This is a genomic window from Chitinophaga solisilvae, from assembly GCF_009928525.1.
GTDB classification, from domain to species: domain Bacteria; phylum Bacteroidota; class Bacteroidia; order Chitinophagales; family Chitinophagaceae; genus Chitinophaga; species Chitinophaga solisilvae.
Genome location: NZ_JAABOK010000018.1, coordinates 57672 through 115342, shown reverse-complemented (window position 1 = coordinate 115342; position 57671 = coordinate 57672). Strand labels below are relative to the sequence as shown.

60 protein-coding genes (1 of these 60 only partly in view) are annotated in these 57671 nt (G+C 50.6%); 17 read left to right on the top strand and 43 right to left on the bottom strand.

Going from position 1 to position 57671, the window contains the following annotated elements; genetic code table 11:
• Positions 1–146 precede the first annotated feature (146 nt).
• From GWG06_RS26715 to GWG06_RS26680, 8 genes are all read left to right on the top strand, one after another.
• Entirely contained in the window at positions 147–1055 is a 909-nt protein-coding gene (locus tag GWG06_RS26715) for an AraC family transcriptional regulator (RefSeq protein WP_127033997.1), read from the top strand.
• A gap of 263 nt (positions 1056–1318) precedes the next feature.
• The gene (locus GWG06_RS26710) at positions 1319–2347 is read left to right on the top strand and encodes an efflux RND transporter periplasmic adaptor subunit (RefSeq protein WP_160717384.1); all 1029 of its coding nucleotides are present in this window, start codon (positions 1319–1321) and stop codon (positions 2345–2347) included.
• Positions 2348–2389: 42 nt separating this feature from the next.
• Positions 2390–5509: an efflux RND transporter permease subunit gene (locus tag GWG06_RS26705; RefSeq protein ID WP_202183131.1), complete on the top strand. Its 3120-nt coding sequence runs from the start codon at positions 2390–2392 to the stop codon at positions 5507–5509.
• Positions 5510–5563: 54 nt separating this feature from the next.
• The gene (locus tag GWG06_RS26700) at positions 5564–6847 is read left to right on the top strand and encodes a TolC family protein (RefSeq protein ID WP_160717382.1); all 1284 of its coding nucleotides are present in this window, start codon (positions 5564–5566) and stop codon (positions 6845–6847) included.
• A gap of 170 nt (positions 6848–7017) precedes the next feature.
• Positions 7018–7608 carry a TetR/AcrR family transcriptional regulator gene (locus GWG06_RS26695; RefSeq protein WP_160717380.1) on the top strand — a complete coding sequence of 197 codons (591 nt, stop codon included), beginning with the start codon at positions 7018–7020 and terminating at the stop codon, positions 7606–7608.
• Positions 7609–7835: 227 nt separating this feature from the next.
• A complete protein-coding gene (locus GWG06_RS26690; RefSeq protein ID WP_160717378.1) occupies positions 7836–8420 on the top strand; it encodes a TetR/AcrR family transcriptional regulator in 585 nt (194 codons plus the stop codon).
• A 47-nt stretch (positions 8421–8467) separates the two neighbouring features.
• Positions 8468–9205, top strand: a complete 738-nt coding sequence (locus GWG06_RS26685; protein WP_160717376.1) for an SDR family oxidoreductase — start codon at positions 8468–8470, stop codon at positions 9203–9205.
• Between the two features lie 55 nt (positions 9206–9260).
• Entirely contained in the window at positions 9261–10799 is a 1539-nt protein-coding gene (locus tag GWG06_RS26680) for a DHA2 family efflux MFS transporter permease subunit (protein WP_127042929.1), read from the top strand.
• Between the two features lie 10 nt (positions 10800–10809).
• Here the strand turns inward: GWG06_RS26680 and GWG06_RS26675 are convergent, their stop codons facing one another.
• Positions 10810–11460: a hypothetical protein gene (locus GWG06_RS26675; protein ID WP_160717374.1), complete on the bottom strand. Its 651-nt coding sequence runs from the start codon at positions 11458–11460 to the stop codon at positions 10810–10812.
• Between the two features lie 224 nt (positions 11461–11684).
• Between GWG06_RS26675 and GWG06_RS26670 the strand changes: the two genes are divergently transcribed.
• The 3 genes from GWG06_RS26670 to GWG06_RS26660 all read left to right on the top strand — a co-directional run bounded on the left by GWG06_RS26670 (position 11685) and on the right by GWG06_RS26660 (position 13821).
• Positions 11685–12245 (top strand): hypothetical protein, encoded by a 561-nt coding sequence (locus GWG06_RS26670; RefSeq protein ID WP_202183130.1) that lies wholly within the window; start codon positions 11685–11687, stop codon positions 12243–12245.
• A 133-nt stretch (positions 12246–12378) separates the two neighbouring features.
• Positions 12379–12945, top strand: coding sequence for a Crp/Fnr family transcriptional regulator (locus tag GWG06_RS26665; protein WP_160717370.1), 567 nt, complete (start codon positions 12379–12381; stop codon positions 12943–12945).
• Between the two features lie 66 nt (positions 12946–13011).
• On the top strand, positions 13012–13821 hold the full coding sequence (locus GWG06_RS26660; RefSeq protein ID WP_160717368.1) for an alpha/beta fold hydrolase: 810 nt from the start codon (positions 13012–13014) through the stop codon (positions 13819–13821).
• A 4-nt stretch (positions 13822–13825) separates the two neighbouring features.
• Here GWG06_RS26660 and GWG06_RS26655 read toward each other — a convergent pair whose 3' ends face one another.
• The 6 genes from GWG06_RS26655 to GWG06_RS26630 form a co-directional block, all read right to left on the bottom strand.
• Positions 13826–15352 (bottom strand): right-handed parallel beta-helix repeat-containing protein, encoded by a 1527-nt coding sequence (locus GWG06_RS26655; protein ID WP_235938553.1) that lies wholly within the window; start codon positions 15350–15352, stop codon positions 13826–13828.
• 14 nt (positions 15353–15366) lie between these two features.
• On the bottom strand, positions 15367–16671 hold the full coding sequence (locus GWG06_RS26650; protein ID WP_160717364.1) for an IPT/TIG domain-containing protein: 1305 nt from the start codon (positions 16669–16671) through the stop codon (positions 15367–15369).
• A 33-nt stretch (positions 16672–16704) separates the two neighbouring features.
• On the bottom strand, positions 16705–18528 hold the full coding sequence (locus tag GWG06_RS26645; RefSeq protein ID WP_160717362.1) for a RagB/SusD family nutrient uptake outer membrane protein: 1824 nt from the start codon (positions 18526–18528) through the stop codon (positions 16705–16707).
• A 22-nt stretch (positions 18529–18550) separates the two neighbouring features.
• Positions 18551–21970, bottom strand: coding sequence for a TonB-dependent receptor (locus tag GWG06_RS26640; protein ID WP_160717360.1), 3420 nt, complete (start codon positions 21968–21970; stop codon positions 18551–18553).
• 240 nt (positions 21971–22210) lie between these two features.
• Positions 22211–23311 (bottom strand): FecR family protein, encoded by a 1101-nt coding sequence (locus GWG06_RS26635; RefSeq protein WP_160717358.1) that lies wholly within the window; start codon positions 23309–23311, stop codon positions 22211–22213.
• A gap of 7 nt (positions 23312–23318) precedes the next feature.
• The gene (locus GWG06_RS26630) at positions 23319–23861 is read right to left on the bottom strand and encodes a sigma-70 family RNA polymerase sigma factor (RefSeq protein WP_127042949.1); all 543 of its coding nucleotides are present in this window, start codon (positions 23859–23861) and stop codon (positions 23319–23321) included.
• Positions 23862–24232: 371 nt separating this feature from the next.
• On the opposite strand from GWG06_RS26630, the gene GWG06_RS26625 reads away from it, so the two are divergent.
• A complete protein-coding gene (locus GWG06_RS26625) occupies positions 24233–24445 on the top strand; it encodes a class I lanthipeptide (protein ID WP_160717356.1) in 213 nt (70 codons plus the stop codon).
• Between the two features lie 86 nt (positions 24446–24531).
• The gene (locus tag GWG06_RS26620) at positions 24532–25731 is read left to right on the top strand and encodes a lanthionine synthetase LanC family protein (RefSeq protein WP_160717354.1); all 1200 of its coding nucleotides are present in this window, start codon (positions 24532–24534) and stop codon (positions 25729–25731) included.
• A 98-nt stretch (positions 25732–25829) separates the two neighbouring features.
• Here GWG06_RS26620 and GWG06_RS26615 read toward each other — a convergent pair whose 3' ends face one another.
• From GWG06_RS26615 to GWG06_RS26465, 32 genes are all read right to left on the bottom strand, one after another.
• Positions 25830–27305 (bottom strand): PKD-like family lipoprotein, encoded by a 1476-nt coding sequence (locus tag GWG06_RS26615; protein WP_160717352.1) that lies wholly within the window; start codon positions 27303–27305, stop codon positions 25830–25832.
• A 34-nt stretch (positions 27306–27339) separates the two neighbouring features.
• Positions 27340–28074 (bottom strand): DUF4843 domain-containing protein, encoded by a 735-nt coding sequence (locus GWG06_RS26610; protein ID WP_160717350.1) that lies wholly within the window; start codon positions 28072–28074, stop codon positions 27340–27342.
• 10 nt (positions 28075–28084) lie between these two features.
• Positions 28085–29533 carry a RagB/SusD family nutrient uptake outer membrane protein gene (locus GWG06_RS26605; protein WP_160717348.1) on the bottom strand — a complete coding sequence of 483 codons (1449 nt, stop codon included), beginning with the start codon at positions 29531–29533 and terminating at the stop codon, positions 28085–28087.
• A 20-nt stretch (positions 29534–29553) separates the two neighbouring features.
• Positions 29554–32994 carry a SusC/RagA family TonB-linked outer membrane protein gene (locus tag GWG06_RS26600; RefSeq protein WP_160717346.1) on the bottom strand — a complete coding sequence of 1147 codons (3441 nt, stop codon included), beginning with the start codon at positions 32992–32994 and terminating at the stop codon, positions 29554–29556.
• A gap of 120 nt (positions 32995–33114) precedes the next feature.
• The gene (locus tag GWG06_RS26595; protein ID WP_160717344.1) at positions 33115–34257 is read right to left on the bottom strand and encodes a FecR domain-containing protein; all 1143 of its coding nucleotides are present in this window, start codon (positions 34255–34257) and stop codon (positions 33115–33117) included.
• Between the two features lie 89 nt (positions 34258–34346).
• Positions 34347–34973 carry an RNA polymerase sigma factor gene (locus GWG06_RS26590; RefSeq protein WP_160717342.1) on the bottom strand — a complete coding sequence of 209 codons (627 nt, stop codon included), beginning with the start codon at positions 34971–34973 and terminating at the stop codon, positions 34347–34349.
• A gap of 155 nt (positions 34974–35128) precedes the next feature.
• Positions 35129–35269: a hypothetical protein gene (locus GWG06_RS26585; RefSeq protein WP_158631409.1), complete on the bottom strand. Its 141-nt coding sequence runs from the start codon at positions 35267–35269 to the stop codon at positions 35129–35131.
• Positions 35270–35439: 170 nt separating this feature from the next.
• Positions 35440–36051 carry a hypothetical protein gene (locus tag GWG06_RS26580; protein ID WP_127037060.1) on the bottom strand — a complete coding sequence of 204 codons (612 nt, stop codon included), beginning with the start codon at positions 36049–36051 and terminating at the stop codon, positions 35440–35442.
• Between the two features lie 29 nt (positions 36052–36080).
• Entirely contained in the window at positions 36081–36629 is a 549-nt protein-coding gene (locus GWG06_RS26575; RefSeq protein ID WP_127037058.1) for a putative HlyD family type I secretion protein, read from the bottom strand.
• 5 nt (positions 36630–36634) lie between these two features.
• Complete coding sequence (locus GWG06_RS26570) at positions 36635–38824, bottom strand: peptidase domain-containing ABC transporter (RefSeq protein WP_160717340.1); 2190 nt, start codon at positions 38822–38824, stop codon at positions 36635–36637.
• Positions 38824–41949, bottom strand: coding sequence for a lantibiotic dehydratase (locus GWG06_RS26565; protein WP_160717338.1), 3126 nt, complete (start codon positions 41947–41949; stop codon positions 38824–38826). The genes GWG06_RS26570 and GWG06_RS26565 overlap by 1 nt, the downstream gene beginning before the upstream one ends.
• A gap of 30 nt (positions 41950–41979) precedes the next feature.
• Positions 41980–43185, bottom strand: coding sequence for a lanthionine synthetase LanC family protein (locus GWG06_RS26560; protein ID WP_160717336.1), 1206 nt, complete (start codon positions 43183–43185; stop codon positions 41980–41982).
• A 98-nt stretch (positions 43186–43283) separates the two neighbouring features.
• The gene (locus GWG06_RS26555; RefSeq protein ID WP_127037050.1) at positions 43284–43496 is read right to left on the bottom strand and encodes a class I lanthipeptide; all 213 of its coding nucleotides are present in this window, start codon (positions 43494–43496) and stop codon (positions 43284–43286) included.
• A 104-nt stretch (positions 43497–43600) separates the two neighbouring features.
• On the bottom strand, positions 43601–43792 hold the full coding sequence (locus tag GWG06_RS26550) for a class I lanthipeptide (protein ID WP_127037048.1): 192 nt from the start codon (positions 43790–43792) through the stop codon (positions 43601–43603).
• Positions 43793–43866: 74 nt separating this feature from the next.
• Positions 43867–44067: a class I lanthipeptide gene (locus tag GWG06_RS26545; RefSeq protein WP_127037046.1), complete on the bottom strand. Its 201-nt coding sequence runs from the start codon at positions 44065–44067 to the stop codon at positions 43867–43869.
• Positions 44068–44138: 71 nt separating this feature from the next.
• On the bottom strand, positions 44139–44339 hold the full coding sequence (locus GWG06_RS26540; RefSeq protein ID WP_127037044.1) for a class I lanthipeptide: 201 nt from the start codon (positions 44337–44339) through the stop codon (positions 44139–44141).
• A gap of 73 nt (positions 44340–44412) precedes the next feature.
• Complete coding sequence (locus GWG06_RS26535; protein ID WP_160717334.1) at positions 44413–44613, bottom strand: class I lanthipeptide; 201 nt, start codon at positions 44611–44613, stop codon at positions 44413–44415.
• Positions 44614–44676: 63 nt separating this feature from the next.
• Positions 44677–44877, bottom strand: a complete 201-nt coding sequence (locus GWG06_RS26530) for a class I lanthipeptide (RefSeq protein ID WP_127037040.1) — start codon at positions 44875–44877, stop codon at positions 44677–44679.
• A gap of 36 nt (positions 44878–44913) precedes the next feature.
• On the bottom strand, positions 44914–45114 hold the full coding sequence (locus GWG06_RS26525) for a class I lanthipeptide (protein ID WP_127037038.1): 201 nt from the start codon (positions 45112–45114) through the stop codon (positions 44914–44916).
• Between the two features lie 36 nt (positions 45115–45150).
• Entirely contained in the window at positions 45151–45342 is a 192-nt protein-coding gene (locus tag GWG06_RS26520; RefSeq protein WP_127037036.1) for a class I lanthipeptide, read from the bottom strand.
• 67 nt (positions 45343–45409) lie between these two features.
• Positions 45410–45604, bottom strand: coding sequence for a class I lanthipeptide (locus tag GWG06_RS26515; protein WP_160717332.1), 195 nt, complete (start codon positions 45602–45604; stop codon positions 45410–45412).
• A 55-nt stretch (positions 45605–45659) separates the two neighbouring features.
• Entirely contained in the window at positions 45660–45851 is a 192-nt protein-coding gene (locus GWG06_RS26510; RefSeq protein ID WP_127037032.1) for a class I lanthipeptide, read from the bottom strand.
• 58 nt (positions 45852–45909) lie between these two features.
• A complete protein-coding gene (locus GWG06_RS26505) occupies positions 45910–46098 on the bottom strand; it encodes a class I lanthipeptide (protein ID WP_127037030.1) in 189 nt (62 codons plus the stop codon).
• Positions 46099–46124: 26 nt separating this feature from the next.
• Positions 46125–46319 carry a class I lanthipeptide gene (locus tag GWG06_RS26500; protein ID WP_160717330.1) on the bottom strand — a complete coding sequence of 65 codons (195 nt, stop codon included), beginning with the start codon at positions 46317–46319 and terminating at the stop codon, positions 46125–46127.
• Positions 46320–46342: 23 nt separating this feature from the next.
• Positions 46343–46540 (bottom strand): class I lanthipeptide, encoded by a 198-nt coding sequence (locus GWG06_RS26495; RefSeq protein WP_160717328.1) that lies wholly within the window; start codon positions 46538–46540, stop codon positions 46343–46345.
• Positions 46541–46610: 70 nt separating this feature from the next.
• Positions 46611–46820: a class I lanthipeptide gene (locus GWG06_RS30900; RefSeq protein ID WP_202183129.1), complete on the bottom strand. Its 210-nt coding sequence runs from the start codon at positions 46818–46820 to the stop codon at positions 46611–46613.
• 92 nt (positions 46821–46912) lie between these two features.
• Entirely contained in the window at positions 46913–47101 is a 189-nt protein-coding gene (locus GWG06_RS26490; protein ID WP_127037024.1) for a class I lanthipeptide, read from the bottom strand.
• A 53-nt stretch (positions 47102–47154) separates the two neighbouring features.
• Positions 47155–47349 (bottom strand): class I lanthipeptide, encoded by a 195-nt coding sequence (locus GWG06_RS26485; protein WP_127037022.1) that lies wholly within the window; start codon positions 47347–47349, stop codon positions 47155–47157.
• A gap of 53 nt (positions 47350–47402) precedes the next feature.
• Positions 47403–47597 (bottom strand): class I lanthipeptide, encoded by a 195-nt coding sequence (locus GWG06_RS26480; protein ID WP_127037020.1) that lies wholly within the window; start codon positions 47595–47597, stop codon positions 47403–47405.
• 77 nt (positions 47598–47674) lie between these two features.
• Entirely contained in the window at positions 47675–47869 is a 195-nt protein-coding gene (locus tag GWG06_RS26475) for a class I lanthipeptide (RefSeq protein WP_160717326.1), read from the bottom strand.
• A 97-nt stretch (positions 47870–47966) separates the two neighbouring features.
• On the bottom strand, positions 47967–48161 hold the full coding sequence (locus GWG06_RS26470; protein WP_127037016.1) for a class I lanthipeptide: 195 nt from the start codon (positions 48159–48161) through the stop codon (positions 47967–47969).
• Positions 48162–48262: 101 nt separating this feature from the next.
• Entirely contained in the window at positions 48263–48442 is a 180-nt protein-coding gene (locus GWG06_RS26465; RefSeq protein ID WP_127037014.1) for a class I lanthipeptide, read from the bottom strand.
• 575 nt (positions 48443–49017) lie between these two features.
• Between GWG06_RS26465 and GWG06_RS26460 the strand changes: the two genes are divergently transcribed.
• From GWG06_RS26460 to qhpG, 4 genes are read left to right on the top strand one after another with little or no spacing between them, the layout of a single operon-like run.
• Positions 49018–50511, top strand: coding sequence for a ferritin-like domain-containing protein (locus GWG06_RS26460; RefSeq protein ID WP_160717324.1), 1494 nt, complete (start codon positions 49018–49020; stop codon positions 50509–50511).
• A 23-nt stretch (positions 50512–50534) separates the two neighbouring features.
• Entirely contained in the window at positions 50535–52790 is a 2256-nt protein-coding gene (locus GWG06_RS26455) for a hypothetical protein (protein ID WP_160717322.1), read from the top strand.
• Positions 52791–52826: 36 nt separating this feature from the next.
• Positions 52827–54206, top strand: a complete 1380-nt coding sequence (locus GWG06_RS26450; protein WP_160717320.1) for a radical SAM/SPASM domain-containing protein — start codon at positions 52827–52829, stop codon at positions 54204–54206.
• A gap of 22 nt (positions 54207–54228) precedes the next feature.
• Complete coding sequence (gene qhpG, locus GWG06_RS26445) at positions 54229–55695, top strand: flavin-dependent monooxygenase QhpG (RefSeq protein WP_160717318.1); 1467 nt, start codon at positions 54229–54231, stop codon at positions 55693–55695.
• On the opposite strand, the gene GWG06_RS26440 is transcribed toward qhpG, so the two are convergent.
• From GWG06_RS26440 to GWG06_RS26425, 4 genes are all read right to left on the bottom strand, one after another.
• On the bottom strand, positions 55696–56142 hold the full coding sequence (locus GWG06_RS26440) for a heme-binding domain-containing protein (RefSeq protein ID WP_160717316.1): 447 nt from the start codon (positions 56140–56142) through the stop codon (positions 55696–55698).
• A gap of 79 nt (positions 56143–56221) precedes the next feature.
• A complete protein-coding gene (locus tag GWG06_RS26435) occupies positions 56222–56803 on the bottom strand; it encodes a DUF3347 domain-containing protein (RefSeq protein ID WP_160717314.1) in 582 nt (193 codons plus the stop codon).
• 26 nt (positions 56804–56829) lie between these two features.
• Positions 56830–57357: a DUF3347 domain-containing protein gene (locus GWG06_RS26430; RefSeq protein WP_160717312.1), complete on the bottom strand. Its 528-nt coding sequence runs from the start codon at positions 57355–57357 to the stop codon at positions 56830–56832.
• Positions 57358–57380: 23 nt separating this feature from the next.
• Positions 57381–57671: the final stretch of an efflux RND transporter periplasmic adaptor subunit gene (locus GWG06_RS26425; RefSeq protein WP_160717310.1), read on the bottom strand. Its footprint extends 924 nt past the window's final position; only the last 291 of its 1215 coding nucleotides appear in the window; its start codon lies beyond the right edge, outside the window; its stop codon occupies positions 57381–57383.

The window sequence follows — 57671 nt, the reverse complement described above, 5'->3', positions numbered from 1 at the left end:
AATTCGTAATTCGTAATTCCCCAAAAGCCTTACCTTCACCTTACCGACTTTCTGACCAATATTACCGACTAATGAACCTTTTAATGGAAGATTTATCGGCTGAACTTCGCAGTATCCAGAAATGATGATTATCCGCCGGTTAGTATATGACACAGAAGAGAGAACAAGGCGCCGTTTACAAGCATGCTGAATTCATACGCAGCAAGGGTTTTCAATATAACCCGGACAGCGGATTTTTTGTCATGCCCGATCTGATACTGGAAGAATATGAAGAGTTCAGAACTAATTTCAGGTCGGATTTTACTTCTGTGATGCTGGTGAAGAAGGGGAAGCTGAAAGGTACGCTGGACCGTAAAGTATACACCTGCGTGACTAATGACCTGATTCTGATTTCTCCGCATGTGCTCAAGAAGACAGATTATGTAGATAAGGATTCTACTGTAGCGGTACTGAATTTCACGGTAGATTTCCTGGTAGATATAGGTATTCCTGCCAACAAACTGGAGCTATACGATTTTTTCACGTCCAAATATTCGCCGGTATGGCAGCTGTCAGCTGCAGATGCAGGGATGCTGTCAGACTACTTCACACAACTTCATGTGCGCTATCAGCAAGTGATGGATGGCGCTCCTTTTGCGAAAGAACTGCTGCAGCATACATTTCTGGTGATGTGGTATGAACTGGCGGCGATGAGTACACGGTACCTGAGTGTACAGACGCCCAATATTACCAGGAAGGAAAGCCTGGTCATCAGTTTCACCAACCTGGTACAGCTGCAGTTCAGGTATCAGCGCAATGTACAGCAGTATGCAGAACAGCTGTTTGTCACGGCCAAGCATCTCACAGAAACAGTAAAGGAAATTACGGGTAAAAATGCCGGTGAAATCATTGATGATATCGTTATTATGGAAGCTAAGATGCTGCTGGAAGATTCCCGGCTCAGCATCTCGGAAATAGCAGAGCTGCTGCATTTCAGCGATCAGTCTTTCTTCGGAAAATTCTTCAAACGGCATGCCGGCGTGTCTCCCAGAACATTCCGCGCCATGATACCCTAAACAGGTAATTACGAATAAGGAATGGAGAATGAATGCAAGATGTTTCCCCTGAAGTTATCGTTACTAACAGTGTAACAGTTGTAGGTTTAGCATAAGCACCTGGGTATTCCTGCCCAGGTGTTTCTTTTCGTATATGCTTTTCCGTTATTATTAAAACAAACCGACTTTCAGACCAGATTCCCCGATATATGAACCTTTTTCACGGTCTGCCGCACCGGTAATTTTGCCTCACAAATTCTTGTAATCAATCACAACTTCAGTTTATGTCAGGGATGTTTAAACCAGTTTCCTTATTTATCATAACAGTCATGCTGGCAGGTTGCGGCAGCAGGGAAATAAAAAAAGCAGCACCGCAGCCGGTGAAAGTGCAGGTGTTCACCGTCAGCATGAATGAGATGCCGCAGGAGTTGTCCTACTCCGGAACGATTGAGCCGGACAATACTGCAGACATTGGCTTTGCGGTACCCGGTATAGTCAGTCATATTGCGGTAGAAGAAGGACAGGCCGTCAGGCAGGGGCAGCTGCTGGCATCGCTGGATGCCGCTGAATACAGTCACGCCTTAGCCATTGCCGTCGCCTCACTGGACCAGGCAGAAGATATGTACAAACGCCTGCACGGGCTATACCTTAAAGGGAGTTTACCGGAGAAAGATTATATCGACATCAGGACCAAGCTGGCGCAGGCCAGGGCCAACAAGGAGATCAATGCCAAACGTATTGCCGACAGCCGGCTGTATGCCCCCGTTTCCGGTATTGTGAGTGCACGTAAAACAGAGCGTGGCAGCGCTGCCGCTCCGGGCATTCCGGCCTTTACCATTGTTAAAACAGATATGGTGTATGCCAGGGCAGCAGTACCTGAAAGTGAAGTTGGCGCGCTGAGACACGGAAGTACTGCTGCGGTATACATCCCCGCACTCGGCGATACGCTGCAGGGAAAAATCACCATCATCAATCCGCAGGCAGATATTACCTCCCGCACCTATTCTATCAAAATAAAACTGGGTAATACGAATGGTGTGCTGCTGCCCGGCATGCTCACCGATATTAAAATCAATACCGGCAGAAGCAGCAACCGTATTGCCATTCCTGCCACGGCGGTAGTCAGGGATGCAGACGACCTCACCTATGTATTTGTAGCCGGCAAACAAAACAGGGCTATACGTAAACGCGTTACTACCGGCGCACTCACCGGTAAAAATGAAGTGATCGTTACCGGCGGCCTCAGCACCGGCGAACAGGTGATTACCTCCGGTATCGCCACTATGAAAGACGGCGCCGCCATCAGCCTGTAGGCTATCGAAAAAACATTTACAATGTCCGACAATCCGGGAAGAATGAAAAAGAGAAAAATTAGCTTTATCGAGGCGGCCATGCGGTACAAACAGGTAACCATCGTAGTGGTAACACTGCTGCTCCTGCTGGGCATCTATTCCCTGCTGAATATGCCCCGGTCCGAAAATCCGAAGATAGACATGCCCATCGCCATGGTGTATGCCTTTTATCCCGGCGCCGATGAATTACAAATGGAAAAACAGGTAACCAACAAAATTGAACAGTACCTGTTCTCCTTCGAAGAAGTCAATAAGAAGAAAACAAAATCACAGACAAAAGACGGGCAGGTATTCATCACCGTGGAACTGCATACCGCTGTTAAAGACAGGAAAAAATTCTGGAGCACCCTGCAGCACGGCTTAAATGCCTTTGCCCGGCAAACCCTGCCAGGCGGCGTTATAGGGCCGGTTGTCAACAGCAGCTTCGGGGATGTAACCGCACAGATCATCACCGTATCCTCCGACCAGCGCAGCTACGCAGATATAGAAAAATACCTTGACAAAATAGAAGACGGGCTCAAAACCATTCCGGAAATATCCAAAATTAACAGGTCCGGCGGCCAGAAGCAACAGCTATATGTTACCATCGACGATCAGCAGATGCAGCAATATGGTTTTGACCTGTCAACTATTATACGCACCCTGCAGATGCAGAACATCACCGGCTACTCCGGCGAGATGACCATCAGCTCCAATACTTTTCCCGTATTCACCAACAGCCAGTATAAAACAGCCGCCGACCTGGGCGCACAGATTATCTACACCACGCCGGCAGGCACCGTTGTACGGCTGAAAGATATAGCCACCATAGAACGCCGCTATGAAGAGCCTTCTTCGTTTATACGTATCAGTGAGGACAAGGTGATGATGCTGGCCATTGAAATGCAGCCGGGCAACAACATCGTGCAGTTCGGACATATTGTGGAAGAACGCCTGAAAGTGCTGCAGCAGGAGCTTCCCGGCGATGTAAAAATTACGACCATCGTGAATCAGCCCGAAGTGGTAGACGAAAGTATCCGCCACTTTATGAAGGAGTTCGGCCTGGCAATTGCCTCCGTCATCATCGTGGTGATGCTCCTGCTGCCCTTCCGGGTAGCAGCCGTATCCTCGCTGGCAGCACCGGTTTCCATTCTCATCACCTTCGGGCTGATGAACATTGTATCCATAGAACTACACCAGGTAACGCTGGCAGCGCTCATCATCGTACTGGGCATGGTGGTGGATAATGCCATCGTAGTAGTGGATAATTATATTGAGAAACTGGACGAAGATATTACGCCCTGGACTGCAGCCTGGCAGGCTGCGCGGCAGCTGGCGCTTCCTATCTTCACCGCCACACTCGCCATCATCTTCGCCTTTGCGCCACTGGCATTGTTCATGAACGGCATCTCCAAAGACTTTATCGCGGCACTGCCGGTAACGATTGCCATCGCACTTATCACCTCCATGGCAGTGGCGTTGCTGCTAACGCCCTATACCTGCTATGTGTTCATCAAAAAAGGATTGAAACATAAAGTAAGTACCACCAGAAAGCGGAAAAGCCTGCTGGATCATCTGCAGCATACCTTCAACAAATGCGCGGAGCTGGCATTCAGTTTCCCTAAAACAACCATCGGCATTGCCGTTGGCGCCGTTGTACTCGCAGTAATACTGTCCGGTAAAGTGAAACAGGAATACTTCCCTTTAAGTGAAAGCAAACAATTTAACGCGGAGATATGGATGGCTAATGGTACATCCCTGGAAGAAACGGAGAAAGTAGTGAAGCTGGTAGAAAAGGAACTGCTGAAAGACAAACGTGTGACTGGTATTGCCAGCTTTGTGGGAACCAGCTCTCCGCGTTTTAATGTGACCTATGCGCCGGAAATGCCGCGCCGCAACTATGCCCAGGTATTTATCACCACCACCGGCAACGATGCCACCAACGACCTGGTAAAGGAATACCTGCCCCGGTTCGAAGGTTTCGTTCCCAACGGTTATGTACGGCTGCGGCAGCTGAGCATGCAGGAAGGCTCTCCCGTAGCCATCCGCATCATCGGCGAGCAGATGAACGACCAGAAAAAAGTAGCCGCACAGGTCCGGGAAATACTGTGTAATACAGCAGGTACCAACTGGGTGCGTTCCGATTATGAAGACGACTACCTCGGCATCAGCCTGAAAATAAAAGAAGACGCCGCCGCCAGGCTGGGCGTTCCCCATCAGCTGATTACGCAGACCATCGGAGCCGGCCTGAAAGGATACGCCGTATCCCAGATATGGGAAGGCGATAAACCGGTAGATATATTTCTCCGCATGGACGCTTCCAGCAGAAAGGATTTCAGCGACCTTGGCCGCCTGCATCTGAACAATATGTACGGCAGCAAAGTACCGCTGAAGGAAGTGGCAGAACTGACGCCCTCCTGGCATACCGGCGTTATTGCGCACCGGAACGGTATCCGTACGCTCACCGTTTTATCGGAAGCGCAGCTGGGCATCATGGCCTCTGAAATACTGAAAAAGGCGCAGCCCGAAATTGAGCGGCTGCAGCTGCCGGAAGGTATCTCCATTGAATACGGCGGCGATGCAGAGTCTTCCCAGGAGAACGCACCGGGTATGGGCAAAGCGCTGGGAACAAGCCTGATCCTCATTCTGCTGACCTTACTGTTCCAGTTCAAAACCTTCGGTAAAACGCTCATCATCCTCGCTACTTTCCCGCTGAGTTTACTGGGCGCCTTCCTGGGATTATACATCACCGGCAACCCGATGGGGATGACTGCCTTCATGGGCATTATCAGCCTGATAGGCATTGTGGTGCGCAACGGTATTATCCTGGTAGACTATGCCGATGAGCTGGTACGCGATCATCATTACAGCATCAAAGCCGCTGCGCTGGCGGCAGCCAAACGCAGGATGCGGCCCATCTTCCTGACATCGGCTGCTGCCGCCATCGGAGTGCTGCCCATGATTATAGGCAAATCGCCGCTGTGGGCGCCCCTGGGCAGCGTGCTGGCCTCCGGCCTCCTCGTTTCCATGGTACTCACCCTCTTTGTGATACCCGTGCTTTACTACCTGTTTGTACGTCCTGCTCCGGAGCCTGTAGTGGCGGAAGATGCAGACACCGATATCATGTACAAACCGGCCCATTGATTAACTGATGCTGCAGGTGGCCCCGGCGGGCCATCTGCCTGTAAAATAACGACAATGAACTGCAGACTACTGTTATTACTGTCAGCACTGCTGACAGCCAGCCATATCATGGCACAAACGCCGGCGCTGACAGCCGAAGCATGCCGGCGTATGGCCCTGGAACAAAACAAAAAAATCAGGGCGGCACAATATCAGGTGGAAGCCGCTACCGCAGCACAACAGGCCGTTGCCGCCAGCGCCTACCCTTCTGTTGACGGCTCCCTCCTGGGCGCATATCTCGGCAAACCGATAGGAGGCGCCATGGGTGGCCTGATACCGGAATATGTGGGCAGCGCAGCCGTTACTGCCACACAGGCCATCTATGCCGGTGGAAAAATCCGTCTCGGTAAAGCTGCTGCAGGAAAGGCTATCAGCATACAGTCTGCACAAAAGGAACTCACTTCCGCAGAAGTATTGCTCAACGCCGACAAAGCCTACTGGCAGGTGGTACAGGTAAAAGAAAAGATTATCCTCGCCGGCAGATACCAGGAAATGCTGCAGGCACTGCATACTGAGCTGAAGAACGCCTACGAGGCAGGACTCATTTATAAAAATGATCTGCTGCGTGTGGAGGTTAGTCTTAATGAAGCCGCACTCAACATCACCCGCGCCAACGACGGACTTATCATGGCGAAGCTGGTGCTGGCACAGATTACCGGTATGCCGGGCCAGACTGATTTCGCAGTAGCCGACTCCGTTACCGGCGACTTCAGCGAACTTACCGGCAGTCCTGCCATCCAGGCCGCAACACAACGCCCGGAGATAAAAATGCTGGAGAATATACTCGATGCGGAAACGCTGCAGAAAAAAATACTGCAAAGCGACTTCCTGCCCGCCATCGGCATTACAGCCAGCGGCAACGGCGCACTCGGAAAACGTATCAACTTCAGCAACGGCAAAGACTATATGGCCACCTGGTACGGACTTGCCAGCGTCAGCATTCCCATCTTCGACTGGGGAAAACGCTCCCGGAAAATACAGGAACAATCTCTCAGAATAGCCGCACAGCAACAACAGCTGGAAGATACCAAAGAGCTGATTAACCTGGAAGTACAACAATCGTGGCTGGCACTCAACCAGTCCGTCAAAAAAATAAAAACATCCACCCTCTCCCTCTCCCAGGCGGAGGAAAATGTCAGACTGGCAACCGATCGCTTCAAAGCCGGCACCACCACGGGAAAGGACGTACTCGAAGCCCAGGCCATCTGGCAACAAGCCTATAGTAATGTTATTGACAGCAAAGCAGAATACCGGGTGAATGAGGCGGTGTACAGGAAGGTAACGGGTGAGGTTAGGTAGTGAATGAGAAACGTAAATATGGGGGGTAATTACGAATTGCGAATTACGAATTACGAATGAGGAGCGTAGATGTAAGCGGATAAAGCATTTACTTCTTCGCTTACATCTACGCTCCTCATTCGTAATTCGCAATTCGTAATTCGTAATTAACTCCAATAAAAAGGCAAACCATGAAACACGAATACCATCACTTCTTCCACACAGCCGCTGCTCTCTTTCTTCAAAAAGGTATCAGGGCTGTGAGTATTGATGAAATTGCGCAAAACTGCCGGTTCAGCACCACTGTATTTTTTGAGCATTTTGACAGCAAGGAAAAGCTCGTGGCGCTGATGGTGGCGGAGTGGGTGGAGAAAGCAGACAGGTATCTTTCCCTGAACAGACATATGGCTGCCAATGCCATTGCAGAGCTGAAACAATTGCTGTGTGCTGCAGAGAAAATAGTGGAGACTACTTCTACCCTATTCCTGCGGGATCTGAAACATTACTATCCCGCCTCCTGGATGCGGCTGGAAGTATTCAAAGAAGAAAGCTTCTCTGCCTGTCTCCTTCAGAACCTTCACAGGGGCCAGCAGGAAGACCTCTACCGCAGCAATATCGACAGGTCAGTAATAACCGCTGTGTACATGGCGCAATTAAGGTTTATGACTGAAGAACGGTTCACCCCACGGAACGATTTCCACCAGGTATACGGGGAGGTGAACAGGCTTTTCCTGTACGGACTTGCGAACAGGAAAGGAAGGAGGGTACTGGTTTTTGATTAATTACGAATTACGAATTACGAATTGCGAATGCAGGAGCGAAGATTAAAATGTAGATGAAGGGTGCTAATTAGAAAACATCCGCCTTCATCTACGTTTTAATCTTCGCTCCTGCATTCGCAATTCGTAATTCGTAATTCGTAATTAATCAAAAACCGGTGTCTCCAAAAATAAATTTGTTTATTTTATACCGAATGGTATAATTTTGTATCAACAAAACTAAAGCGGTGATGAGTAAAGCAGAAAAAACAAGGCAGTTTATTGTGGAGATGACCGCACCGGTATTTAATGAGAAAGGATATGCCGGCACTTCGCTGAGTGATATGACCAATGCGACGGGGCTGACCAAAGGCAGCATTTACGGCAACTTCGCCAGTAAAGATGAAGTGGCGCTGGCGGCATTTGATCATAACCTGCAGCAGGTAACCGCTATTATGGCGCAGGAAACCGCCAGGCAGGATACCTGCCGGGGTAAGCTGATGGCGTATGTACAGGTGTATTCCAACTTTCTGAAGCATCCTTTCCCTGCCGGCGGCTGCCCTATGCTCAATACTGCCACCGAAGCAGATGATACGCATCCGGCACTGAAACAGAAAGCCGCCGAAGCTATACTTGCGTGGAAAGACAGGCTCGCCGCCATCGTGGAAAAAGGTATCCGTAACGGTGAATTCAGTAAAAAAACAGATCCTGAACAAACCGCCCTTACCATGATCGCCATGATAGAAGGCTGTATCATGATTGCCAAACTCACCGGCAAAATGCACTACCGCAACGCTATTATGCAGTCCGTTGAAAAATTGATCCAGGCACTCTGATTATTTTTTTATATAAAAATATACCGATCGGTATAAAACAAACAAGCATGAAAACAAGCAACAACACGGTACTTATTACCGGCGGCAGTGCAGGCATCGGCCTGGAACTGGCCCGCACCCTGCAACAGCAAGGCAACACGGTCATCATCACCGGAAGAGATACCGGACGGCTGGAACAGGCCGCCGCTGCCATTCCCGGCATCATCCCCATCGCCTGCGACGTTACCCTGCACACGGATGTAAAACGGCTGCTCCGCATCCTGGAACAGGAGTATCCACAACTCAACATACTCATCAACAACGCCGGCAAGGCATACACCTACCGGCTGTCAGACAGGGCCGACGCCATGGAAAAAGCCGCCGATGAAATGCTGACCAATTACTTCTCCGTTATTCAGCTCACAGAAATGCTGCTGCCACTGCTGGGCAGGCAGCCGGAAGCTGCCATTGTACAGGTAAGCTCCATCGTAGCTTTTGCGCCTTCTGCCAACATACCCACCTATGCTGCCAGCAAGGCCGCACTCCACTCCTATACACAGTCGCTCCGCCTCTCCGTAGCACCCATACGCGTATTTGAACTGATGCCTCCCCTCGTGAATACCGCTTTCTCCCGCGATATCGGCGGCAGCAACGGCATTCCGCCACAACAGGTGGCTGCTGAATTCCTCGCAGCGCTGGCGGCAGATGTTTACGAAATCCATGTGGGCGATACTGCGCAGTTCTATCAGTTGCACCTCACTTCTCCCGAAACCGCCCTCCAGACCATGAACGCCGGCAGAGCATAAATACATCCGTTTTTTTTATCATAAAATATACCAATCGGTATATAACATATCACCTATGCAGAAGACAGTACTGATCCTGGCGGTAATCACCGCAGCCATCATGGAATTAATAGATACTTCTATCGTCAACGTAGCGTTGTCGCACATGAGCGGCAACCTGGGCGCTACCCTGGAAGATGCCTCCTGGGTCATTACTGCCTATGCCATCGCCAATGTCATCATCATCCCCATCACGGGATTCCTGGCTGCCCGGCTGGGACGCAGGAACTATTACATCGGCTCCATCATCGCCTTCACCCTCTTCTCATTTTTGTGCGGGCAGGCCACCAACATCTGGATGCTTGTGGCATTCCGCTTCCTGCAAGGCATCGGCGGCGGCGCCCTGCTGTCGGTGTCACAGGTAATTGTATTTGAACAGTTCCCCAAAGAAAAGCAAAACATCGCCAGCGCCCTGTTCGGTATCGGCGTATTCATTGGTCCCACTATAGGACCTACACTGGGCGGATATATCACGGAGTATTATGACTGGCCCTGGATATTCTATATCAACATACCGATCGGTATTATGGTGGCAGTTATCTGTTCCCGGCTGCTACCCCCGCCGGCACAAAAACCGGTAGCACAGAAAATAGACTGGACGGGCATACTGCTGCTGGCTATCGGGGTGAGCGCCCTGCAGACAGTACTGGAGCGGGGCGAAACGGATGACTGGTTTGAAGCGGCCTATATCGTCTGGCTCTCCGTCGCCGCCTTCCTGGGCATCGCAATGTTTATCTGGTGGGAACTTCGTATACCCCACCCCGTAGTAGACCTGCGGGTACTCAAAAGCCGCAATCTCAGCATCGCGGCCATACTCACCTTCGTCTCCGGCATGGGCATCTTCAGCTCTGTCTTTCTCACCCCTGTAATGGCCCAACGGCTGCTCTACTTTACTCCCCTGCAAACCGGTATGCTGCTGCTGCCAGGAGCCTGCCTGGCTATCGGCGGACTTATCATCTCTGCCCGCCTGTTGCAGCGGGGCGTCAGACCAGTCTGGCTGATCCTCGCGGGCATGGGGCTATTCGTACTCTTCAGCTGGCAGATGTCAGGACTCAACCAGGATGCAGGCGCTGCACAGATCACCCGCTACCTCATCTGGCGCGGCGTAGGACTTGCACTCGTTACCGTACCACTCACCACCCTGGCAGTGTCCTCCCTGGCTGCGGCAGACATCCCGCAGGGTGCTGCCCTCAACAACATGATGCGGCAGCTGGGCGGCTCTTTCGGTATCGCCATCGTGAATACCTACCTGCATAACCGCAACGCACAACACCGGTACGATCTCGTCTCCCACCTCGATCCCTCCAACCCCGCCGTCATGCAACGCCTCTCCGGTTATACACACTACTTTATGTCTAAAGGCGCCACCGCCGGAGAAGCGCATAACAGCGCCCTGAAAGCGCTGGACAGCTCCGTCATCAGGCAAAGCGCCCTGCTCAGCTACAGCGACACATTTCTGCTCGTAGGCGGTATCTTCCTGCTATCTCTCCCACTGTTGCTCATCACCTCTACCCGGAAAAAAAATGCAGACACGGTGGTCATCCTGGATCATTGACACGGAGATTTTATGAGCGCATAATCCGCTTATCCTGTAAATACCGGTACAGGAAATATGCTGTCATAAATACGGCCATAATGAAAATCGTCTTTATCCACCGCAACCGTTCTATATCATGATAATTGTTACGTATCATTTCTCCCGGTGTGGCATCGAAATAATCCACCACCAGGTAAACGCCGCCGGCAGCGGTAACCGCAAAGGAAAACGCCTTGAACCTGCCATTCATCAGCCTGGATGCCTTCCCGGCAATTGTTCTGGCGACCCTCCGTTCAAATCCGTTCTCATGCAGCACTTCAGCCATCTTACCGACAGAAACGGTATGCGAGAAACGGTAAACAGCATACCCGCTCCCGGTAACAGATGCAGGTTTAACCAGACCCGTATACTTTTTCAAGCGGGAAGTGTCATGCCAGACCTTCACCTTAACGCCATGATAAGCAGCCTGGTTCGGAGTGCCTGACACGCCACGGCTGATCCTGGCTGTATCCCATACTTTAAGTGCAATACTGGGCGCAGTATCAGCATGAAAGATGTTCTTTAAATCCTCCGCCTTCACCTGATGTAAAAATGAAAATCTCTCTGTACGCTTTATTTCAATTCTCCAGTAAATGAAAATACCGATGGTGATCACCAGTGAAATAGCAAAACGAATCATAACATGCTTGTTTGGGGTTGGTTATAATATCAAAATATGTGTAACAGTTCCTGGCTGGTACTTACCTTCTCCTGACAACCGAGGGATTAAATGCGCTGAACAATGACTTCCGGGGCTGAGGCCATACAGACCTCCAGTAATAACAACGATTGAAGATACTGAAAAAGAACATACAGCGAAAATTGCCTTATCTTGGCACTCATAACCGCATAATAAAAATGGTCATGAATAAACCTGCCCCTACCTACTTCGAACAGCTGGCTGTCTACGACAATGAAAAGTATTTTGATAAAGTCATCGATATAGAGTGGCGCGGACAACTGCAATCTTCTTCCGGTAATAAAAAATTCAAAATAAAATATTACGGTGAACTCATGGAAGAACACGGCCTGATTACTGCCACCGAAAATGCACCCGCACTTGTATATGCCATTGACATTATCACCGGTGAAGAAATACTGCTGTTCGACGGCGGCAAACATGGCTATGACGCTATGTTCTGTGATACCTGGCCGGCAGATCAGATCAGCGAACGTCCGCTGGCTCACTGGTATACCGATAAGAACGGGGAAGATACCTTCGATATCATTCTCAGCGTATATTACAACATCGATTATGAGGAAGAAGCCGCAGAGTTCCTCAACGAAAACGGACAGGTAACACTTGTCTCCGGAGAAGAAATATCGCTTGAAACCCTTAAACGCAACGGATTTGACGCGATCGGTATTTATGCGGTGAATACGGCAGGAGAAATTATTCCGGTGGTGGAAGAAGAACTAGGTTAGACAGGAATTACGAATTGCGAATTGCGAATTACGAATGTAGAAGCGAAGATGGATGGGGAATGCGAATTGCGAAGTAGAGCGGGGAGCGGAGATGGAAGATGTTTTCAGGGAAATTTAATTATAATTTATCTGTATGCCAGAGGCACTGTTCCGGCATTTTGAAAAGTATATTCGTCTGTCAGCGGCACTGAGAGCAGAACTGACAGCCAGGATATTATTCCGTTCCTTTAAGAAGGGGGAACTGATTCATCATGCCAGCTATATTTGTACACATAGTTACTTTATACAGCGGGGGCTGGTACGGGTGTATTTTCTGAAAGATGAAAAAGAGATTTCCGAGTACTTCAGCTGCGAGGAAGAGTGGGTGAATTCTCCAAAAAGTTTTATACAACAGCAACAGGATATTTACTTTATCGATGCCCTGGAAGATACAGATACCTGGGTGCTGGAAGTCCACGACCTGGTATACCTGTTTGACCATTTCCCGGAAATGGAAAGATATGCCCGGCTTTCTATGGGAACAGTATTTGGTCATTACATGGAACGGATCACCTCTATGCGCTTTACTACTGCCAGAGAGAAATATGTGCATTTCTGCAGGACCTATGAAGATATTTACCATCGCATCCCGCTGGGAATGATAGCTTCCTATCTGGGCATTACACAGGAAACGCTGAGCCGTATCCGGGCAGAAAGGTAGTTTTTGATATAGATCAAATCTTCCGGTTGCTTTAACAGGGAACTTTGTGGTATAAACAATACACACATGAAACTCCTTCTTTCCCTGCTGCTGCTGACCTGCAGTTTATCCCTTACCGCACGGCAATCTGAAACCCCTGGCGTACAAAGCATTTACTATTCCGGCGCCGGCACGCGGCAGACACTGATCGTAGGACTTGGCGGCTCCGAAGGCGGCAACGCGTGGAGCAGCGATCGCTGGAAGCCGGTGCGCGACCGGTTTCTGGAACAGGGATACCATTTTCTCGCACTGGGATACTTTCGCTGCAAAGGAGCCCCTGATACGCTGAACCGCATTTCCCTGAACCAGGTACACGACGCTATCCGCAAAGCCGCTGGTATGCACAAAGTGATTATCATCGGCGGATCAAGGGGCGGAGATCTGGCCCTGCTGCTGGCGGCCCACTTTCCTGACATCAACGGCGTGGTGGCCATTGTACCCAGCCATGTGGCCTTCCCGGGGCATACGCAACATTTTACGACCAGTGCCTGGCAATACAACAACGAAGAACTTCCTTTTGTACCGGTCAACGAAGCCGCTGTTCCCTTCCTGATGAAGGGCGACCTGCGCGGCGCCTTCAGCGCCATGCTGCAGGACTCCCTCGCAACGGAGAAAGCAGCCATCCCGGTCGAAAATATTAACGGACCGGTACTGCTGCTTTCTGCTACAATGGATGAAATTTGTCCGAGCACCTATATGTGCGGGAAAATGATGGAAAGGCTGCAGGCACATCGCTTCCGCTACCCCTATGAACATATTCCGGTGCAGGGCCGCCACAGCGCGCCACTGCAGGAGTTCGACAGCATCTTCCGCTTTCTGGATCAATACTGCCGCTAACGTTTTACTGTTGTGCGCCCTTGCTGATTTTATTATTTTTTATACGCGGCCTGCCATCTATATCCGTCTTGCCATTCACCGCTTCGCTGATAACAAATCCGGTATTGACAGCCGGCGACCCCGGCTGTATATGAAGGTCAGGCAGTGAAGTACTTTTCAGCTGCGGGTCCGCGAAGGAAGATGCAGCATCTGTACCGCTCACCGTTTTCCAGGTATTGAAATCAGTAATGGGCGCATCGTTGGTGCTGTTCCATATCCACTGCGGCGTACCGGTGGTGAAATAAAGGTTGTTGTCGATGATATTGCCGGAGCCGCTGTTACTGTATTTATGGATGATCACATCTACCGGTCTGGCATATACGATATTATTCCGGATGATGTTATTCTCACAATTTTCCGTCAGCCTGATTTCTCCTTCAATTTCCCCGAAAGCGCCTACTGTACGGTTGTTCTGGAACAGGGTGTTATTCACCACCTGGCAGTCTTTGGTACCACCGCGGGTATAGTTCAGGTAATCACCCATATAAATACCGGTGCGCCAGCAGTTATACACAAAATTATTTCTCACGATACAGTTGCGGGTAGGATAGATATTGCTTTCGCTGACCAGCCCGATACCACGGTCGCTGTCATACACCTTGTTTCTCTCGATGATGACGCCGGCGCCGCCGCATACATAGATAGCAATGGCCCCGTAGTTATCCTTTCCCCAGAAATCAACGCTGTTGCCCATAGATACGTTATATAATTCGTTATCGCTGACAACCCCGTTACGTGCGTAGTTGGTGGCAGGATTACCCTGCGGGTTCAGTCCGTCGCCGCCGGCCACGATGATACCGATGTTCTCCGTATGATAAACTTTGTTCCGGCTGATGGTAAACCCATCGATATTACCGGCCAGCGTGATGTTCTCACTGGTGCCGGTTTGCATATCGTGCACGGTACAGCCGCTGATGGTAAGATCAGTAATGGCTTCGGTACCGTTGCCCATAGCGAAGATGGCGTGTGCACTGCGCCCCTGGCTCATGGGTGAATGGCTTTTAATATTATAGATATTGCAGTTTTTTATGCTGATATGATGGGCATTACCGGTCACCGCAATGCCTTCCGGATCTACACTGCCGGAGTTGGTGCTGAGATTGCAGATGTCCAGCCCTTCTACCGATATATAGCGCACGTTGCTGATGGCCAGCAGTGCCTGCCAGCCGCTGACGGTGGTCTGACTGCCATCTATCACCGCTTTCTCACCGGGATAGGCCTTCAGGGTGATCCAGCTGTCTGCTGTACCGGAGCGGGACAGGCTGATGGGTTCGTAGTAAACACCTTTTCTGAAAACCAGGGTATCGCCGGCCAGCAGTTTATTCAGCACTGCTTTAGCGGATTTTACCGGCTGCCTGATGGTACCGGGGTTGCTGTCATTCCCCTCCGGAGACACGTAGTATGTATGATGTGCATAGGTTTCATTGTCTGTAATACGGCTGCTTTCAGAGCATGCCAGCGCCATGATGATGGCTGTAAATAAAATATTCATGCGTAATATTGATTTCATTCTGAGATGATTCTTCTGATACGGTTATTGTTTTTGTCCAGCACATAAACAACGCCGTTTTTACTGATGGCAACGCCGCCGGGGGCGCTGAAAGCGGCTGCCTCCCCTATGCCGTCCGTATAACCGGCAGTACCGCCGCCGGCATAAACTGCTACATTCCAGCTGTTGGCGCTGATGATACGGATACTCTGATCCGGATGGCCGGTAGCGCCGTTCCATGTACCGTTGCCGGCTACGAGGATGTTACCGTCAGCATCGGTGGCCATCCCCCAGGGCAGGTTAAAGCGCGCATCTGCACCGGGGCCGTTTACAAATCCGGGTACGCCTTTCATCCCTGCAATGACAGACGCTTCCCAGGTACCGGCAGCGAAACGCATGACGGTATGATCGCTGCTGATAACGGCATACAGATTGCCCTGTCTGTCGAAACCTATACCAGCAGGGCTGTTCAGGTTGCTGACAACCGCTTTGCTGCTGCCATCGGCGGCCAGTGTATATATGTTACCCGGACTGTTACTGCCGGTATAGTACAGTTGTCCGTCACTAACGTTGAAGGCTATACTCCACGGTGACTGCGTGCCCCATCCGATGGTGGTGGCGTTGCCATCGGGAGTGATTTTACGTATATCATAGTTGATAGGATCTACGCTGTAGACATTTCCCTGCGGATCGGTGGTAACGCCATAGGGCAGTTTAAACCGCGCCGCACTCCCTTTACCGTCTGCATGTCCTTCTGCCAGCTGGTTTCCGGCCAGCGTACTCACCATGCCATCTGCCGTGATTTTACGGATGCAGTGATTACCCGGATCTGCTACAAATACATTTCCATCGTTATCCACAGCAAGCCCCATACTCCTGTACCATTCGGTGCCGTTGAAATTAAACATGGCATCTTTACCGGGTCCATTGGCAAAACCGGCGGTACCATTTCCTGCAAACGTGCTTACAACACGGGTATAGATATAGTTGTACAGGTCGGCGCTCGCAATGGTATCATGACCGATTTTCACGACGAGCTTACCGGTGCCGCAGCGTTTGGGCACTACAGCCATAATCTGCGTGGAGCTGGCGCCGGTGATAATCAGCTGTTTTCCGTTGATGGTCACATCAATAGCAGCAGTATCCGTTGTGAAGTTGCTGCCGGTAATCAGCACGGAGGTACCGGCGCCGCCGCGGGCGGGGATAAAGCTGCTGATGGTCATCGGCATACCATCGCTGTGCCGGCCTTTATCTTCTTTCCGGCAGGCAGATGTCAGTATCAGCAGACATCCTGACAAAATATATAAAGTGCGTAATCTCATATGTTATTATTAAGACGATGTTGATAGAATCCTTTACCATCCGGGGTTCTGTACCAGTGCCCTGTCTCTTTCAATATCACTCTGATTGATAGGGAACAGGTACATTTTATCATCCCAGTATCTTTGCTGGAATAATTTCCGGGTATAAAAACCGGTGAAGGCAAATCCCTGTCCGCCGTCGTCGGCATTCACATCCATTCCGTAAATAGCCTGGTGTTCAGGTTTCCCCAGCAGCAGGCGGCGGGTGAGGGTATAGTATCGGTCCATCTCGAAACACAGTTCCACAGCTCTTTCGCGCAGGATATACTTCCGCATGAGGTCTTTATTACCTACCGCCTGCGGATATACGGTTTCAATACCGGGGATACCGGCTCTTTCCCTTACCAGGTTCAGGTATCTTACGACATCCGGATTCCCCGGATCGTATTCGTTCAGGGCTTCCGCATAATCCAGCAGTATTTCGGCATAACGTATAAGGATATACGGACCATGATAGCTGACCACATCATTCCGGATATTATCATTCGGGCTTACTCTTTTCAGCACCAGGTATCCGGTGATATTACCGCCATTGGTGGCTTTCTGGCCTGATTTTCCGCTGAAGTAAAATTCTGAGCGGCCTTCTCCGTTAACATTTGCTTCTGATGAAAAATAGTTTTTATCATCTGTGGTAGATGCGGGCAGCACGGGGCGGCCGTTGTACTGGATGAAGGCATAGAAGCGGGCTTCCCGGTTGGCATACATGTTCCAGTCGCCTTTGCGGTGCGACCAGCTGGTACTGCCTTTATCCTGGGCAAAGCCTTTTTCCACATATTCAGACACCGGATCATCGATGGTGCGGCCATTCTTCATCGCAAAGAGGTCTACCAGGTTTTGTGTGGCGTTGTACATATTGTAACCGCCGGGTCCCGGAGAGGCGCATTTGGTGAAACCCCAGCGCCACCACTGCAGGGTGCCGAAGATGATTTCATCGTTCCAGTTGGTCAGGAACAGGTCGCGGACAGAGAGGTACGGATCGAAGGAGGTCCCGCCGTTGTCCATGTTGGTGAACAGTTTATAGTTTCCGCCATCGATGACTGCTTTGGCGGCAGCGACAGCAATGCGCCATTTGTTTTCATCATAGGCTGCTGGCGCCAGCTGTTCGCCATTCTGGTTTTTGAAGCCGCTGAAATGCGGATTACCATTCCACAGCGGGCTGGCGGCAAGTAACGCCAGGCTGGCCTTTACAGCAAGGCAGGCGCCGCGGGCAGGGCGGCCGAAGTTGGAGGAAGAAGCCCAGACACCCGGCAGCTGCGCCGATGCCGCATCCATCAGCCGGTTGATCAGCGCAACGCAGGTGTCAAAAGAAGCACGGGGATAATGATTAAAATCTTCGTTAGGGTTCAGCAATCCGTCTACTTTCACAAACGGACCGTATTGTCTTAACAGCTGCCAGTAGAACCAGCCGCGCAGGAAAAGGTTTTCCGCCTTGTACTGCACTTTCAGGTCGTCACTCAGCTGGCTGGATGGCACTTTATCAATATTCTGTTCAAAAACAAATGATTTACGGATACCTACATAGTAGTTTCCCCAGTTGTAAAAATATCCGCTGGAAGCGCTCCAGTTACCGCTGACCATCTGTCTGACAGCCACGGTAGGGAAGATAACAGACGATTCATCAGAGGCTCCCATAGCGGCAAAGTCGCCCCCGTCTGTATTGTTGACATAACTGTAAATATTATGCAGATAGCTTTCAGCGTTGGACCTGGTTTTCCATATCTCCTCTTCTGTGAGGAGGTTATCCGGTTTCTTGTCCAGGTAATTACAGGAGCAAATGGCAAGCGTGGTGAATAGCAGGATGCAGGTAAGTTTCCTCATAACATGTTCATTTGTGGTGGTTTTAGAATTGTGCTCTGAGGCCGATGGTAATAGTTCTGGCGAAAGGATATCTGGCGCCTCTGTCGCCCAGCTCAGGGTCCCACAGTTTAAAGCGGGAGAAGGTGAGCAGGTTGGTTCCGGAAGCGTATACCTGCAGACTGCTGATACCGCGGCGTTTCATCTCCGGCGTAATCAGCGCATAGGAAACGGAGGCCTGTCGCAGACGCATGAAGCTGCCGTCTTTCAGCCACCAGGAACTGTTCTGGTAATTATTATCACTTGGGTTGGCGACTGTCAGCCGCGGATAGTCCACATCCTGGGAGGGGTTATCCGGTGTCCAGCGGTTGGCAGCTGCCGCCAGTGCGTTGGCAGGGTATTGTCCCATACCCGCGAAAGGCACTACGCCTACCCCGTTGCTGATACCGGTACCATTGGCCATGATACCAACATCTGCCACTCCTGCAAAGAGCGCAGATACTTCAAAACGTTTGTAACCGATATTAAATCCGTAGCCGTAAGACCATACCGGGAAAGATGATTTACCGAGATACGTCTGATCGTTGGCATCTATCACCTTATCATCGTTCATATCCCTGTACTTTACATCGCCTGGGAATACCGGGCGCAGTTGTTTGGGACTTTTATCCACATCTGCCTGATTCCGGAAAAGGCCGGTGCTGACGTAACCGAAATACTCGCCGTAGCTGTGGCCTTCCGGCTGCTGGTAATCGTACAGGAACTTCGGGTAGTCCGCATAGATGATCCTGTTCCGGGCATAGGTAACGTTACCGAATACACGCAGGCTCACATGTTTACCGATAGTGCTGTTATATTCTACGCTGCCGTCGATCCCCTTGTTTTCCATTTCGCCCATGTTGGCAAATATTTTCATGTAGCGGTCATCACCGGGTGTATAACCTGCGATAGAAGAGATAGAACGGCGCTGAATGAGGATATCCCGCCGGTGATCGCTGAAGGCATCTACCGTAATATTCAGCTTATTCCACAGGCTGATGTCCAGTCCGAGGTTAACTTTCTCCGATGTTTCCCAGGTGAGGTTCCTGGTGCCGATCACCGATTCAATGATACCGCCGTAGCCGGTGGGCGAATAGCCGAACTGTACGCCTGCACCGTTTTCTATGAAAGTAAGGTAGCCGAACCTGTTCTGCAGAATCTGATCGTTACCGGTAGTACCGTAGGAGCCTCTTATCTTCAGCAGGTTCACTACCCCGGTGGCGGATTCAAAGAAACGTTCCTTTGAGATGACCCACCCGGCAGAGAATGCAGGGAAATATCCCCAGCGCTGGCCTTTCTCAAAGTTCTCTGAGCCGGTAGCGCCGATATTTACTTCCGCCAGGTATTTATCCATAAAGGAATAGGTGACCCTGCCTGCGAGGCTCTGGTTGCGGTAGGGAATAGCGCCTTTCAGATCGCCCGCAGAGCCTACCATGCGGTTACGCATGGTACCCAGCGCCAGCGCGCCGACGGTATGCTTACCGAAGTTGCGGTCATAGCTCAGGTTTCCTTCAAGATACATCACTCTTTCGCCGGAAGAAGAAGGCTCATAACCCAGGTAGGTACTGCCGGTGCGTACTCTTTCCAGCACCAGTTCTCCGCTGGCATTGCGGGAGCCGGCATACCACAGGTCGTTGGTGCCGGAGCGTTTGGTATTAAATTCTCCGTAGGTATCAAAAGAAAAACGTCCGGTGGCGCTGAGTCCCCGGGTGATGGCATCTAATTTCTGTGTGAGTGTCAGCACAGATTGCACGGATGGTTTAAATTCCCGGCTGTAGCCATTATTCTGTACAATATTAAAAGGATTGACGCCGCCGTTGCTGCGCGGCCCGGCCCAGATATTACCGGGATATTTCACCGGATAGGCGACAGGGTTAGTAGCATAGGCGCTGTACCAGATATCAGAAGCAGAAGAGCCGGGGAAGTTACTGTTTACCAGCATCGCTGCGAGGTTGAGCGACAGCACCGTGGAAGAGGTGACATTGAGATCCAGGTTACTTCTGAAATCATAGCGTTTGAAATTCAGGTTAGGATTGTAGCCGTTAATTTTAGAGACATTGTATTGCCCGTCCTGGTTGTAGAAAGACATGGATACATAATAGCGCATCGCTTCTCCGCCGCCGCTGACATTAACATTGGCGTTGGTCATGGAAGCATAGTCTTTATAAATGGTGTTGATCCAGTCTACATTCGGATACAGGTAGGGATCGAGGCCGCTGGCGGTTTTCTGAATAACTTCTTCCGAAAATCCGGGTGCGTTACCTTCATTCTTCCGTGCTTCATTAAACAATTGCATATAGGTAACGCCGTCCAGCATTTTCGGTCTGCGGGTTAATCCGGTCATGCCGGATTCTGCTTTGGCAGCTATTCTTGGCTTGCCGGCGAGTCCTTTTTTGGTGGTAATAATCAGTACGCCGTTAGCGCCTTTAGCGCCATATACGGCAGTTGCAGAAGCATCTTTCAGCAGGGAGATACTCTGGATATCTTCCGGATCAATATTGTTGAAGGCGCCGCCGTAGGTGCTGTTTACATCTTCGCGCTGTACACCGTCCACGATAATCAGGGGAGATACGCTGCCCTGGAAGGTACCGATACCACGGATGGTGAAGGTGGGGTTATCATATCCGGGTTCGCCGCCGTTGCTCTGCATGGAGATGACGCCGGCTACTTTACCGGTGAGCGCGTTGGTAAGGGACGCTACGGGTGTGCGCATGTCCGCCATATTTACCGTAGACACGGCGCCGGTTACCGTTACTTTTTTCTGGTTGCCAAAGCCCACCACCACTACTTCGTTGAGTTTATCTACGGTGCGGCTGAGGCCCACCTTCAATGATTTTTGTCCGGCTACCTTTATCTCCTGCGGCGTCATACCGATCATGGCTATACGCAGTACATCATTATCGCCGGCATCTATGGAGAAGGCGCCCAGCACATCTGTCACCACGCCGCGGGAGGTACCTTTAACAGCCACGGTAGCGCCGGGGAGCGGCACGCCCTGGTCATCCATTACGAGGCCGCGTACCTGCCGGGCCTGTGGTCTGACACTATCTGTCCGTGTCAGGGCTGCCGGCGCTGCTGCCGGTTTTTTGTCCAGCACAATACGGTTGCTGCGTACTTCATAGCGGATATTGCGGTCTTTCAGCAGGAAGCGGAGTACATCTTCCAGCTTTGTCCGGTTAAAATCCACGGTAACTTTTTCGCCGTCATCCAGCAGCTGGTTGCTGTACACAAGCGTGAACCCCGTCTGCTTCTTGATAGTCCGGAACAGCTGCAGCAGCGACAGGTTACTGCCTTTCACCGTTACCGCAGCGGCTGCGGGGAAGCCCTGCTCCTGTGCCAGTACATGCAGGAAACATATGCCGCACAGCGCCAGGCATAGCACAGCCCTGCGCATTACCGGCCGGCAATGGCGTATACATTTTCTCATAACAGAAATTCATTTAATAGTTAGTCCGATAACGTGGTGTTACCATTGTTCTTTTGCTGTTCGTTTTTTATATACTACAACGGAGAGGAGGAAACGGGTGTCTTCATTTTATTATTTTTTTATTTTATTATTTGAGATGTTGTATCCGATCAGGGTATTCTTTTGTACCAATAGATACAAGGGAGGCATGGCCTGGATACAAATCTCAAATAATAAAATAAAAAAATAATCAAATGGCTCCTACTCGAGGTGCAGCACCCCATCCTTATAACTATACTTCACCTGCGCGGTAGTTTCCAGATCATTTAGAAAGGCACTGAGTTTATCCCGCTCCATGATGCCGGTGGTGGCGGTGCGGGCATGTTTTTGCGGATCTGTGACGATGGTGATACCATAGAAACGGGAAGCTGCGGCGGCCAGTTCCGGCAATGGCATATGGTGGAAATAATATACGCCGTTTATCCATGACAATACTTCTTCTTCATCGAATCGGGAGGCGGCAAAACCGGTAGCAGCGGAGTAGTCGGACTGATAACCGGGCTGCAGGGTTGTCTGAAGACCGTTGGCAGCGGAGGTGATGACCTTCCCTTCCACGAGCGACGTACGAACATTACCGTTATGATAGGTGTTGACGTTAAAAGCGGTGCCCAGCACCTGTATATTGGTGAGTGGCGTGTGAACGGTGAAAGGCTGTTGCGGATGCTTCGCTACTTTGAAATAGGCTTCTCCGCTGACATACACCTCTCTGGAGCCGCCGGAGAAATGGAACGGAAAACGCATGCTGGTAGCGGCGTTGAGCCATACTTCCGTCCCGTCAGACAACATCAGGCGGTAAGAAGCGCCGGCCGGCACCTGCAGGGTGTTCATGGCAGTATCGGCAGATTCGTACCGGAGCATGTTGTTGCCGGTGGTCAGGGTAGCATTGCTAACTGTGCGGACGGCGCTGTCATTATCCAGGTTGATTTGCCTGCCGTTTGCCAGCAGCAGCTGTACCGGTGGCTTTACCTGCGCCAGCGGAGGTGTTGCCGGCGTGCTGCGGAAGAAGAAATAGCTGCCGCTCAGGAGCAGCAGCAGTACCGCCGCCGCTGCCAGCCATTTTTTACGGGAGGCCGGGCGCAGGCTACGTTGCTGTAATTGCTGCAGGGCAGCCTGTTCATCTACACGATGCAGGTAACCCTGTACGTCCATCTCTTTCCCTTCAGCTTCCAGGGCAGCCCAGGTAGCCGCAAAGGCAGGATCTTCCGCCAGCATGCGCTGCACATGAGCCTCCTCCTCCTCAGACAGATGGCCTGTGAGCTGCTGTATATACAGTTGGAATATTTTCTCCTGTTGCTGTTCCATAACCCTTTCAGCGGTCTTTATTATTCACGGCATGACGCAGCAGCTTCATACCCTTCTTCAGGTAACTCTTAAAGGAATTGATGCTGATCCCCATCTCATCAGCAGCCTCCTGGTACCGCTTGCCGTCCAGGTATATCATCTGTATGGCCATACGCTTCTGGCCCGCAATAGTATCCAGGCTCTGATGCAGCTGGCCGCTGTAGTCCGGAAGCTGCTCCGGGCCGGCCATACAGCTGTCGTCCTGCAGAAATGCAAAAGCCGTCTGCTGCTGCAATTGCGTTTTCTGCTTCTTAATATGATTGAGACAACGGTTCCTGACGGCCGTATGCAAATACCCTTTTATATCATTGTTAAACTGGAGATACAACTTTCTGTCCCATATATCCAGGAAAAATGTCTGCACAATATCCTTGGCCTCCTGCTCATTCTGCAGAAGCCAGAAGGCAGTGACACACAGCAGCTTGTAATACCTGACAAACAAGGTATCATAAGCGGTGGCATCGCCGCTCTTTAACCGCTGGACCAGCTCTATGTCCGCGCATTGATCCATGCACCTATGGCGTTAATGTGGTAAGTCAATAAATTACAGGTTCTCCTGAACCGCGTTCCCTGGTTGATACCGGGTAAGTTAGAGATTATAGTTGTAAAATCATAATTATAGTTAATTACGAATGACGAAGGATGAATGGCGGGTTAAGCACGAAGATTTAAGCGGATCGGGAAATCATGAATCCGCTTAAATCTTCGTGCTTAACCCGCCATTCATCATTCGGCATTCGTAATTGACCTTACTGGATAATTATATAGCAAAATTTCCCTGCTGCCCTTTATTTTTTGGTATATTTATATACCGTCACATGAATCTGAGATTACCTGTAAACATTTTCCGCGTATTTTTTTAACCCTCAATACATATAGTCTATGCAAACAACAAAAATCTCCCTGGACAGGAAACTGTTTCTGAAAAAGAACACTGTTGCCAAACTCAGCTCTACGCAAACTGATGTAGTAGAAGGACCCGTAGCAGTCAGCGCGCCTTACCGCACTGCATTCTCCACGGCTGAAACGCCTATGCGCTGCTATCCGTGTTGTAAAGAGCCGATACTTACTTTCGGCGGCACCTGCAGAAACTGATGACATGAACGAGCTTACAGTACAGCTAAAAACATATAACCATTGTGTTGCAGCTGTACTGTTATTTTTTTAAGGAAGATGATACTATGACAACAGAAGAGATACTGACCACTATCTATCACGATAATATTACCCTGCTGCAACATAAAAGATACGAACCCTACTATGCGGAAAGCCTCCTGAAAGGCCCGTGGGGAGCATTGCTGTATGTGTTCTACTACGAACGCCAGTACAATGTTCAGGATCCGCTGGCGGGAGATCTGCTGCAACAGCTTTACCAGGACCTGCAGCCGGAACCGGTTACGGGATACGACTATTGCAGCGGCGCCACCGGACCGTTCTGGGTATTACAACATCTCCATGCGCACGAATTTATAGACATCGACATGGATATGCTGCTCACAGATTTTCTTCCTGCCGCTATTACCGACAGCGAACAATGCCTGCATAAAAAAGATTTTGATTTCCTCTATGGCAGCGCCGGCATCTGTCATTTCCTGATACCATATGCTGCGCAACCCGCCGTAGCGGCACACCTGCAGCAATTCGTCGATACGCTGGCCGCCGCCGCAGTACCCGCCCCCGGAGGACTGAGCCTCCCCGTATTCACCATGGATCAACCCGACCAGCCAGGTGTCGATGCCTTCAGTATGGCGCATGGCACCTGCGGCCTGCTGGTGCTGCTCGCTAAAATATACTGCACCGGTATCGCCACCGGTCAATGCCGGCGACTGATAACCGATTGTATCGCCTTTATTAAAAGCAAACAGCTGCCCCGCAGCGCCGACCACCAGCGCGCACTGTTTCCGGGTATGCTGGACGGCCGCTCAGATTTCAGCCGCCTCTCCTGGTGCTATGGAGATCTTTCCGTAGCCCTCGCCTGCTGGTACTGTGGCAAACATCTGCAGGAATCCGCCTGGATGGATGAGGCCCTGGATATTATGCACTATAACACAAAAAGGATTTCCGACAAAGCTGCCGGCGTGGTGGACTCCTGCCTGTGCCATGGCTCCGGCGGCATCGCCGCATTTTATAACCGCTTCTGGCACGAAACAAAAGACCCCGCCTTCCTCCAATGCGCACAACACTGGTACAACAACACATTGGAGAAAGTAATTTTCTCCGGTCAACCCGGCGTACATGGCATGCGCGGATGGATAGGTGCAGGCAAAGACTGGGAATACTGCTGGGATGTGCTGGACGGTAGCACCGGTGTAGGATTATCCCTCCTGTCCTACCAAAGCAACATCCCTCCTGCATGGGATGAAATGCTCATGCTCTCCTGATAAAATAAAAACCCGGCCGCAAAAGCAGGCCGGGGCTATATAAGGGTTAATTAGAGGATAGACAATCAACTATTTGTGCTATCAGGAGTTATCTTTTGTTAACGTCCCCTGTAATCCATACTGATCACCTTACCCATACCACTAAAGGAACGACGCAGCTGCAGATCGCCCATCACAGCTGTGGCGGCGTAAAAATCAATACGTCCGCTTTTCCCTGCAGGCCCGCCGGGATCGTAACTACATACTGCCAGCGTTTTTCTCAGGCTTTTGAGCGGCTCCTTTTCTGCCTCCATATACTGCGTCTGTAAACAGGAAATTACACGGGGAGAAATATCCAGTTTTAATTTAGCCTGGTTGGAACTGAAATCATACTCATACAACTTCCCGCCTACGCTATAGAACACATAACCATAATCCGGATTGACAGCATAACAGGATGCCTTGTCCAGCTCAGGCGCATTCATACGCACCGGCGCTGTTTCATACTCTGTATCAAAAAACAGGTAAATACGGGAGAGATAAAATTCGCCTGACGGTTTCTTCAGAATACTGAATACATCAAACTCATTATACTCTGTCCGCTCCATATACACGAGGTCCATACCCGTATTATTATAGTCAAAATCCGGCGACTCCGGCATCAGCTCGCAATACGGGGCAAAGCTCTCCACCGAATGCCGCAGAAAACGTTTATTGGTGATGTCATACAGCAGGGAATAGGAAAACATACTTACCGCTACAAACGGCGATACGCTGAACTTCCCGGTTTCCATCCTGACAACATTGAGCGGTTGCGCAAACATAATGCTGTAGGGAGGATTACGGTAATACAAATCTCCCTTGTCCACCAGGTACGTAATCCCGTACTGATGATTCAGTCTGTCCGGCGCAAAATCAGCAGGCGTATTCCGTGGCATATCATACAGCACATTCATCGTCCTGTTCCAGTCAAATGTTTCGGGGTCAATTCTGGTAGTACCGGTAGAAGTACCAATCAGCACATCCGGGTTATTGTTCCGGTACCGTATAACCTGTACGGAGCGCGGCTTTCCGCTGAGCTGAAGGGGTGACCTGGCATAATTCAGCACATCTGAAATGAAATTAAAATCGCCGCTTACATTCTTTGACAGCATATCCAGCCGGGGATTGTCATTGCCCTGATCGTTCAGTAACAGCCAGCCTTCATAGATGCCTGTCATAACATGCAGCTCTGTTTTAAACTCATACTTAATGCCGGTAGCTTTTTCTGTGATCCGGTAATACAGTTCATAATTATCAGGCATCAGCATGACCGGTTCATGCAGTTCCGGCGTAGTAGCCAGCGTTTTGGAAGAATCGTTCACCGCAATCCAGGCATAGGTGTAAGCATCTTCGGGGTTGCTGCTCAGGGAAAAGGTCTTCCTTGGAACAATATGCAGGGAGTCGCCCCGCAATACGGCATAGGCGGTATCGATGGCCTGGATAGTTACTTCGTTGATGGGATGGTAATCGTAATTGCCCTTATCCTTATAGCAGCTGCTGCAAACAGCCAGCAGCAGGAAAAAACAAAGCCGGTTATATATAGTTTGCTTCATGATTGAATTCTTTTTACAGGTTGAAAGATGATATTTACATCATGCCTGGTCCCATCGTCATTTCATCTCCGTTATCTTCCAGCACCGGGGCGCCATCCTTCCGCATATCATCCAGGTAATGCTGCATGAATATGCCGATCTCTATGTTCAGTCCCATATTCATAGGGCCTTCAAACATATCCGGCTTCTTATCCATCAGGCGGCAGATGAGGAACAGTTTCTTCAGGGTAAAATCACCCAGCATAAAATCCCACCATCCCGGCGGCCTTACCAGCATATCGCCGGTACGGATGGTATACCTGGACAGATAAGTGCGTTTATTGGCAGCGTCGAGTATGGGCTGAAAATCTGATTTGAAATTTTCATTCTCCTGCAGCTGTAGCCGTAAGGTCACCGCTGCATTTTTCATATCAGGGGTACGCAGCCATACAACGGCAATGGTATCCCTGCTCTTTCCGGCATGCATGGTAAAGGTTGGGGGCAATGCGCGGTAATGCTTACCTGCCACAGCGGTGGAAGAGGTATCTGCCACTACAATAAAAGACCGGTCCACCGGAGCAGGCACGCCTGTGATCATCACCGGTATGCGGAATACATAGCTGTCTGTTTCCGCCGGAATGTTCAGGAAATTCAGGTAGGAAGAATCTGATCTGTAACCATTGTTGTATACATTAAAGTATACGGCATCCTTTGCTTTATAGGTAAAAACATCTGCTTTCTTACAGGCTGCCAGCAGCAGCACTCCGGCAATGATATTCTTCAGTTTCATAGTACTGCTTTTAATTTCTGTAATAGATTTCAGCATCGGGCAGCGGCACTACATATTGTCCGCTTCCCAGTTTAATCTGGTTATCGGAGCTGCCTGCCAGCACCGAGGTAATTTTTTTTCTTTTATAGAAGAAGAATAATTGCCCCTCTCCCCAGAATTCTTTGGCGTATTCCTTTCTCAGCTCTGTCTGCAGGTTGGCTGAAGCGCCCAGCGGCTGCAGGTTCCGGTGTGCACGTACCTGATTCAGGTAACCGATGCCGGCGGCAGCATTCGGCACACATTCTGCCGCGATGTAGTACATCTCACTCATACGTATCATCGGCAGGATATATCGGAAAGGCTTATTTCTGTCTTCTGTCTCTCTTACATCAACATATTTTGTAAACAGTTTTACGGCATGTGAAGCGCCTCTTTTCCAGATTTTATCATAACGGTATTCAGAACTCATTCCCTCGTAGGTTTTATCCAGGTGGGTTTCCATAGGAGCCAGCAAATGCTGGTTCGTGAGATCATCGGAGAAGAGCGATTTCCCTGTGGTATAGAGATCAATATTGAACAAGCCGAACAACACTTCGGCGTATAGAATTTTATCTTCCGGATCGTAACCGGCCTGTCCGTTATCGGCGGTCCAGGGGAACCAGCGGGAGGCTTTGTCTATCACTTCGGTGGCGGCGGCCAGTGCAGCGGCTTTATTGCCCCTGTATAGCCATACCCTTGCCTGTAAGGCTTTTACAGCGTAATAGTTCATCCGTATATTTCTTCTGCCGAAGAAATCATTTCCGCCGGTACCGCTGCTGCCCTTACTGGCAACGGGGTCAGATTTCAGTAATAGCTCCGCCTGGTGCAGGTCTTTCAGCACGCTGTCTGCCACGCGATTTGCGGGCAACAACGGCTGCAGCTCTGCATTACCCAACGTATAGTACGGAGCAGATGCGCGGGTAGAATCCGGAGAGCTGTACATGGGACCAAACAGGCGCAGCATATCAAAATGCATCAGCGCCCTCAACGCCATAGCTTCCCCTCTTACCAGCGAATCCTTTGCGGGAGACAGCAGCTGACGGTCGCGGTACTTGTTCAGTCCGTACAGGAAGGCATTCACCTGAAGAATATTCCGGTAGGCGGCAATCCAGGTTTCTTCTGTCTTCGCTTTCGTATCCTTCTCTGCATACCGGTAGTTGGCTATGTTATCGTATTCGTGTGTATCCCCGAAGCTGATATAGGTCATGTAATACTGCGCCATGGCATCGGTCATGCCCATCGTCAGGTTTTTTCCATACTGCTCTTCTCTGGCCATCGTAATGTATATGCCGTTCAGCGCAGCCAGCACATTGGCTTCTGAGCTGAATACCTGGTCTTCCATAAATTTATCTTCCGGTTTTACGTCCAGGAACTTATTGCAGGAGCCCAGCAGCACCAGTCCTGCCAGGAGGTATATGCTAATGGTGATCTTACGTTTCATCTGTGTACAGTTTTGTAGCATTAGAAAAGTGCGTTGATGCTGAATGACACGCTGTTGGAATAGGGATAGTCGATCCCGCGCTCCGCCCTGATGGTTGAGAGACGGAACAGGTCATTCATATAGGCGTTGAGCCGGAGGCTCTGCATGCCCATCCTGCGCAGCCAGCGGCGGTGCTGAAAGTCATATCCAAGGCTGAAAGATTCACCCAGCAGCTGATCGTCCCGCTGAATAAAGCGGTCAGACATTTTTCCTTCTGTCCTTGTCAGCCCGATGCTTTTAAACATAGCCACATCTCCCGGTTTTTTCCAGCGGCTGTACAACGCACGCCGGTCCTGGTTGTAGCCGGCTTCGTCCAATGAGATATTTTCCACTTTATTAAACAGCGCTTCGTTGAACATCATGCCGCCATAACGGTAACGGATACTCGCAGAGAAGAGCAGTCCCTTATAATTGAGGTAGGTGCTGATAACACCTTCTGCCAGCGGCTGACTGTTACCTATCCGTACAATATCTTCAGGGCTGTACAGGAAGGTGTAATGTCCGTTGCGGTCAATAAATATTTCCTGTCCCGTTTGCGGATCAATACCTGCGGAACGCACCGCCCACAAGTCAGTAGGGCTGTATCCGTCATTGTAACGGGCCAGCCTGCTGCTGTCCAGCTGTAATTTATTCAGCGCCTGCAGTGACCGGGATATGTTGCCGTATTCACTCTTCAGCATAGCGCCGGTAAGTCCCACTGTCCACACAATCTGTCTGGCAGGCATATACACCGGAGAGAAACGCAGGTTAACTTCTGCCCCCTTTGTTTTCAGCCATCCTGCATTCATGGAATAGCTCTGCAGGCCAGTGGAAGCGGCTTTACTCACCTGTATCACAAGCGGATCTGTATTTCGCTGGTACACGTTAAAACTGGCGGAGAGGCGGTGATGCATCAATTCTGCATCCATTCCCAGGTTGATAGTATTTGTTTTCTGCCAGCGCAGATCGGGGTTACCCAGACTTTGCAGCAGGATACCCTGCCCAAAGGGGTTGACGCCTGTTGCATAAGTATATACTGATGCCGACGTGGTGGCCCCGAAATTCTGATTCCCTGAAGTACCAATACTGCCGCGTAATTTCAGCCGGTCTATCCATCCGATATGCTGCATGAAAGATTCCTTCTCCAGGTTCCAGCCAACACCTACCGACCAGAAAGGCGTGTATTTCTGGTTGTTACCGAAAGCCGTAGACCCGTCCAGGCGCGCGGTAAGGTCCAGCAGGTATTTCTGCGCCCAGGCATAGTTTACACTTCCGAGTACGTTGGCACGGCGGAAAACTGCCGTGGCGGTAGCCGGACGCTTATCGGGTTCATAGCCGTAGGAGTAGGCCGGGTTGCCGTTGGTGACGGACTCCGGAAAACCTACCGCTGTAGTGGCGTAACTCCAGCTACGGGAATGTTCTATATCACCGCGCAGGTTGCCGGTGATGGAATGCTGCCCGTATACACGACCATATATCAGCATCAGATTGGCATTGTAGCCCATCTTCTCTGTCCGGGTATTCACATACCGGCCTTTTTCGTATATGCTTACCTTATCGAACAGGGTATTACCTGCGGGGGTGAACACTTCGCCGGTGGTCTGCGACTTGCTCAGCTGCAATCCGCCCTGTACACGGAATCCGGCCGGCAGGTCTATCAGCAGCTGCAGGTTGTTCTGTATATCGTTATTCTTTGTTTTATTGATATTGCTGAGTAATCCGTTATACAGCGGATTGGGTACCAGCGTGGGTACATCCTTGTAACCGTCAATGGTATCGAGATACCGGTCGGGTTTTCCTTCGCTGTTATACTTACGGAAGAAAGGATTGGCGGCAGCGAAATCTGCGAAGGAGCCATAGGGAGATTCATTGGCTTCATATCCGCTCAGGTACAGCTGGTTGATGATATTTACTTTTCCGCGGCGGTAGTTCAGGTCTATATTGGCGCCCCAGGTACTTCTTCCTGATCCTTTCATGACGCCGGATATTTTTTTGTAGTTCACTCCTGCGCCGTAGCGCATCTGATCATCGCCGCCTTCAGCATAGAGGGAGTGGCCGTTGGCGAAACCCTTCTGCACCGGTTCATTCATCCAGTAGGTATTTACGCCCCTGTTTACTTCCTGCAGGCGTTTGTTGTAGAGCATATCCATTTCCATCTGGTCGCGGGCACCGTATTTGGATTTGTAGCGTCCGGACAAACGTTCGAATTCCAGTTTCTCTGCCGCATCCATCAGGTTGTAGGAACGGAGGTCCGGTACTTCCAGGCGGAAGTCGCCGGTATATGACAGCTGCAGCTTACCGGCAGCAGGTAGTTTTGTTTCCACCACCACTACGCCGTTGGCAGCCTTGGCGCCGTACATCGCTGTGGAAGCTGCATCTTTGAGGATCGTCACCGAGGCTACGCGGTTCATATCCAGGTCGATAATTTTCTGCAGGGTAGTTTCAAATCCGTTGAGAATAAAGAGTGGCAGGTTAGGATCGGCGCTGAACTGGTCTTTGATGGTACCTCCGGCAACGGAGGTTTTTCCGCGCAGTTCAATGTTGGGCATGGTGTTGGGATTGGCGCCTTTCAGGTTATTATCCAGCACAACGAAAGAAGGATCCAATGCCTTGAGGCTTTGTATCACGTTCTGGTTGCCGATGGCCTTCAGCTCTTTTCCTGTAAAAGAAGCTACCGCGCCGGTGAAGCTTTCTTTCTTACGCGTGAAGATGCCTGTGACTACTGTTTCCCTGATGGCAGTCACAGCACGTACCAGGGTGAGGAACAGTGCTTTGTCATCTTTCACCACTACTTCTTTTGTTTCATAGCCCAGATAGCTGAAGACGAGCGTGGCGCCGGGTTCCACTTCTATTCTGAAGTTACCTTCTGCCCCGGAAACATTGCCGGTGGTGGTATTCTTTATAACGACAACAACGCCTGGTAATGGATTGCCGCTTTCATCCAGTATGCGGCCGGTAACCCATATGCGCGGCGGGGCCGGAGCAGCTGGGGGAACAGCTGCTTCCGGGGCCGCATTGGTGGTTTTTGATTGTAAGACGATCGTCTTATCCAGGATGCTGTAAGTAAATGGCTGATCCTTGCTGCACTGGTCCAGTACTGCTTTCAGCGGCAGGTGCTGTCCGCTGATGCTTACCTTCCTGGCATGCTTTAATATCTCATTGACATAAAAAAATTCATATCCTGTCTGCGCATAGATCTCCCGGAACACAGCTTTGACGGATACATTGCGCTTATCCATGGTAACTGTCTGCGAGTACGTACTGGCGCTGACCTGTAAAAGTATTCCCAACAGGAAAAAAGTGATCAGTTTCATACACCGTAATAGTTTTTTCCGGTATCCCGGAGGCATTTCCACGCCGGCAATACGCCATGGGAGCAGCCTGATTCTGGTTGACGACAGCCTGCACAGGGGCATAGGTTGTCTGTTAGCACGCATTTGCATACCTTTGGTTGATTTTTGCTGTTAATGATTCAGTGTTCCTATTGAAAATATGGCAGCACAATTCCTGCCGGCAGTGTTCCCGCACTACCGGCTTTTTTCATTCACTGCCTTTATAATTATCTATCCTTTGATGATGATTTTTCTTCCGGTAACGGTATAGTTTAATTTTCCTGTCATACCCAGTATTGTCAATACTTTTGGCAGCGGGCTGCTCCTGCTGATAACACCGCTGACGAGGGTCTGTTTTATCCTGTCTTCCATCTCCACTTCCACGTCATACCACCTGGATAGCTGTCTGGCAACGGCTTCCAGCGGCATATCGTCAAACACGAAGCTGCCGTTTTTCCAGGCTATTACGGCCCCGGTGTCTGCTTCCTGTATGAGTATGCCCGGTTGTTCCATGCTGCATACCGCTTCCTGGCCGGGTTGCAGCCGCTGCATCCCGCGTTGCCTGCTGATATTGACTGCGCCGTTGAGCAGTGTGGCGCGCATTACTTTTTCATCCGTGTAGGCGTTTACGTTAAAGGCCGTACCCAGTGCCTGCACCCGCATATCTCCGCTGACTACTTCAAAAGGTTGCTGTTCGTTAGCGGTTACCTCAAAATAGGCTTCCCCGCGGAGCTGCACGCTTCTTGCATTTCCATGGAAAGCAGGCGGGTAGCGTAATTCGCTGGCGGCATTCAGCCATACTTTTGAGCCATCCGGCAATACCAGCCGGTACTCTCCTCCCGCCGGCGTGGTGAGTATATTCTCCTGCGCCGGAATAGTGCTGCCTGCTGTAAGCTGGTACGACAAGGCGCCGTTGCCGGATTTAATAATCCGTACATTTCCCATGCGGACAAGCGTTCCTTCCCGCGCGGTATCCAGCGTTATCACCCGGCCGTCTGCCAGCGTCAGCCGGGCATGCGGGCCACCGGGTACGATGGCTGATTCCCTGACCGGCCGCAGTTGCCACCAGGCTGCTACCGCTACCAGTATACCCAGTATGGCGGCGGCGGCATAATACCAGCGCGGTATTATACGCCGTTCTTTAGCGGAAGCGGATTGTATCCGCTCCAGTATCTCCCGGTATACTTCCTCCGGCGCATGATCTGTACCCTGCGCGATATAACTGCCGTTGCTGAAAGCGCGTTCCAGCAAGCGGTCAATAATTTCCCGGTTGTAATTACCGGCCATGACAGCCTGTAATGCTGTCAGCTCCTCCGGGCTGATCGTCTGATCCAGGTACCGCTGAAACAATTCCTCCAGTCTGTCAGGCTGCATAGCGCAATGATTTTGATCTGATCGTTTTTCCTTATCAGGCTGCATTCACTATACAAGACGTATAAAAAGCGCGCAGGAAAACATTCTTTTTAAAATTTTTTCTGGGAAGATAAGATGGCAACAAAAAAAAGCAGCACACCGGCACTGCCACCATGCTTTTCAAGGTATTGACGAATAGAGAGCAACGCCCTGACCATATATGTTTTAGAAGATTGCGGGGTGATGTTGAGTATTCTGGCGGCTTCTTCATGCTTTAATCCCTGCATACGCACCAGGGTAAATACCTGCCTCACCTGTGCCGGCAGCTGTGCGACAGCCTGCTGCAGCAGTGCAGCCAGCTCCTTGTTCTCCAGCATCCGGAGCGGTGTGGCATCGTCATAGGCAGCATAATCTTCCAGGAAAGCCGTATTATCCGCACGGAATACTTTTGACCGCAGGTAATCATGAATATGATTTCTTCCGACTGTATAAAGAAATGCTGGAAAATGCTGTACGGTCGTCAACCGGGAACGGTTCATCCATACTTTTACAAATATCTCCTGTGCCAGATCCCTGGCCTGCTCCGGCGAACGGGTGATCCTCAGCGCAACCCCATACGCCTGATCCCAGTATAAATTAAACAATTGTCTGAATGCCGGCTCATTACCTTCAGCTACCAGTTTCAGCAGCAGCGGCTCTTCATAGGCGCCTGACTCCGGCTCCGAATAACCCTTCACGATTTAATAGTTGGTATTAGGGTAAAAGTAAAAAAAATTATGAATTAAGAATTATGAATTATGAGTTGGGGCGAAGATTAAAGCGAGGAACAAATGCTGTTACTTGCTTTAATCTTCGCCCCAACTCATAATTCATAATTCTTAATTCATAATTTTTAACAAACCCAGTGCGTCGGACCACAGGATATAAACTGTGTTGTTGGCAGGGTACGGGCGTTATCGCCATGAATAGGTTTGCTCATATCAGTAATTCTGATCTTTGTAATTTTCAGTTTGGAAGAGGTTTTCTTTTTCATAATTCGCATTTTAGGTGGTTACGAGATATGTTTAAGTTACACCAACTTTCCAGGTTAATCAATCCCCTTTTTACGGGATTTTTTTGCTGCGGCTGTGTCTGAAGATCAGTGCAACCTACTGATGGATAAGCATTTCAGCGGACACTCCGAAAAACATCCTGGGAAGAAAACTATGGTTTTTTCACGCTGTCACGCCTGGTAGCCATATCAAAATATTGCCGGTAAAAAGCGGTTTGTTCTTCCGGCGATACCTGCTGCAGGTAATGCAGCAGATCATAATGCAGCTTGCAGGATTGTTCCGGCGGAAATGCGCTCACCGGATCTTCCGGATGCGGAAGATATTTGGCGATGAGGTGTTTGACGGACGGAATCTGCGCCAGCAGGGCAACCTGCGGCATGGTGTCTGCCAGTTGTTCACCTGCCTGCAGCAGCTGGTTGTTATTCAGCCAGCGCCATATGGTTGTAATCAGTTTATCCTTATCTGCCTGGTTCATCTGTTCGATGCGTTTCTCTTCAAATCCGAAGAGACTGTCTGCCACCACATCCAGGTTGTCATCCAGCTGACAGGGATCTTTAGGGAGTTTGAATTCCCGTTCGAAAGCGCTGTCGAGGTTGACAAGTGCGAAGATGACATCACGGGGGGCATTTCTTTCCGTGAAGTTGCCGAAAAGACCATCTTTATAATGGGGATGGTCCGCATGCTGATGCGCTTCGGTAGTGGGTTTGCCAGGTTGTGTGCTACAGCCCCATATAAACAGGAGCAGGAATAAAGGGTACTTCATATTACAAGTGATGGGTTTTCCTTTTTAATTTATCCGGGTATAATTTTTCCAAACAATCGTTGTAATACACTCATATCTTCCGTCAGGATTTCTGCGGTGCCCTTCAGCATTGGCTGTGGCGGCACCTGTCGTCCGCTGTTGGTTTTCAGCGCCTGATCCAGTTGTATATTTACCTGGAAGTGACTGTCGGGCAGCACTACTGCATGCGAGGCTACGGTTGCGGGTAGCAGTCCGTACTCTTCGTAGGGGTATGCTGTGAGCCGGATCAGCACCTTTTGGCCGGGTTTAATTCTCCATACGCCTTCTTCCGCGATGAAGCCACGCACTTCCCAGGAGTTACCTTCGGCGGTGATGAGCACCTCTGCCGGCACGCTGTCGGGGTAGCGGAAGAACCATGCGCCGGCGAAGGCGCATAAAAAAAGTACGCCTATCAGGGTGATACCGCTGCGGATAATCCAGGGAGGCATTCTGCCCATGATCTCCTGTACTTCCTCGCTGCGGGTTTCTTCCAGCGAAGCATGCGTCAGATGAGGCGCATGCCCGTTCATCGCTGCGGTTGTTTGTTTATTATCAGGCATGATGCTTATCCTCCGAGTTCAAGTTGATTTTTTACCAGTTCAAAATAATTACCGCGGTTGGCTGCCAGTTCAGCATGGGTGCCTCTTTCCACGATCCGTCCTTTTTCCAGCACAACAATCTGGTCCGCATGCTTTACGGTACTGAGCCGGTGTGCAATCACCACTACTGTTTTGCCTTTAAAGAACTGTTCCAGGTTATCCATAATCACCCGCTCGTTATTGGCATCCAGTGCGCTGGTAGCCTCATCGAAGAAAAGGTATTCCGGATTCTTGTAGATAGATCTTGCGATCTGAATACGTTGTTTCTGTCCGGCGCTGATACCGTTTCCGGAGTTGCCTATTTTAGTCTGGTATCCTAACGGCAACCCCTCTATGAAATCCCGGATATTTGCTGCCTGCGCTGCATGCACCAGTTTCTGGTTATCTATCTTTTCATCGCTGATCGCAATATTTTTTGCGATAGTACCGGAGAAGATGAAGCCGTCCTGCATCACGCTGCCGCACTGCCGCCGCCACCATTTGGGAGAAATCTGCTTCAGCTCCCGGTTGCCGATATGCACCGCACCGGCGGTAGGATCATAAAACTGCAGCAGCAGTTTCATCAGGGTCGTTTTACCGCTGCCGCTGGTGCCCACAATAGCGGTCACCTTGCCTTCGGGGATGGTGAGGTCTATATCCTGCAGCACGTAGGGCGACTGCCTGCCTCCGTATTGGAAAGATACGTTATGCAGGTGAATATCCCCGTTCTGATGATCTTCGGGTATCGTCATCTCCTTACCGGCAGTTTCCTCTTCTTCCCGGTTGTGTATTTCGCCGAGGCGGTCCAGGCTCATTTTGGCGTCCTGTGCCGACTGTACGAAGCCCAGCAGCTGTTCCAGCGGGCTGTTCATCTGCCCGATGATATAACTTACCGACAGCATCATCCCCAGGGTAAGATGTCCGTTCATCACCTCTCTGGCACAGATAAAGGAGATGAGGATATTTTTCAGCTGGTTGAAGAATACGGAGCCGATCTGCTGGTATTGCCCCAGCGCGAGGCTTTTCACACTGATGCGGTATAGTCCTGCCTGTACATGTTCCCATTCCCAGCGCCGCGCAGTTTCGCAGTTATTGAGTTTGATCTCCTGCATACCGGTAATCAGTTCAAAGAGGATGTTCTCATTATCGCTCATCCGCTGAAACCGTTTATAGTCGAGCGCTTTACGGCGCCGCAGGAAAAAGAATATCCAGCCGATGGCTGCGGCGCTGAAGGTAACGAATATCAGCAGGATCTTCCAGCTGTAAACACCTAATACAATAGTGAACACAAAAAGGTTCACGAAAGAAAAGAGCGTTGACAGCGTGGTACCCGTCAGGAAAGTCTGGATACGCGTATGGTCCCCGATGCGCTGATGAATATCCCCGATCATTTTGGTATCGAAGAACCGGATGGGTAGCTTCATCAGCTTGATGAGGAAGTCGGAGATGATATTGATACGGCTGTTCATATGCAGCAGTATCCAGCTGCGTATCATTTCTATGGCGGTGGTGCCGGCGAACAGCAGCAGCTGTGATATTAATACCAGGTATACAAATCCGACATTGCCGCGGTTGATGCCGTAGTCCACCAGGCTTTGCGTGAGGAAAGGCATTACGAGCGAGAGCATACTGGCGAGCAGCACGCTGAGGAAGAGCTGCACCACGTATTTGCGGTAAGGGCGCAGGTATTTGAAGAGGAACCGGAAACCGGTGCGGGTGGGCTTTTCGCCGGGCAGCTGATAGAAAGCATCGCCGGGTTCCAACATGAGTACCACGCCGGTATTGCTGGTACCTTGCCAGCAGCGGAGAAAAGTTTCCTTATCTACTTTCACGAGTCCATGTCCCGGATCGGCTACCAGTATTTTATCGTTCTTCTTATGCCTGTTGTATTCCTGTGGCGGCAGCACTACAAAGTGCTGCTGATTCCAGTGCAGGATACAGGGCAGCTCTACATTCTCGTCGAGTTGTTCAAAGCTGATCCTGACAGCGTTGGTGCGGAAACCTATTTTTTCCGCCGCTTCGCTGATTCCCAGCAGGCTTACTCCCTCGCGGGTAATATTGGCCTGCTGGCGCAGGTATTCCAGCGAATAACTGCGGCCATAGTGCCTGGCTACCATGCGCAGGCAGGTAGGTCCGCAGTCCATTGCGTCCATTTGTTTATAAAAAGGAAATCCCATTACTTCTCCTGTGCTACCATTGCTAATTGTGATAAATAATATTTCTCCAGGAAGTGATACAGCACCATTTCATGTTTGCGTTGTTTGGCCACAAATATCCTGTTGAGGAACATGTGGATATGACTGGCGATGAGGTCGGGGTATCTTCCGGTGTCGCCGCACAGTTCCCTGATCTTTGCTGCGACCGGGACTGAATCAGCGGAACGTTGCCTGTACAATGCGATGGCCTCTTCAATTTCATTGGCAGCATCGTTATCAGCGTTCATAAAAGATAAGATTTCCTGCTGATATTTCCGGTATTTATCATTCAGTGGTTTGTGCAATAATTTTGCACCGCCGAATTCGGAGGTAAATCCTTCCCGGAGAGAAGCCAGCAGGTCTTTTCTTTCCTTCAGTGAAAGGCCGAAGTCATCGAGCAGCATATCGGTAGCGCGCATCGCCAGTTTCCAGCGGTATGTTTCTCCTTCGGCGCCTTCCAGCATGCTGATAGTGCCCAGCACCGCCATGCTGTCCGCGTGGAACAGCTGTTCGCACAGCGGAATGGTAACAGCGCCATAGCGTTCTATTTCCCGTACATAGGTATCACATTGTATCTTCTGCACCTGCCCCATGCGGATATACGGCGCCATGGCTGTTTCTATGCGATGCAGCAGTTCGTCGTTATTACCGGGATGCTCCCGGTTGAGGAAGCGCATACGGATATGCGGCTGCGGGTCGCCGTAGCGGAGGAAAAAGAACTGCTCAAACAGGCCGTCTTCCTGCCATAGCGGAAGATGTTCCGCGAAGTAGCCGGCCAGCAGCTCTTCAGCGATACGGTAGCCGCAGTAGATTTTTACATACAGCCATTCGCTGCCCGGTGCAAAGGTGCGCTGCGGCAGCTCCACCATGGTGCGGGGAGGCATGCGTACCAGCGGTTTATCTGCCGGTACTCCGGAGGTGAGCGGAACCAGAATTTCGTGCGCATAGGTTTGCTGCTGCTCATCTGTCACAATACCCTGGTTTTCTTCAAACAGGAATTCCTTCAGCTTCACCCCGCCCTTCTTCGCCTGATCCAGCAGCAATTGTATGGCAGCAGGTTGCGTGAGGTCCAGCAGCAGTTCGTTGTCGGCTTCAGACAGCAATACTTTCTCCGGCATGCCATGCTGTTGCCGGTATTGGTTGAAGAAGGCCAGCTGTGCGGCTTCATCTTCTCCTGCTTTTTCCACGTCTTTGGTACTAATCGTCCACGCTTCGCGGCATACGATGATGTTGCCGTAGGTTACGCGCGGCAGGTGACTTCTCTGCGCCAGCACGCCCCAATCCCAGGAGAGGTGCGTGGTGCGGCCCTGGTGTTGCAGGTCGCACAGGAATTTATATACCGGCAGACTGTTAAAGCTGTAGTTATGTGCGGAGCTGAGGCGCGGCACAACAATTTTGTTGAGCCGTTTGCTTCTCAGCACTACTTCATTATTTCTGACAGATACCATCAGGTCCGAGATAGGAAGCTGATAATCTTCCGGGGCGCTGGCAATGCCGATGTACGGAATTTCGTACTCGCGCAGCGCGGGTCTAATCAGTACGTTGGCAGCGCGGGCTTCGGGGAAGTGCACCACTTCCGCCAGGATTACATCCGGATGTGCGGTGGCTTCCGCTTCCAGGGCGGCCTTCACTTTTTCCGCCAGCACGGGATCTCCGCTGCAGAAGCGGCCCAGGAGGTTGGCGGCAGATGGCCCGCCGACTGATTGCAGCATGAAGGTATAGTCGCCGTTGTCGGCGGCGGCAGCCGAAGAGGCCAGCACAGCACCGAAGAGGTAACTGCTGGGCGCCAGCTGCAGGCTGGCAGGATCACCCAGCTTCGTGAGTTCTTCGTCAGTCAGCTCTACGGAGCTGCCGCCGTTTTTCAGGAACTGTTCGTACTTCTCCAGGCACAACTGCATCATGGGAGACCAGGTGATGGTATTGTTTTCGCTGCCACCACCGGTAGCTACATCTTCCACAAAGGGGGCGTGCACGGTATTTTCAATACCGGCGCCGTAGCCGATGCCGGTTTCGCCGTCGAGCACCAGGTCCAGCGGCATTTCCTGCGATTCGTACTGTTCGCGGAAACGGGTGATGAAGCCGGACATCTCCGAATTGCCTTTCGGGAATCCGTGGATGAGGGCAGTCAGTTTATTTACCTTCTCCAGTATACCGTTGATGACTCCCTCGCTGATAGTGCATACGGGAGCGGTTTTGAAGAGATCTATCTGTAAGAGGTCTTTGGGGGCTTCTATGGGAAATGCAGTATCACAGGTATGGTGAATGGCAGCAAGACGCGACCGGTCGTAGTCCTGCTGTTCAAACAACTGCTGCAGGGCAACAAGGCCATCGCGCAGCCTTGCTGCATCTTCTATGGATGAAAGGCGGCTAATGAGGGCTTCCAGGTTATCAGTACCTGTAATTTTCGGTTCTATGTCCGATATAAGTATCTGGGAATGTATCAGCTCTTTTACAAAGGCAGCTGCTTCTTCCGCTTCAATGGTATCATCTTCCGACAGGATCAGCTGTACAATTTCCTGTATCGTTAATCCTCTGCGGGTTTCCCGGATGATTTTCTCTATGAAAACAGAATCTTCCACAGAGGTAAGCAGGTATTTACGGCGGTTGCTGACGATGGTATATTCTGCGTAGCGGTATTTGTCGCCGGTTTTATAAATGCTGTTATTCGGGGAATAGCGCAGCGCTTCGCTGACAGCCGGCAGTTGCTGTACATGGTTACATATTTTGGTAAAGTAATCCATATCCAGGCGGACAAACTGGCGTGACTGTTCCACCGGGTGCAGCTGCATTTGGGTGGAAGCTGCTACGGTGCCGGTGATACAGCCGGCAAACAGGCCGTAGGGCGTGCTTCTGGTGCAGGCGCGTACCCAGTATTTATAGAGTGATTTACGTAGTTTCTCTGTTTTCTTCTGCTGAAATGCATCCGGATCGCTGAGATATCTTTCCAGTTCCTTCAGGAGGTCCTTGGAAGCAATATACAGCGCATATATGAACAGGGGATTACGGTCTGCCAGTTCCTGCAGGCTGCCCTGAAACACATCCCTGTAGCGGTTAACAGGGAACAGCGGACTTCTCAGCAGGAAAAACCCTGTATGTGATAAAGCCATAGGTTATGCTTTAAATGTTTTAAAAATGAATCAGGACAAAAGGAAGCATTCATCCCAGGCCAGAGGTTTCTGCTGTTCATGGGAGATCATGGATAACCCTACACCCACGGCGCCGTCCAGCAGATCCCAGGCATAATCCCAGTCCCGCTCTTTTCCCTGCCATACCTTGATGCCTGCTTTACCGCCTTCTTCCGAGAAGTTGATATCGGCTACCGCCTGGCTATTCCAGTGCATAGCGCAGTCGTAAAACAGTTGCTCCTTTGTTTCGTGCCAGAAGCGGAGGTAAAAGGCGGCAATACCGGCAGAACCGTGACAGAGGCAGTTATCCACGATACCTGCCTGCAGGTTTGTTTTACGGTGGCTGTTATAGCGCATGATATCTACACCTTCATCCATCCAGCGTTGTTCGCCGAGTGTTTTGCCGCAATACCACATGGCAATGGCTACATTCAGATCTCCATAGCACCAGGCCAGGCGGCTGTTATAGGTTTTACCATCCATAATAGCCGGGTAGAGTGCGTGCATGGAATCTACCTCTACTTTATTTCGATGTGCAATCATAAACTCCAGGCTTTCGTTGATGAGCGTGCGGCAGGCATCCTGTGCAATACCCAGCTGGTATATCTTTGACAGGATGATGAGCACGGCGCAGGAGCCGTGCGCCAGGCTGAAGGAGTTTACATACACGGGATTTTCTTCGTCGTGTGTATAAAAGAAAGGCAGGCTTCTTCCCAGATCAGTCGTCTCACTGAATTTATTGACAGCAGTCACAAATTCTTCCAGGTGATTTCTTACATCCTGCCGGTGGGCGAAGCCCAGGAGGAAATGTACGATGCCTGCGCTGCCGTGCAGGTAATCGAAGTTGTTGAAGTGGATCTGGTAATTATTCTGCACCATGGCGGCTGTCACAAAATCTTCCGCGAGGGCGTGCACGTCCATGTCAATAAAATCGTGTCTGCTCAGGTGGTCGAGCAGCCAGAAGGGGCCTGTGTGGCCGTTACAGAAGGAGAAGTTGGTACCTTCTTCCGGGGCATAGTCGCCGTAGATTTTTTCCAGCAGGGCGGTGGCATTATCGGCTTCCGTGTCTACGTATTGTTCATAGTAAAACAGGAACAGCAGTGCACCCCAGGGTCCTTTAAAGAGGCTGCTGAAATATTCTTCCCTGAATTTACCCTCCTGCAGTGTCTGTACAGCATCCTGATAGATATGCTGTAACTGCGAATTGATAGTACTCATTCTCAAAACAATTTGTCGTGTACAACCGGGAAGCGTGGTATCCCGATTGTATAAAATAGGATAGGCGTCAGCGTTAGCCGGGCCGGATAGATTTTCATTTACTCAATACAACAGGGACCGGTCGGAAATATCCGTGTAGGGCGGCAGGATACCTCCTGCGTGATGGTGGTCCTGGTGGTGGTGATGGGACAGCGGGGGGTGTTGGTTTCAGCGCCGCCGCGGAGCTGCCATTGCTCGTCATCATTGAGGTTGGCAATAGTATCCCTTACCAGTACGAGTTTTTTCTGAAGGTCAACTTTTTTCTTTTTCATAACAGATAGTTTAGTGATGTACCACCGGCGCAGCAGGGGCCACGCCGGTGGTGAAAACAGGTACAGTTGCCTGCACCCAATGTTTATCTACCCAACGCTGGTGATCATGGAAGTGCGCAGCAAGGCTTAGTTGGCGACGGGCTGCTTTCCCTGCATACAGAAGTTTTCTGTGTGAGCAGTGTGGTAGTAGGGAGGGCGCCTCCTATCATTTCTTCCTGCTGGGTAACGTTGAGTGAAGCTACAGTTTCTTTGTTAAGAAACAATTTTTTACTCAGATCAATTTTCTGCTTTTTCATAAAAATTTCAGAATGAAAAAGTGAAGTCCTCCCCTGTCTGTAGCCATGGGGCGGTTGTTCAGCTGTGACGGCTATCAGGGTATCTGGCAGCACAGGCCACCTGGTCTTGGGCTGGTAGCGCGGCAGCTGGAAATCTGACGGGTATCTTCGCAGGCAGAAGTGACTGTACGGGGAAGACCACCGGCCAGCTGGTTTTGTTCTGCTGCTGTCAGTGCAGCGACTGTTTCTTTATTGAGCAGCAGTTTTTTGCTCAGTGCAATTTTTTGCTTTTTCATGGAGATTCAGGTTGAAAAAGTAAGGTCCTCCCCTGTCTGTAGCCGTGGGGCGGTTGTTCGGCTGATCGGCATTAAGGAATCATGCAGCAGGGTGCATTAGGGCGCGGGCGGGTAGCGCGGCAGCTGGAGATCTGACGGGTATCTTCGCACATGGAAGTTACGGTAACGATAAAGCCACCAGCCAGCTGGCCCTGTTGTTCTGGTGTCAGTGCTGCGATTGTTTCCTTGTTGAGCAGTAACTTTTTGCTCAGTTCAATTTTCTGCTTTTTCATGGAGATTCAGGTTGAAAAAGTGAGGTCCTCCCCTGTCTGTAGCCATGGGGCGGTTGTTCGGCTGATTTGCTCTTTAAGGGATCATGCAGCATGTCATATTAGGACGCGGCCTAGTAGCTATGCAGCTGGAAATCTGGCGGGTATCTTCGCACGCAGAGGTTACAGTAACGATAAAACCACCTGCCAGCTGGCCCTGTTGTTCTGGTGTCAGTTCTGCAACAGTCTTTTTGTTGAGCAGCAGCTTTTTGCTCAGATCGATTTGTTTCTTTTTCATGATTCAGATGTAGTGGGTGAATAAAAATGGAATGTTTCATTTCATCTGTACCCGGTACCGGCATCAGGGTATAAAGCAGCAGGGACCGCCGTGAACGGGCCTGGTAGCACGGCACACAGAAATTTCCTGGGTATCTGCAGTGCAGCCAAGTATCCAGGTATCGGCGCCGCCGGCAATCATTGATTGCTGATCTGCATTCAGCTGGCCTACTGTCTTTTTGTTGAGCAACAGTTTTTTGCTCAGTTCAATTTTTCTCTTTTTCATAATTCAGATGTAAAGAAGTGAATAAACAGGGAGTACTCAGGGTATAACACAGCAGCTGCCACCACCGGGAGGTACGGAGAACCGGCAAACGGAGACTTCGATCGTCTCTGCCGTGCAGGTAAATACCACGGTATTTATACCGCCCGCTACGAGTAATTGCTGTGCTGTGCTCAGCTGACCTACGGTCTGCTTATGCAGCAGCAGCTTTTTACTCAGTTCAATTTTTCTTTTTTTCATAGCTGTTTTGTACTAGGTAAGAAACAGGATTACAGGTTAACAGGTCGCGCGGCTTGTTCTTACGCAGCCGGCAGGGCAGGTTAATTCGTCTGTTTCAATGCAGCACCCACTCCAGTAGGTAAGCGGCAGTCCGCCGGCCAGGTTGGCCTGTTGCTGTGCGTTCAGTACGATGATGTTGTCTTTTTTCAGCAGCAGTTTTTTGCTGAGGATGAGTTTTCTCTTTTTCATACAGGTGGATTTTACAGGTAATACCGGGATTTCCCGGATAAGAAGAAAAAGGCGTTACCGTCCGAAACTAAGCCATACAAGCCCTGCAAGGCTCTAACGGAGATGGCTGCGTTTCACAGGTTTCATAAAGAGTGTCATTACAGTTCCTCCAGGTAATAGGTACCTTACCGCCGGCTACCAGCAGCAGTTCTGCTGCGTTCAGGGAAGCGATGGCTGTTTTGTTGAATGCCAGCTTTTTTCCCAGGGTTACTTTCTTTTTCATAAAAATGGATTTTGCAGGAGCATACCAGTGGTATTTCCCGGTTAAAAAAAAATGACTATCCCATACAAGGCCTGCAGACTTCCATCGGAGAAGGCTGTGTTTCGCAGGTTTCATAAAGGGTGTTACCGCAGCTGAATGTGATCGGGAGCTTTCCGCCCGCTACCAGTATCTGTGCGGAAACATTCAGGGAAGCCACAGCTGTTTTGCTGAATGTCAGCTTCTTTCCTAATGATAATTTCTTTTTCATAACAGATAATTTTTAGTACTGATATAAAACGCCATGATGCAGGATGCATCCGGCCTGGTTACTGACAGATCCAGCAAGGCTCCTTCGGAGAAGGCTGCGTATTGCAGGTTTCAATAATGGTAGTACAATTGGGCTGATTCGTAATCGGAACACGACCGCCTACCAGCTGCTGCTGAAATGCATTCAGCGAAGCAACAGTTGTTTTACTGAATGCCAGTTTCTTCCTCAATGATATTTTCTTCTTCATAAAAGGAATGTTTGTTGTTTTAATAATCAGCAGAATTTGCAGGGATAATCAGGGCCGGGAGAAGTAATACAGGTTTCCTGCCAGGTATCACCACTACATTCGGGCAGGAGAGTAACCGGCCCTTTACCACCGGCAATCCGCTGCTGATTGGAAACAGTCAGGGAAGCAATGGTCTGCTTGCTGAAGGACAGCTTTTTGTCAAGTGCTACTTTCTTTTTCATAATACGTGAGTTTGCGGGAGGTTTTAATTCATGCAGCGTACGCAGGCATGATGGGTAAACGGAATTGTAGGGCAGGTATCTTCCTGTCCTGTAATGCAGGGGGTGAGCTTAGTGGGAGGTATTGCACCGCCGGCCAGCACAAACTGCTGCTCGCTGTTCAGTGAAGCAATGGTAGCTTTGTTGAAAGCCAGTTTTTTACCGATAGCAATTTTCTTTTTCATAGCATTAATTTTTAAAAAAGAAACTCTCCCGTTGGCGGCTCTGAAGCACGCGGGAGAGTAGAATTACTGATTAACGATTCGTGACGTCTGAAGGATTACAGATAACACAATAATGGCCTGTACGCGGAATGGTATTACATGTTTCCACCTGGGACATACAATTTACCAACCTGGTGAACGTTGGCGCACCTCCCGCAACATGGTGCTGCTGATCAGCATTCAGAGAGGCAACAGTGGATTTGCTGATTGACAGCTTTTTGAGCACAATTTTCTTTTTCATAAAAAATGAGAATTTGTGGACCTACTTTCCAGTTGGCGGCTCAAATGCAGGCAGGATAAGGAAGTACAGGTTATTGAATTAAAAATAAAAACTCAGGCGCATGCATAGCAGATACGTTGTGTGTACGGGATTGTCTGGCATGTTTCACGCTCCGTAGCACATCTTGTCATTCTTGTTTCTGCATTACCACCAGCCAGCCGTTGCTGCTGGTCTGCATTCAGCATGGCAATAGCCGTTTTGCTGAAAGACAATTTTTTCTCAATAGCAATTTTCTTTTTCATACTAACTTAATTGTAAGAGGCACCTGTTCCGGTATCTCCTAATGAAGAAATAATTAATCCTTACAGGGTTTGCAGAATTCATCCGTATAGGCGCGTGTTTCACAGGTAACCAAACGGGTCTGGCAGATAGGCTCAAACGTGCGGGGGGCACCGCCGGCAAAATTCAGCTGCTGATCAGGATTCAGGGACGCGACGGTGGCTTTGTTGAAAGCCAGTTTTTTGTCCATGGAAATTTTTTTCCTTTTCATAAGTAGATGTTTAAATTATACCTCTCCGCAGAAAGGAATACCCAACCTGACGATCAGGGGCAGAGCTGACACAGGTGGCCGCCTGGAGGAATGGTCGCGCAGCTTTCAATACGGCTGGGATTACAGATAATTGGCCGGGTAGCCACTGCTCCGCCAACCAGTTCAGCCTGTTGTTCAACACTCAGCGCAGCGATGGTTGCTTTGCTGAAAATCAGCTTCCTGCTGATGTTCATTTTTTTCTTTTTCATAAAAAACAATGATGAGGGAATACCCATTCCGGCAGCCGCCGGAACAGGCATTCCCGGTTAAAGAAATCAATACAGAATTAATCCATACAAGGTCTGCATAAACGCTCCGTATACGGGATTGTCTGACAGGTAACCTGACGGGTCTGACAGTTAATCTGGAAAGTAATAGGTGCGCCACCTTCAATGTGGTGTTGCTGTGCAGGATTCAGAGAAGCAATAGTGGCCTTATTGAAAGACAGCTTCCTGTCAATGGAAATCTTTCTCTTTTTCATAATGGAAAAGGATTAGTCCGGGCATACGTTCCCCATAACTATAGTTCAGACAGTCATAGCAGTTTTATACTCCGGGGTTGATTAAATCGCGATTACATTAGCAGAAAACACATACCTCCTGTGTATAGGGGAAGGTATTGCAGCTTTCTCCCCTTGTTTCCACACATCTGGGATTCAGGGTAAATGGTGGCAGTCCTCCAGCCATTCTGGACTGTACTTCATTGTTTAAAGAAGCAATTGTTTCTTTGTTGAAAGAGAGTTTTTTCTCAATAGCCATTTTTTTCTTCTTCATAAGACGAGGATTTACGGGTTAAGTGTTCAGGTAGTAACCAATATTGAAGCCGGGTTAACAGCTGTCAAGAATGGTGTAACAAACACAGTACAGGGTTTGGATTACATGCAAACGTAAGTAGGTCTTGGATTGCTTTCGCAGGTATATTGCGGATCGTAGGTTTCGCAATTCCAGGAAGCGAGTCCGCCTGCCAGTTTAGTCTGCTGTTGTTTGCTGAGTGTGGCAACTGTTACTTTGTTGAATGCCAGTTTTTTCTCCATGGAGAGCTGTTTCTTTTTCATAACTAGATTTACATTAAACTATCGTCCTCCCCTGTCTTTAACCTAGCGGTAACGCCGTGGGGCGGATATTCAGCGCAAACATGTCAATGAATGGAATAATGCTTTTATGTAAGTGGTGACATACTCAGATGGCTATTAAAGAGGTTTTGAAGATAGGTAAAAATGATCCCGGAAAAAAATTTTTTTTGGAGAATCAATCACTTAGCCGGATTTCACTGCAATTACTGCAAAAAGAGCGCAGTAGTGTTGATTTACGGATTTTGGAATTTTTGGATTTTGGAATTTATTAAATGCAGCGAAGATATTCGCGGCAATCTTCACTGCATTTAATAAATCTCAAAATCCCAAAATCCCAAAATTCCAAAATCCATAATTCCAAAATCCATAATTCATTACTCAAATGAAAATTTTGTGGGTTCACAAAAAATGTTTTATTTTATTTACATCAATTGTCATGTCAGATCACCTGTTAAAACCAAACTCAAAACAACCGCTATGAGTACCCCTTAACACCACCTGTAAGGAAGTCACGCAGTATTTATCCTCATTATAATCATTCAAAACAAGCACCGATCATGCAACGTAACTACCAACGTTTCCTGGGGCCTGTATTTCAGCAGGCGCATGCAGAAAGACGCCGGGCAGAACGCATCAGGCAGTTTGCCATCAGCGGCGGAAAGGAAGGACACCAAACTTTTCTGGCAGACGCCGTTCTCGATGAAGAACCACCGGTTACCATCCCACCGGAATTTAACGGCAAAGACTATGTAACTTTTCTGCTGCACATAGATGCAGAGATAGAACATGGGCTGATGCTGCAATACCTCTACGCCGCGTACAGCCTCGGCGGTTCACAGGTACCTGCAGATCAGCGGCAACTGGTCAGCGGCTGGCAGGAAATCATCCTGGGTATCGCCAAAGAAGAAATGGGACACTTCGTTTCCGTACAGAACGTACTGAAACTACTGGGCGGCCCGCTGCATTTCGAAAGACAGGACTACCCCTGGGATACGCCCTTCTATCCCTTTCCCTTCAAGCTGGAACCGCTGACACTGGACTCCCTCGCCAAATACGTTTATGCGGAAGCCCCCCTCTCCTATATCAACAGCGATGACCCCATCGCCACAGAAATCAGGAACAGGGTGGCTAAACAGGTACCTAAACCCAATACGGTAGGTGCTTTATTTCATGTATTACTCGGCCTCATCAAAGATCCCACAGTCATCAGTGATGAAGTATTCCAGGCGGAAACCTATCCGTACCAGGCTAAATTTGACGAATGGGGACGCGGCTACGACGGCGGCCCGCGCGATATTGTCCGCCCCGGAGATCCTGCCTACAAGCCGGATGTACTGGTTATGCCGCTCGCCAGCCGCGACGACGCCTGGAATGCACTCAACGCCATCGCGGAACAGGGAGAAGATAATACCGTGGAAGATCCCAACTTCCCGTCCCACTTCACCCGCTTCCTCGGCATATACAAACAGATGCGCACCATCTCCGGCTGGAGCCCCTCCCGCAATGTGGCTACCAACCCCTATATACCGGAAGACGTGGAAGACCCGTCCAGCTCCCCTTCTGAAGGACAAACCAATGACCCCAACGATGAGATGGACCAGATCACCAACCCGGAAGCCCAGAACTGGGGGCACCTGTTCAACCTGCGCTACCGCATGCTCCTCAACTTCCTCACCCACAGCTTCGTGCTGGACGACGGCTTCAATGCCGCCGGCGCCGTAGCGCCCCGCGGCCTCATCATCAATTCTACCTTCGGTGAAATGTACAACCTGCGCAGTATCGCAGCTGTTATGGTACAGTTGCCCCTGCAGACCGGCGTAGGCGCCAAAACAGCAGGCCCCCCGTTTCTCACGCCATATACCCTGTCACTGCCCAACGGCGAACATAACAGATGGCGCACCCACGCAGACCTGCTCGAGGCATCCGCCAAACTGATACAATCCATGCTCGGCACCACCGCAGATAAAAACAAACGCTACCTGAATGCCTTACTGGAAGCAGATCAGCAGCTGATGCAAACCATCAGGGAACTGCTGCAGGTGAACGCTTAACATCTACCTCAAAAACCATTACTATGAAAATTACTGAAATACGTATACTCCCCCCGTTTGCCGTAGCCAGACTCGGCTCCGCCAAAACCCCGCTGGAGGCTTACAACCTGCAGGTGCCTGCAGACCAACCACTGGGATTCCGCAGTATCATTCCGCAGATTACTTTCGCGGTAGACCCGCATTCCGGTGACCTGAGCGCCTACACACCGGAAGAAATTGTTTTCAAGGAAGCCAAAAGTACAACAGACACTACCGGGAAAATAAGACCCGTAGCGCCCTTCCTGGAAGTCTTCGCCATTACAGACCAGCAGCAGGATACACTGGTACCGCTGACAACCGACCTCCTGACAAAAGCAGGATTCCAGCTGTCGGACATCAAGTGGACCATCAACCTGCAGAACTCCAAGATCATGCGACGCACCAACGATTCCAATGATAATATCAGCGCGCAGTTCTCCATCACCAACGACTTCACTCCCAAACCCGTGCTGGCCAAGTGCCCGCATTTTTCTTCAGGGAAATCACTGTCGCTGGGCACCGTTCAGTTTATTAAACCCAACACTGATTTTCCACAGATCCGGCTACGCTACACGCCGGGCGGCGGAAAGGTCTATGGCAGCTCTCCTAACAGTATTAAATCGGAAGGCGCGCAGCCTACCCCGGACCCCAATATCACCGATCCCAACAACCAGCTCATATATGATCCTACCAAAGCATGGCTGGGCTATAAGGAATCCGGCGACTTCAATGCGGTCTACACCATGCCCGCACAGATTTTTGCAGGCTACTCCGATAGCCAGGGTTATCAGCACAGCTGGGGTTATATCGATGATGAATGCGATGGTACCATCAGCGTGAGCCTGGGAGCCGCCTCGCTGAACCTGACGGCCATGGCCCGCGTATGCGCCGGCCCGCCTGCCTTTGCACCAGATATACTTCCTATCCGCGCCATCTCCGACGAACTGGAACAGATACTGCTCGGCCCTGAAAGAACCGATGAAGTATCTATCGATGAGGCAGAAGATATTGTACGCCGCGCCCTGGAATCCATCACCCTCATGAACACGGAAGTCATGAACGGCAATCCCATCAACGGCCGCTGGAATGTTGCCAGCACCATGGTACGTCAGGACACCAACGACTTTGGCCGGCTCTACGAGCCTATCATGGCCGGTTCTATCGTGGATAACCTCGCGCTGCGCGCCCTGCATGAAAGGGTATTCAACGGCCTCAGCACCGGTATGGCCGCCTGGTTCGCCAACGCCCTCCGCAGACCTGATAAAATCGGCGACCTGTCTGATGTGGAAAGACGCAAAATGCCGGGACTGATGCGCGGCGCCGACGGACGCGCACTCACCCTCACCTGGCGCATGATCAGCACAGTTGTTAAAGCCGCTGCCAACGCCATGTTCGGGGTTAACGACAATGGCTACACGCCGCCGGACGATCAGGCGCAAAGCATCAAGTCCGACGACCTGCTCACACAACTGTATTATCGCGGCATAGGAAACCCCTTCTGTGTGACCGCCCGTTCTGCCATCTCCAACTGCTTCCCCGGCCTGGAATCAGATTTCCGGAACCTCTGGCGGCACCTGTTTGTAGGGATTACCCTCAGCGAAAATGACAACTACGTACTGAATGACAATACCAACACGCACCTTGCAGGACGCCGCCTGGTAGGCATCAACGGCAAGCCTACCATGGTGGCAGGTACCGGTCCGGTATTCCCCGGCGGAGACAGCGTATCGCTGAAAACCCAGGACAATCCGGAAGGCGCGGCATTTATGGAATGGTCCAACCTGGTCGCCAGCCTGAATATGCTGGGCAAGAAAAATACACTCCATTTTACCGCAGGACCGGCGCCATATCCTGTGCTGGTGACTGCGGATGATCTGAAAAATACGACTAACTATCCCAGATACACCTTCACCGCCCGGTCCCCGTTCATTGCCGGAAGAGTAGAACTGTCGTCCGACATGCTGTATGAAGGTTCCCTCACACAGGGCCTCTGCGCCCCGTGGCAGAATGACTACCGCGAATGCGCCTGCTACTACTGGGCGGCCACCAGGCCGGATTACGTCAACGTAGAACCTGATGAGAAAGGGCTGAGCAAAGGCGACATGTGGCTGTCCAAACAACGTACAGGCGAATACGTGCCCGACAACCGTACGGACTCCAGGCTGTACAGCTACAACGATCTTTTCCAGAACTGGGAAGGAGAACTCAATTTCATCATCAACGGCAAGGATGCCCTCAGCAGCGGAAAAGCCGGCAGCTGAGCAGCATAGCATTGATCACGATAAAAACAATCATTGATGCACCAACCGGATCCCGTTACTAAACACGCGCTCTCTGACATCGCCACATCACTGGCAGCACAGGTGGCCAGGCAATCATTGCCTGGCTCGCCTGCTGTTCATATTGTTCCCTCCACCGGAGATACACAACTGTTTGTTGCCAACGGCAGCAGGCTATACAGGATAACTTCAGACGTGGAGGCTAAAATGCAGCAGCTGATAGCCCTGAAAGATGAAGCAGCCATCCAGGAAGAACTGGTAAAAATGGGAGTGAATACCACGCCCCTTATTGATGATACGCCCCTGGAAAGCCCCGGCACCTACGCCCTCTCCCTGGCCATCGCACAGAAATGCAATATGGGATGTACCTATTGCTATGCGGACCAGGGCGATTTTGGCGGGCCTTCAAAAAATATGACGACAGACACTGCCCGGCAATCTATTGACATGCTTGTTAACAAAGCAGAAGCAGGCAGTAAAATACAGGTAACCTTTCTTGGCGGAGAGCCGCTGATTAACCGCCGCGGCATCCGCGAAACCACCGCCTATGCGGCGGAACTGGCTGCACGGAAAAACCTGCAGGTGAGCTTCTCCCTGACCACCAACGGCACCCTGCTCAAACCCGATGATGCCACCTTCTTCGAAGAATACGGCTTTGCGGTAACCATCAGCCTCGACGGCATTGGCGAAGTACACGACAGGCAACGCATGCTGAAAAACGGTGCAGGCACTTACGATCAGATCATGGAAAGAATACAGCCCCTGCTGCAAACGCAACGGCGCATGCAGGTGGCCGCCAGGGTAACGGTAACGCCTGCACAGAAAAAGCTGGACGAAACCTTACTCGCATTTATCAACATGGGATTTCACAGCGTCGGCTTCTCACCCCTGCTGCGCTCTTCCGCCGGCACGGATGAAATGACGCGGCAGGATCTGGAAGAAATGCTGCAAGGCATGATTACCTGCGGCCTGCTCTTCGAACAACACGTAGTGCAGCGCAAACGCTTCCCGTTTCTCAATATGGTCAATGCACTGAAAGAAATAGCCAAAGGCACCCACCGCCCCTACCCTTGCGGCGCAGGTGCAGGATACATGGGCGTTTCCGCGGAAGGCGGCCTGTATGCCTGTCATCGTTTCGTGAACGAACCGGCTGGCAGCATGGGTAACATTTACCAGGGCATTGATGCTTCCCTGCAGAACAAATGGTTACAGGACAGACATGTACATCAGCAATCGCCCTGCAACGGCTGCTGGGCAAGGTATCTGTGCGGAGGGGGCTGTCATCACGAAGTTTTGGAAAAAGGCCGTCATGCATGCGATTATATCAGAGGATGGCTGCATTATACCATGCAGGCGCACGAGCGACTGACCCGGCTTGCGCCGGACTGGTACCGTTAGCAAATAACCCAATCATTATACCATGACAAGATACGACGTACTCATCATCGGCGCAGGCCCGGCGGGCACCTGCGCCGCCCTCCGGCTGTTATCGCTGGGCCATCGTGTTGCCCTTATTGAAAGTGAATCCTTTCCCCGTACCCAGATCGGCGAATCCCTGTCGCCCGGCATCCGTAATATCTTTGAATATATCGGCGCAGCACACCTGCTGCATGAAGACTACTGCCTGCATCAGCTCCCGGCCACCATCATCTGGAATAGCCGGACACCGGAAGTATTCACCGGCGATCAGCGGGGAAAAGGCGTAATGGTTAACAGGAGCCTGCTCGACAAAGGACTGCTGGACCTCGCCGTAGTAAAAGGATTAACGTTGTATCAACCCGCAAAATACCAGGGCGCCCATTACGATGGGAAACACTGGCAGGTGCGCATACGGCAGCATAACGTTCCCCTGCTGCTCACCGCCACCTTCGTGATGGACGCCCGCGGCCGCCGCGGCACCCAGGTACAGCAACGGCTGCTCACCGCCCCGCCTATGGTAGGCCTGTGGGCCTATACCGATGCAGCCACCATGAAAGCCTCCACCTGCGTGGAAGCCGTTACCAACGGCTGGATATGGGGCTCCCCCCTGCACGACGGACGATACCGCATCATCAGCTTCGTTGATCCGTCAGTGTTGCAGGAACAACCTGTAACCACCCTCTTCCATCATATGCTGGAACATTCCTGCCTGTTTCAACCGGCAATACAACGGCAAGGACTACACGATATTCAGACCTGCAACATACTCAGCTATGCGCACACCCGCCCCTGGCACCACCGCTGGCTACGGCTCGGGGAAACAGCCTTCGCCATTGATCCCCTCTCTTCTACCGGTGTGGAAAAAGCCATGCGCTTTTCCCTGCAGGCCGTCATTGCTGTCAATACTGCACTTACTACCGGCGAGGAGCAGCTGGCAAAAGATTTTTTCGAAGGACAACTCATCAGCTCCGTGGTAAGTCATACCCGCTGGACCATCCAATACTATGCACAGGCATGGCCGGGCGCCACACACTCCTTCTGGCAAAACAGGTCGGTGATATATCCGCGGGAAGTCCCGCCGGAAAGACCTTTCGCCCAACAGCTGCTGAAAACGCTGCAGCAGGAGCAGGACATAGCGCCGCCATCTCCCGACAGGAAAATAAATATTGAAGAAGCGCTGAAAAAACTATGGCATGGTAAATTGTATCTGTCTCCCGATTTATCCTATGTACGCTCCATCAGCGTCGGCAATGATGTACTGGAGGTGAAAACGGCTATTCATCATCCCAACCTGCAGCGGGAGATTGTATATATAGAATCTACCGAGATACTGCCGCTGCTGGCCATGGCAACGGACGCCATCACTTTCGGAGAGCTGGTGGAACAATGGAGTAAAGTGGTGCCGCATGCCCTCGCCGCCAGGATGGCTGTATACCTGTGGGATAAGCAGATTCTCTGCGAGGCATGATTACTGCAGCACACTGTCTATCCAGCGGATAACGGAATCCCGCTGCACGGTAGTCAGCCGTGCTTCCGGATGCAGCCACTTATAGGAATCCGGAGGCATCCTGCCGCTGATCAGCTGCTCCCGCATATGTTTCAGTTTGCGTTGCTTTCTTTTGGCGGAGTAGGCAGCGAATTCGTGGAAATTGAGATCCCGGCGGCCGGCACTTACATGCTGCTGCAGGAACCAGCCTGCAGGCTGTACGGAGGCATACCAGGGATAATGCGTCTGATTACTGTGGCAGTCATAACAAGCCTGCTGCAGTAACTGCTGCACCCCGGAAGGCAGGGCATATACCTGACTGATATCCGCCGGGAAAGGCCCCGGTTGCCGGTTCCGGGCCGGGCGAATAAACTGTATCCCGATCACTATCAGCAGTAGCAGTAGCAATATCATTTTAGCCATACGCATATATCTCTGTTATTTAAAACAAATGATTTACGGATCCGGCATACCGGATCCGTAAATCAACCGGTTAGTTGTCCGGCCATTACTTACTCAGCTCTTCGACACTGCCGCAGGCCAGCATTTTAGCACCCATATACGGGTTCTTCACTTCGCTCGTGGTCGTCAGCCAGTCGGCGCCCTTGTTGTTATTGTACATCGGGCAATGTCCCTTGTACAGGGTACGGCCACCGCCGAAAGTTTTTACCAGTTCCATCACATCTTCACTCATCTCTGCAAAATGCTCGCGCTGGTGTTCAATATTGCCGGTATTCTGGCTGATATGTTCCCCATGTTCCTTCAACTCTGCTTCATTGGCGGCAAATATCTGTTGCTGCTCCGGCGTGAATCCGGATTTATCTGCTGCCGCAACAGCAGCGGCCAGCGCCTTTCCGGCGGCAGCGGCATCTGCGTCGTTGTCATTTGCCAGAGCGTCTTTAATTTTCAGATAGTCGTCAACGATCGTGTTAACGGCGCCGGTAGTCTTTATATCTCCGGTAACGGTTGCCGCCGGCGTTGTTGCCACAGCGGCAGAGCTGTCTGCATTCGCTTCGTGTTGAGATCCGCTGTTGCAGGCTGCAAAAGCAATAGTGGCCAGTACGGCGGCGCTGATAAAAACTCTTTTCATGTTGTTAGTTTTATAGTTGAAAGAAATTATCTGATGGTTTCTTTTACTTCTCCGCATGTTTTCATTTTTTCTCCGAAGAAGGGGTTGACAATAGCTTTCTCTGTGCTCAGCCAGGAGGCTCCTTTATCATTCATTGCCATAGGGCAGAAATCTATGTAGAGCGCACCGGTGTTGATACCGGTAGCTTTAATACGGTTTATCAGCTGATTACTCAGTGCGGCATAATGATCCCGCTGCTGTGCTATGTCTGGTGTGGCGGTAATTTTCGCGGCGGCAGCCTGAATAGCTTCCTGCCCGCTGACGCCGGCAGCGCCTGCGGCGATAGCATTGGCAGCTTTGCGCGCAGCGGCCCCGTCTTCATTGATGAGCGCTTCCGTCAGCAGCCTGTAATGACGGAAGATGGCATTTAACCTATCGTCTTTCAGCGTTACTTCCGTACTGGTTGCCGGTGCAGCAGCAAGGCTATCTTTCGTTTGTTCGTGTACGTTAGCCACCTTATTTCCGCATGCTGTCAGTATCGCCAGCGCAGAGATGAACATCACAACTTTTATCATAAGAGATATTTTTTGCAGGATGATTAATGTTTCATGGAAGCCATCGGGTCCGCACCTTTCTTGAGCATGAACTCGGAATACAGCAGGTAAGCGCCTGTTACCACTACTTTTTCGCCGGCTGCCAGTCCTTCAGTGATCTCTACGGCATCAAAATTTTCCATACCTGTCTGCACCCTGCGGGGTTCAAACTCGCCTTTCTTCTTTTCGATCCAGACGTGCGTACCGCGCGCATCGCGGATCACGGCGTCTACAGGCAGGGTAAGTACATCCCCGCGGCTCTTCACCGGCAACAGGATATTAGCCTGCAACCCTGG

Coding starts and splice junctions, on each gene's coding strand:
- GWG06_RS26515 (WP_160717332.1), bottom strand. CDS start 45,604: ATGAAAAAGAAAGTAACCCTGGGAAAAAAGCTGGCATTCAACAAAACA.
- GWG06_RS26610 (WP_160717350.1), bottom strand. CDS start 28,074: ATGAAACTGAAGAATATCATTGCCGGAGTGCTGCTGCTGGCAGCCTGT.
- GWG06_RS26650 (WP_160717364.1), bottom strand. CDS start 16,671: ATGAGATTACGCACTTTATATATTTTGTCAGGATGTCTGCTGATACTG.
- GWG06_RS26615 (WP_160717352.1), bottom strand. CDS start 27,305: ATGAAGCAAACTATATATAACCGGCTTTGTTTTTTCCTGCTGCTGGCT.
- GWG06_RS26680 (WP_127042929.1), top strand. CDS start 9,261: ATGCAGAAGACAGTACTGATCCTGGCGGTAATCACCGCAGCCATCATG.
- GWG06_RS26585 (WP_158631409.1), bottom strand. CDS start 35,269: ATGAAAAAGAAAACCTCTTCCAAACTGAAAATTACAAAGATCAGAATT.
- GWG06_RS26665 (WP_160717370.1), top strand. CDS start 12,379: ATGCCAGAGGCACTGTTCCGGCATTTTGAAAAGTATATTCGTCTGTCA.
- GWG06_RS26530 (WP_127037040.1), bottom strand. CDS start 44,877: ATGAAAAAGAGAAAAATTGAACTGAGCAAAAAACTGTTGCTCAACAAA.
- GWG06_RS26440 (WP_160717316.1), bottom strand. CDS start 56,142: ATGCGTATGGCTAAAATGATATTGCTACTGCTACTGCTGATAGTGATC.
- GWG06_RS26570 (WP_160717340.1), bottom strand. CDS start 38,824: ATGGGATTTCCTTTTTATAAACAAATGGACGCAATGGACTGCGGACCT.
- GWG06_RS26555 (WP_127037050.1), bottom strand. CDS start 43,496: ATGAAAAAGAAAAAAGTTGACCTTCAGAAAAAACTCGTACTGGTAAGG.
- GWG06_RS30900 (WP_202183129.1), bottom strand. CDS start 46,820: ATGAAAAAGAAAATTGTGCTCAAAAAGCTGTCAATCAGCAAATCCACT.
- GWG06_RS26710 (WP_160717384.1), top strand. CDS start 1,319: ATGTCAGGGATGTTTAAACCAGTTTCCTTATTTATCATAACAGTCATG.
- GWG06_RS26525 (WP_127037038.1), bottom strand. CDS start 45,114: ATGAAAAAAAGAAAAATTGAACTGAGTAAAAAGCTGCTGCTGCATAAG.
- GWG06_RS26690 (WP_160717378.1), top strand. CDS start 7,836: ATGAGTAAAGCAGAAAAAACAAGGCAGTTTATTGTGGAGATGACCGCA.
- GWG06_RS26625 (WP_160717356.1), top strand. CDS start 24,233: ATGCAAACAACAAAAATCTCCCTGGACAGGAAACTGTTTCTGAAAAAG.
- GWG06_RS26580 (WP_127037060.1), bottom strand. CDS start 36,051: ATGAAGTACCCTTTATTCCTGCTCCTGTTTATATGGGGCTGTAGCACA.
- GWG06_RS26520 (WP_127037036.1), bottom strand. CDS start 45,342: ATGAAAAAGAGAAAACTCATCCTCAGCAAAAAACTGCTGCTGAAAAAA.
- GWG06_RS26495 (WP_160717328.1), bottom strand. CDS start 46,540: ATGAAAAAGAAAATTGCTATCGGTAAAAAACTGGCTTTCAACAAAGCT.
- GWG06_RS26560 (WP_160717336.1), bottom strand. CDS start 43,185: ATGAGTACTATCAATTCGCAGTTACAGCATATCTATCAGGATGCTGTA.
- GWG06_RS26635 (WP_160717358.1), bottom strand. CDS start 23,311: ATGGAACAGCAACAGGAGAAAATATTCCAACTGTATATACAGCAGCTC.
- GWG06_RS26460 (WP_160717324.1), top strand. CDS start 49,018: ATGCAACGTAACTACCAACGTTTCCTGGGGCCTGTATTTCAGCAGGCG.
- GWG06_RS26430 (WP_160717312.1), bottom strand. CDS start 57,357: ATGATAAAAGTTGTGATGTTCATCTCTGCGCTGGCGATACTGACAGCA.
- GWG06_RS26600 (WP_160717346.1), bottom strand. CDS start 32,994: ATGCAAATGCGTGCTAACAGACAACCTATGCCCCTGTGCAGGCTGTCG.
- GWG06_RS26545 (WP_127037046.1), bottom strand. CDS start 44,067: ATGAAAAAGCAAAAAATTGCACTGAGCAAAAAACTGCTGCTCAATAAA.
- GWG06_RS26715 (WP_127033997.1), top strand. CDS start 147: ATGACACAGAAGAGAGAACAAGGCGCCGTTTACAAGCATGCTGAATTC.
- GWG06_RS26645 (WP_160717362.1), bottom strand. CDS start 18,528: ATGAGGAAACTTACCTGCATCCTGCTATTCACCACGCTTGCCATTTGC.
- GWG06_RS26655 (WP_235938553.1), bottom strand. CDS start 15,352: ATGAATATTTTATTTACAGCCATCATCATGGCGCTGGCATGCTCTGAA.
- GWG06_RS26660 (WP_160717368.1), top strand. CDS start 13,012: ATGAAACTCCTTCTTTCCCTGCTGCTGCTGACCTGCAGTTTATCCCTT.
- GWG06_RS26435 (WP_160717314.1), bottom strand. CDS start 56,803: ATGAAAAGAGTTTTTATCAGCGCCGCCGTACTGGCCACTATTGCTTTT.
- GWG06_RS26505 (WP_127037030.1), bottom strand. CDS start 46,098: ATGAAGAAGAAAATATCATTGAGGAAGAAACTGGCATTCAGTAAAACA.
- GWG06_RS26640 (WP_160717360.1), bottom strand. CDS start 21,970: ATGAGAAAATGTATACGCCATTGCCGGCCGGTAATGCGCAGGGCTGTG.
- GWG06_RS26565 (WP_160717338.1), bottom strand. CDS start 41,949: ATGGCTTTATCACATACAGGGTTTTTCCTGCTGAGAAGTCCGCTGTTC.
- qhpG (WP_160717318.1), top strand. CDS start 54,229: ATGACAAGATACGACGTACTCATCATCGGCGCAGGCCCGGCGGGCACC.
- GWG06_RS26500 (WP_160717330.1), bottom strand. CDS start 46,319: ATGAAAAAGAAAGTAGCACTTGACAAAAAGCTGTCCTTCAGCAAGCAG.
- GWG06_RS26575 (WP_127037058.1), bottom strand. CDS start 36,629: ATGCCTGATAATAAACAAACAACCGCAGCGATGAACGGGCATGCGCCT.
- GWG06_RS26675 (WP_160717374.1), bottom strand. CDS start 11,460: ATGATTCGTTTTGCTATTTCACTGGTGATCACCATCGGTATTTTCATT.
- GWG06_RS26685 (WP_160717376.1), top strand. CDS start 8,468: ATGAAAACAAGCAACAACACGGTACTTATTACCGGCGGCAGTGCAGGC.
- GWG06_RS26605 (WP_160717348.1), bottom strand. CDS start 29,533: ATGAAACGTAAGATCACCATTAGCATATACCTCCTGGCAGGACTGGTG.
- GWG06_RS26535 (WP_160717334.1), bottom strand. CDS start 44,613: ATGAAAAAGAAACAAATCGATCTGAGCAAAAAGCTGCTGCTCAACAAA.
- GWG06_RS26450 (WP_160717320.1), top strand. CDS start 52,827: ATGCACCAACCGGATCCCGTTACTAAACACGCGCTCTCTGACATCGCC.
- GWG06_RS26540 (WP_127037044.1), bottom strand. CDS start 44,339: ATGAAAAAGCAGAAAATTGAACTGAGCAAAAAGTTACTGCTCAACAAG.
- GWG06_RS26630 (WP_127042949.1), bottom strand. CDS start 23,861: ATGGATCAATGCGCGGACATAGAGCTGGTCCAGCGGTTAAAGAGCGGC.
- GWG06_RS26705 (WP_202183131.1), top strand. CDS start 2,390: ATGAAAAAGAGAAAAATTAGCTTTATCGAGGCGGCCATGCGGTACAAA.
- GWG06_RS26700 (WP_160717382.1), top strand. CDS start 5,564: ATGAACTGCAGACTACTGTTATTACTGTCAGCACTGCTGACAGCCAGC.
- GWG06_RS26485 (WP_127037022.1), bottom strand. CDS start 47,349: ATGAAAAGGAAAAAAATTTCCATGGACAAAAAACTGGCTTTCAACAAA.
- GWG06_RS26475 (WP_160717326.1), bottom strand. CDS start 47,869: ATGAAAAAGAGAAAGATTTCCATTGACAGGAAGCTGTCTTTCAATAAG.
- GWG06_RS26510 (WP_127037032.1), bottom strand. CDS start 45,851: ATGAAAAAGAAATTATCATTAGGAAAGAAGCTGACATTCAGCAAAACA.
- GWG06_RS26455 (WP_160717322.1), top strand. CDS start 50,535: ATGAAAATTACTGAAATACGTATACTCCCCCCGTTTGCCGTAGCCAGA.
- GWG06_RS26595 (WP_160717344.1), bottom strand. CDS start 34,257: ATGCAGCCTGACAGACTGGAGGAATTGTTTCAGCGGTACCTGGATCAG.
- GWG06_RS26670 (WP_202183130.1), top strand. CDS start 11,685: ATGAATAAACCTGCCCCTACCTACTTCGAACAGCTGGCTGTCTACGAC.
- GWG06_RS26490 (WP_127037024.1), bottom strand. CDS start 47,101: ATGAAAAAGAAAATTGCTATTGAGAAAAAATTGTCTTTCAGCAAAACG.
- GWG06_RS26620 (WP_160717354.1), top strand. CDS start 24,532: ATGACAACAGAAGAGATACTGACCACTATCTATCACGATAATATTACC.
- GWG06_RS26550 (WP_127037048.1), bottom strand. CDS start 43,792: ATGAAAAAGCAGAAAATTGATCTGAGTAAAAAATTGTTTCTTAACAAA.
- GWG06_RS26480 (WP_127037020.1), bottom strand. CDS start 47,597: ATGAAAAAGAAAAAAATGAACATCAGCAGGAAGCTGATTTTCAGCAAA.
- GWG06_RS26470 (WP_127037016.1), bottom strand. CDS start 48,161: ATGAAGAAGAAAAAAATGGCTATTGAGAAAAAACTCTCTTTCAACAAA.
- GWG06_RS26465 (WP_127037014.1), bottom strand. CDS start 48,442: ATGAAAAAGAAACAGCTCTCCATGGAGAAAAAACTGGCATTCAACAAA.
- GWG06_RS26695 (WP_160717380.1), top strand. CDS start 7,018: ATGAAACACGAATACCATCACTTCTTCCACACAGCCGCTGCTCTCTTT.